Here is a 57,671-nt window from a genome sequence, read left to right as displayed (position 1 = left end):
ATTCTAAATCGCAGGAAATGCCAAACAGCTAAATTTAATCACCAAAGGATCAGTAACGAACTGAAGAAAACCGCAGCAACCAACGAGCAACGTAGCATCTTAGCAAAAGATGGCGATGACGATACGGTTGATGATTTAACTTTCTTATGAGGCCATTATGAGTAAAACCATATTAGTAGTAGATGATTCTGACTCACTCAGACAAGTCGTCAATATCGCCTTAACAGGCGCAGGCTTTAATGTCGTGGAAGCTAGAGATGGAAAAGATGCGCTAACCAAGCTCAATGGTAACAAAATACACCTGATAATCAGTGATGTAAATATGCCAAATATGAATGGTATTGAGTTTGTTAAGCAAGCTAAACAGCTTCCCCAATATAAGTTTACTCCCGTAATAATGTTAACAACAGAAAATCAGCAAAGCATGATGGAAGAAGGAAAGAAAGCTGGTGCAAAAGCATGGATGGTGAAACCATTTAAGCCTGCACAAATGCTGCAAGCAGTATCAAAACTATTAATGATGTAGAGAGCACATATGTCAGAGTGTTTTAAATTTCCTTCTGAACTAACGATTTACGAAGTTCAAGAAACGTTCAATGAAATTAAGTCTTATATTTCGGACAAAGAGAGTGTTTCATTTGATTTTAGCGATACCACAGAAGTGGATTCTGCTGGTTTACAGCTCATTATTTGGGTTGTTTATCACAGTCAAAAAATTGGACTAAAAATCGATGCTATCTCTACAAATGAACTCATTGAAAAGCGATGTAAAAAGTTAGGTGTTGGTATGTCAGCACCTCATAATGACTAAGGGGTAGTCATGTCTATCGATTTGTCGTCTGCTATAGCCACTTTTGTAACTGAATCAAAAGAACTGTTACAAGAGATGGAAAACGGGCTCTTAGATTTAGAATCTGAATCTTCAGAAGAGCATACCAGCGAAATTATTAATGCGCTGTTTAGGGCCATTCATACGATAAAGGGCAGCGCCGGCATATTCGATTTTGAGCACGTTGTTACGCTCACCCATATCGCAGAGACTTTGTTAGAAAGCGCTCGCAACGGCGAACTACAATTAGATAAAGACCTGATTTCACTATATCTAGAAACAAGAGATGCCACTGAGGTATTGATCACACTGGCGGCAGCTGAGACAGAGCCCGATCAGGATTTACTAAACAAGGTTAATCATCTAGTCGCGTGCTTCTCAAAGTACATTGATGCGGAGCCTAGTAACTCTGAGGAAGGCACTTCAGCTGCAAAATCCTCTGGAAACTTATTAGACAATCAGCGCTGGATAGTGTTTTTTGTACCAAACGAAAATGTTTTAAGAAACGGACTCGATCCCTACTCTTTCATACATTATTTAGATTCAGAAACACAAGATCTCAAAGTAAGCACTTGGTTTGATGGTATGTTTGGGCCACAGCAGTTTGATCCAGAATCTAACTACCTTTCGTTTATTCTTTCATTTGATACGGAGAAAACTGAAGAAGAAATTAAAGACGTGTTCGAATTTATTCTTGGAGAGGCGCATGTTGCTATACTGCCCCCTCATGGGGATGCAGACGTTTTAAAATCGAGCATTCAGAAATACCAAGACATTGATTTTGTCACCAACGCACTTAAACAGGCAGATCCTGCACTTGCAGATATTATCGAGCTTTTAAGCCAAAAAAAGGAACCTACCAATACGGAGCTAGCTGGCACTAACTCAAATCCCCCCACTGCGGCAAACACCTCAAAGATACATAAAAGTAAAACATTGCGTGTTGAAGCCCTAAAACTGGACAGGCTAATTGATCAAGTTGGCGAAATGGTGATTACTGGAGCAAGAACAAATTTGCTTGCCCATGAAACAGGCAACGAAACATTAATCGAAGCAATGGCTCTCCTTGAACGACTGGTCGAGAATATTCGCGACAGCTCTTTAAAGCTGCGAATGGTTCAAATAGGAGAAACATTTAATAAATTCAAACGGGTCGTCAGGGACATCGCTGATGAGCTAGGTAAACAGGTCGACTTGACTATCATTGGTGCTGAGACTGAGCTTGATAAAACCTTTGTTGAAAAAGTCAGTGATCCGCTCATGCACATAGTCAGAAATGCCATTGATCATGGTATAGAAGACCCAGAAACTAGGCGAGCGCAAGGTAAGCCAGAACAAGGGCAATTAACACTCAAGGCCTATCATGACTCAGGCTCCATTGTCATTGAGGTCAGTGACGATGGTAAAGGCTTAGACCAAGAGCGAATTTTGAAGCGTGCTGTAGATAGAGGCTTGGTGAGCGCCAATCAAACACTACAAGAAAAAGACATCAACCTACTTATCTTCGAGCCAGGGTTTTCAACAGCTGAATCAATCACGAATATTTCTGGTCGTGGTGTCGGTATGGATGTCGTTAAAAGAAACATTGACAGCTTAAGAGGCAGTGTTGAGGTTGAAAGTTTGCCTGGGCAAGGCTCTACCATATTAATTAGACTCCCTCTTACCCTGTCAATCATAGATGGTTTCATGTTTGAAGTTCACAAAGAAAATTACGTGATCCCTTTAGATACCGTTGTGGAATGCTTAGAGCTACATGAAGTCGTTTCTGAACAAGATATACAAGACAAGAGCTATATCAATTTAAGAACTGAAGTACTGCCATTTATTCGGCTTAGGACCTTATTTGGCATTGAAGAACAAATCGACCATACCAGAGAGTCATTGGTAATTGTGCAATTTGGTACATTACGGGCAGGTTTGGTTGTCGACTCACTCAAAGGTGAGTTTCAAACAGTAGTAAAACCACTAGGAAGGTTGTTCGAAGGACTCAAATGTATTAGCGGTGCGACGATTTTAGGAAGCGGAAATGTAGCCATTATTTTAGATGTTTCTGCCCTGATAAAGTCTGCAATTTCAGTATATGAGGCGTTAGAGAAAAAGCATTAGTCAATCCCGGAGAGCTAACATGTTTAAGAACTTCACCATTCGCAACAAAATTATACTTGCGATGTTTACCATGGGCGTATTGCTATTGGTAATAGCAATGTCTGTTCAACTGAAAAATGGAGAGATTGAAGAATTCGCGGTGGACGTCGGTAAAGTAGATATACCTGAAACTATCTACGCCTTAAACATGCTAGACGAATTAGGAGATATGAATAGCAATGTATTAGAATACATCGCTGGCGAATCCGATGAAAGCGAAGACTTTAGGTCAAATTATAACGAATTTATTCGTTATCTGGAGGACTTAAAACAGTTAGGCACAGTCAACAACTCTTTGTTGCGCCAGCTAGAAGAGTTAGTAAGCCGCTACGCCAATGAGAATCAAGAACTCATTTTTGATCGTTTCGATCCACTCTTAGAAGCCAAAGCCATTGATAAATATGACTACCTAAATAAAGAATTTGCAATCCCCCTTGAGCAGCTGCTCGACACGTTAAAAGAAGAAGAAGTTGCAGATGCGGGCAGCAGTGGTGATTTTAATGAGGTGGTAAATGACGACCTACCTGGTGTTAGATATTACTTAGAGCTGATCGACGAGCAAGGCGATATGATGAGCTCCCTAAATGCATATATGCGTGGCGCGCTCGGTGCAGACGCCGCTTTTGAAAAAGATGCCAGAACCTTTACTGGCTTTCTGGCAGATCTCAAGCCGTTAGAAAGAAAACCTGCCGAAATCAAAGCGCTCAGCGAAGTCGAACGCATGTACATGGAGCTATACAATGGTGGTAAAGAAATTTTCGCCATGTACGACCCTCGTGACAAAATTAAAGCGTCCAGTGATGTTGACCGCCTAGAGCACGAGGTATTCAATAAAATTGAAGACTTATTAGAAGAAATCTCTAATGAGGCAATAAAAGAAGGTGACGAGTCTCTCAATGCCTTGGTCACTGCAGCAAGAGAAAGTATCTCTTTGGTCTGGGCATTACTTGTCGTTGCCATTGTGTTGGCAACTGCAACGGCTGCTTTTCTTATCCGTGGTATCGTTATTCCAATCAATGCCCTGGCAGAAGCAGCAGAAGATTTACGCTCTGGTGAAGGCGATTTGACCAGACGTATTCCTGATTTTGGCAATGATGAAATTGGGGAAACAGCGCGAAGTTTCAATGGGTTTATAGAACGCTTACAAAATATCCTACTTGATATTCAAGAATCGGTTGAGTCTATCGCACACAGCACCAACGAAGTTGGGACGACTTCAAGAATGCTCAGCTCCACTTCAAATCAACTTGCGGCAAGCGTAGAAGAGACCTCTGCGTCCTTAGAACAAATGAGCTCTTCAATTTCAATGAACACAGAGAATTCTAAAGTCACCAATGACATCGCTAAACAATCAAGTAGTGAAGCCAATGATGGTGGACGCGCTGTAAAAGATACCGTTAAAGCCATGACTCAAATCGCCGAAAAAATTGGGATAATTGAAGACATTGCATACAAAACCAATTTATTGGCTTTAAACGCAGCCATTGAAGCGGCCAGAGCGGGTGAACATGGTAAAGGCTTTGCCGTTGTTGCAGATGAGGTTAGAAAATTAGCGGAACGATCTCAAGTTGCAGCGCAAGATATCAGTACCCTTGCCGATAACAGTGTGAAGATAGCCCAGCACGCTGGTGGCATGTTAGACAGAATGGTGCCAAACATTGGTAAAACCGCAGATCTAGTTCAAGAAATTACTGCAGCCTCTACCGAGCAAAGCACCAGTGTTGCCGAGATAAACAGAACAGTATCGCAGCTGGATGAAATCGCACAACAAAATGCGTCTGCGTCAGAAGAATTAGCCTCAACCGCTAAAATGGTTCAAGACCAAACCAGCGACATTCGTTCAACCGTGAACTACTTCAAACTCAGCAATGACAGGCAAATGATCAAGTTAAGACGCTCAGTACAAGAGTCGCAATCTTCAAGCTCAATGCCGGAAGAAGGCTATACGCCATTTGATGAGTAAATGTTATGACTGATCATACAACCCAGAATAGTTTAGTCGACAAAGATAAGTATTTGGCGTTTGAGCTCAATCACGCGTCTTACTCCATCAATATTTCGTTAGTAAAAGAAATTATGGAGTATATTGAGGTGGACCCTATCCCGATGGCGCCAGAGTTTATCATTGGTGCCATTAACTTACGCGGTGAGGTGATCCCCGTTTTCGACTTATCTTTGCGACTCGCAAAGCAGCCACAAGAGATCACCAATAGAACCTGTATTATCATCGCGGAATGTCAATTTAACGCCCAAGAAATTACGATTGGACTCAAAGTCGACATGGTTACTAAAGTGTTAGATATATCAGGCGCAGACATAGATAGCGTGCCAAGTATTGGCGGGCAATTTCACAGCCGTTTTGTACTTGGACTCGCCAAATTGCCAGACAAGCTTATGACTATTTTGGATATCTCAAAAATCCTCACTTTAGACGACATCAAGTTAATAGAAGATCTCAATAATGCTGAGTTAAGTGAAAATGAGCCAGCTGAAGAAGCTTGTGAGGACAGTCCGATACTTGAAAGTGCGACCGATGAAATATCAGATGAGGTAAATCATGAATGATAGTCACCAAGAGATTGCCCACATTCAACAAAAAGGTGAGTTGCGCTATTTATTTGTCAAAGTTGGCCATGACCACTTTGGGATCCCAATTGAATCGGTTAAAGAAGTCATTGAGCTTGTGGACACCACCATGGTGCCTATGTGCTCGGATGTAATTCGAGGAGTAATTAACGTACGCGGTAGCGTTATACCCGTATTGGACTTGCAAAGTCGGCTAGGCTTAAAGTCCACAACACCCTACGATAAGTACAGTTGTATTGTGTTATATGACTTTTTTGACCAATCACTAGAAGAATCAATGACGCTTGGTATGTTAGTGAATAGCGTTGTATCCATCGAGTTTATCGATTTAAATAAACTCGAATCATCCCCCTCTTTTGGATCTAACATACCAAGACACTTTGAGTGGAAAATGGCAAAAATTAATAACAAACTCACCACGTTACTAGATATAAAAAGAGTGCTCAATGTGAATGAAATTAACTCCTCATTAAAGCTTGAGCAAGAGCAATTTTTTATAGATTACTGTCAAAGGTAACTATAGCCAATGGCGATCAGTAAGCTCGAATTTAATCAATTAAATAGAGTGCTTGATGAACACACTGGGATACGGCTAAATTCATCAAAATCGGACATTATGGCCAGTAGGCTTAGTTCTCGCTTAAGAGCAACCAAATGTGCGACACATAGTAAGTATTATCAGCTGATCATTAGTCCAGATGGGAAAAAAGAGCTTGATATCTTCATCGACAAGATGACAACGCACGAAACATATTTTTTTCGAGAACAAGCTCAGTTTGAATTTTTATATCAATACTTTAGAGGAAAAAACAGTCGCCAAGTTCATATTAAAGCATGGAGTGCGGCGTCATCCACAGGCGAGGAAGCCTACTCTATTGCGATGGTGCTCGACGACTTGTTTTACGGCGGCAACTGGTCTGTGACTGGCACAGATATTTCTCCTACAGCGGTCGAAATGGCAAAAGAAGCCTGTTTTGCTATGTCTACATCGCAAAAAATACCTAAAAAATACCGTCGTGCGTACTGTCTTAAAGGCGTTGACCACAATGAAGGCACATTCACAGTCAACAAAGCCATCAAAAACCACTGCACTTTCTATGTTGATAACTTGCTGCGACTAAAAAATGTAGACTATTCTTTTGATATTATATTTTTACGGAATGTCTTAATTTACTTCGATGAAATCAAACAAAAAGCCATTATTGACAACATAATACATCGATTAAACCATGGCGGATTGTTATTTTTAGGGCACTCTGAGTCTCTCCGAAAGAAACGCCCTGGACTGGAGTTAATTCAACCCTGTATCTATAAAAAGGTTCGGTTATGATTAGCGTGTTTATCGTCGACGACTCTGCGGTAATGCGGCAACTCGTGGGTGAAATAATCAAGCATGATAGAGAGCTTAAACTAATTGGTTCGGCACCCGATCCTTTATTGGCTGAACGAAAAATGAAACTCTGTTGGCCAGATGTCATATTACTAGATGTAGAAATGCCAAAAATGGATGGCATTACGTTTCTCAAAAAAATCATGCAAGAAAAACCAACCCCTGTGATCATGTGCTCCGCTCTCACCCAAAAACATACTGAAACGGCAATGGAAGCGCTTGCCTCTGGCGCTGTTGACGTGATCGCGAAGCCGACTCAAGGCCTAACTGATTTCTTAAATAACCAAGGCATTACTCAAATCGTTGATGCCATAAAAGCAGCCGGAAAGGCCAAAGTTAAGCCCATGCGTTACCTGTCTGAGGAGTCAATTAGGCACCATCATACGGTTGACGAAGTGTTACCAGCCACACCACCTAATGAGCTCAAGCCTCCTATAACGCACGACAAGGTGATTGCCGTAGGCGCATCAACGGGTGGCACCGAAGCACTCACAGGTTTTTTATCCCTTCTACCACCTGATACCCCACCCATAGTCATTGTTCAACACATGCCTAGCAAGTTCACGCATGCGTTTGCTCAACGATTAAATACGATCACTCGTCACACAGTAGTTGAAGGCGAAAATGCAATGCGACTTAAAGCTGGTTATGTGTATATCGCGCCCGGTGGTAAGCACATGTTGGTAAAACGTCAAGGTAGCGACTACTATTTAGAAGTACGGGATGGCCCGTTGGTAAGTCGACATCGCCCCTCTGTTGATGTGTTGTTTAGATCAGTTGCACAATCTGTTGGCCGTAACGCCATTGGCGTCATTCTAACAGGTATGGGTGATGACGGTGCCTCAGGTATGTTAGACATGAAACAAGCTGGTGCCATTAATTTTGCCGAAAGTGAAGCAAGTTGTGTTGTTTTTGGTATGCCAAAAGAGGCGATTGCAAGAGGCGCTGTAGATAAAGTCTTTTCGCTCAGTAATATCCCGTATCAAATTTTAAAAGTGTTAAGGTGTTAGCTATGCAAAAAAGCCTGTTAGAACTGCTAAGTATCATCTACGTTGCCTATGAACCAGACGGTACCATTACAGGAATTTCTGATAAAGCCAGTAATTTAATAACACTGAATGTGGGTGATAACATTGTCAATTGCCCTACTTTGAAATTTTTTGATGAAGACTTTAATGACATAGAAGCAAAAGAGGTGCTTTTTGAATCTTGTTTTGAACAGCTTGAACTTGGCGTCAGTGTCGACAACAGCAATGTACATTGGGTAAGGTTCAGTTACACAAGAAAGAATGATCTTACCTTTGTAAAAGTCGACTTAATTGAAGAACTAGTCGCGATTAGACGCTTAAATAAACAACTTGCAATCAGAGATCCGCATACAGGTTTACTATATCGAGAAGCCTTTATTGCAAAAGTTCAGGAGCTGGATACACCTGGAGTTATGTGCTGTATTCGAATCTGTAATTATCAGCGAATATCTGAAGTGTGGAATATTGGCGTCGCAAACTTAGTTTTTATGGAAGTGCTTTCTCGCTTTCAAGGGGAATATGAACAAGGGATATTTTCCAAACATTCATCCGATTGCTTCTGTGTATTCATCCCTAACTCATCCCCAATCAATATTGAAGCCCTTTACAACCACCTTAACGAACCATTTGAGTTTAACGACAGTAGTTTCTACAGCAACGTCGCTTTAGGTTATTACAAAGAAATAGGTAAAGACGATCATGAGCTGAGCCTCAACAAAGCTGAGATGGCGACTTTTGATGTATTATCAGAGAAGTTGAGACTCGTCGAGTTTCAGGAAGGGTTAGCGCGGCAAATTGAGCGACAAAACAAAATAGAAACCGCTCTAAGAGATGCTTTGCACAATGAAAACTCTAACAATACTTTTAGCGTTGTATTGCAACCGTTACATGATACTAAAACAGAATGTTTAATCGGCGCCGAGTGTTTAATGAGGTGGACGCTAGATGGTCAGCCAGTCTCACCTGTAGAGTTTATACCGATTGTTGAAAGTACCGGTGATATCAACAAACTCACCATGTTTACCCTCTCACAGATAAAAGAAGCAAAAGATAGACTCAGAAGTGAAGGCATTGAGCCAAAAAACTATATGTTTGCCATTAATATCAGCGTGGTGGAGATATTAGACGTTAACTTTGAAAGCAAATTACTCAGTGCGTTGTCTGAATACAAAATAGATCCGCGTTGTATCAAACTGGAGCTCACAGAATCAGCCCTGATAGACAACTTCTCATATGTCAATGAAGTGTTGGTTTCCTTGCAGAGCAAAGGCTTTCTTATTTCTATCGATGACTTTGGTACGGGCTTTTCCAGCTTAAGTTACCTCTGTAAGTTACACTTCGATGAAATAAAAATAGACCGCTCGTTTGTTACGAATGTGGTTAAAGATGGCAAGTTGCAATCGGTCTTTAACTCGATTGTTTCACTGGCAAAAAATCTAGACAAACCCTTGGTTGCAGAGGGTGTCGAAGATATGGAGCAAATGATTTATGCAAAAGCAAAAGGCGTGCAATATGTTCAGGGTTACTACTATAGTAAACCGCTGCCAATTGACGCCTTTGTTGAGTATGTTTTAGAAGACAAATCTAGCTATCTACATTTTGAAAGCTAGTTGCTCCACCAAATTACCCTCCACCAAGAACACGTGCGGGCTCGACTTTAGTAGCCTGCCATGCTGGATAGATACTAGAAATAACTGAAATAAATACCGTTGCCAACAAGACAATTACAATGTCCGTGAAATCTAATTTACTCGGTAAAAACTCAATAAAGTACACCCCCTGCAATGGGTTATTTCCATCTATAGAGGTCCAAAGCATAAAGAGCTCTGAGATATTGAGCGCGAGCAATGTGCCAACAACCAAACCACAAAACGCCCCTACCAAAGCATAACTTAGCCCTTGTGCGGCAAATGTCATAAAAATAGTACTATCGCGTGTGCCCATGGTTTTTAAAATGGCAATGTCGGCTTGTTTTTCTTTTACTTCCATCACCATTGAAGAAATAATGTTAAAACTCGCAACTGCGATGATTAAAAACACAACTAAGTAAACAATGGTTCTAACCATCTGAATATCTTGATATAAGCTGCCCTGTGTTCTAAACCAGCTCTGCACATAAACAAGGTCAGGCAATGCACGTCCTGCGCTCATAGCAATTTGATGCGCATTGAATACATCATCGACTGATAACCTAAGCCCCGTCACGGTTTTGCTGTCCAGCGATAAGGCCTGCTGTACCTTTGCCAAGCTCACTATCGCTAAGTTTTTATCAACTTCCCCACCCATTGAGATAAGCCCTGCTACGTTAAATGACACACGCTTTGGTGCCGCTAACGCATTCTTCGCGTGTTGATTCGCAATCAGAACAGTGACTTTATCACCTAGACTCACGCCTAATTGAGTTGCGATCCCTTTGCCGAGCACTATCTCATTTTCTCCTAAACGTTCAAGTTTTAGGGGATTGATATAGCGGTGAATACTAGAAACCTGATTATGTTTGCTTGGCTCAATTGCTTTTAGTTGCGTAGCTTTCAACTTGCCTTTGTACTGCACCATACCTGTGACGTTTATCTCTGGCGTTGCGCTCACAACACCCAGCTGATTTTCAAGCAAATTAACCTTTTGAGGCCAATCCTGAATCGGATCATAAGGTGCTTGGTAGCTAACATGAGGAACAACAGAAAGTAAGCGTTCTTTAAGTTGCTGTTCAAACCCGTTAATGACTGATAATGCGACAATTAGCACCGTTACGCCCAAAAAGACACCTATGGTTGATGCTTTACTCAAAAAACCAATAAAACCACTCTGATGTTTGGTTTCTCGTAATCGTTTGCTTAAAAACAGGCTAAGCATGCGTACGACCACCGTCTTTTTGATATTCAACGAGCACGCCATCATCCAATTGTACAACACGCCCCAACTTCTCAGCCAGTTCAAGGTCATGCGTCACGATAACAAAACTGGTATCAAACTCTTTATTTAACTCGTTTAAGAGCTCATAAATTTTAAGTGCATTGTGCTTGTCCAAATTTCCAGTTGGTTCATCGGCAAGCACCAACGAAGGTTTAGTAACAAGCGCCCTTGCGATTGCAACACGCTGTCTTTCACCACCAGAGAGCTCCGACGGGCGGTGATCAACTCGGTGACCTAGCCCCACTTTATCAAGCATTTGCGCAGCTTCAGTTTTAGCATCCTGTTTTGATTTGCCACCAATTAAAAGTGGCATTGCAACATTTTCTAGCGCGCTAAAGTCCATTAATAAGTGGTGGAACTGGTAGATAAACCCCATATGTTGATTTCTAAAGTCAGCTTGCTTGGCCCGTGATAATGTCTGCACGTCAGTGCCTTTAATTTTCAACGTGCCTTCTGTGGCTGAATCGAGGGTGCCCAAAATATGTAGCAACGTACTTTTTCCCGAGCCTGAACTACCGACAATAGAGAGCGTTTCTCCTTGTTCTAAAGATAAGTCCACTCCTTTGAGCACGGACACTTGGTTACCTGCCTCATGGTATGATTTATTGAGTGCTTGGCATTGGATCACGGGATCATTCATATCTTAAAACCTCGGCAGGCATCACTCTTGCTGCTTTTTGTGCAGGATAAAGTGTGGCTAAAAAACTTAATAACAAACTGGTAAAAATTATAAAAAATAAACTCATGCTATCGAATTTAACTGGTAGCTCCATGCCACCTAATAGCGACAATCCAACAAGGTTTAACACCTCATTGATGTTTGCAGCCAACAAAAGGCCACATATAGCGCCAATCAAAGTACCTACAAGGCCGTTATAAAGGCCTTGAATCATAAATACTTGCGCTATTTTATTTGGTGTAAACCCTAAAGTTTGTAATATAGCAACTTCACCTTGTTTCTCACTCACCATCATTGAAAGCGCAGATATGATATTAAATACAGCAACCACAACAATCAGCGCGAGTAATAAAGACATCACTCGTTTTTCCATGGCAACAGCTGCAAACAATGCCCCCTGCTGCACTTGCCAGTCTTGATAACTAAACTCGGACAACAGCTGCTTATTTTTAGACTTAAAATCTGCTATAGAAAAAGCGTCGTCTAACGTTAAGCTGACATCATATTCACCTGATTGCTTTTTCAATAACTTCATAAGACTCGCGCCATCTGCAAACGCCAATGTTGTATCCGCTTCACTTCGAGAGTTATAGATAGCTGCCACAGAAAACAACCTCTGTTTAGGCACTCGACCTAACGGGGTATAACTGGTTATATCAGGAAAAATAACGCGAACTTTATCGCCGATGCTCACATCTAACTTGTTCGCCAAAAATCGGCTAATGGCCAGTTGATAGCGCTTATCATGCATTGCTTTTACACTACCAGATTCAATATGCGGATTAATTGCCGTTGGATGACCAGAAAACGAGCCTTGTAATCTAACACCAACCAGTTCTTTATTGGTTTGCAATATGACATCAGATGTGACGTAGGGTGAAGCACGTTTCACACCAGGCAATACTGATAGAGTATTTAAACTGGCTGCAGGTTGGTGATTATCTTTTTCAGAAAGCTGTACATGTGGGATGAGATCAAGCATGGCATTTTTCAGGCTTTGCTCAAAGCCATTCATAACCGAATTCACTGTTATTAATGACATTAATCCAAGCGCTATCCCCGCTATCGAGAAAAATGAGATAAAAGAAACAAACGCATTTCCCTTGGAAGAACGACTGTATCTAAGCCCAACAAAAAGGCTAACCGATTGAAACATATTAAAATTTATTTCTTTAATTTCTTCTAATTGAGTAATGCTAACACATATGAGATCAACTGGTCACACCTTGGTGTGTAAAAATTTTTTAATTATCCGCTACTTAATGTCTCAATTTGGTGTAAAATGCGTGAAATCTTGCGGTATGGAAGTTCTATGTTATCCCTAGACAGATTTAAGCATATGAATTTTAAGGGGGATTTGTTCGGTGGTGTGACCACTGCTATTATTTCTCTTCCCCTTGCCCTCGCCTTCGGGGTTGCTTCTGGTGCCGGTGCAGAAGCAGGAATGTGGGGCGCTATTCTCGTCGGTCTCTTTGCTGCCTTATTTGGCGGTTCTACCTCTTTGATTTCTGAGCCAACAGGTCCGATGACGGTTATTATGACCGCTGTTCTGACCACTATGATGGCACAGTACCCCGAAAACGGACTTGCAATGGGCTTTACTGTTGTAATGATGGCCGGGGCATTTCAGATACTACTCGGTACATTAAAACTCGGCAAATATGTCACATTAATGCCCTACAGCGTTATTTCCGGCTTTATGTCTGGTATCGGGGTCATTCTCATCATTTTACAGCTTGCGCCTTTATTGGGACATCAAGCTCCACCAGGAGGAGTGTTAGGCACGCTGAGTGCGCTACCTGATTTACTCCTAGACTTACATTTTGCTGAGCTATTTTTAGGTATTTTGACACTGGCTATCTTGTTCTATTTACCTCAAAAGTATCGCCAATACGTACCCGCTCAATTGGTTGCACTGGTGGCAGTAACATTAGTCTCTATCATCATTTTTGATACTGACAGCATAAACCGAATTGGTGAAATACCCAGTGGTTTGCCTTCAATAGTTTGGCCTACCTTTACCGCTGAGCAGTTTACTTCAATGGTCATTGATGCACTTGTTCTGGGCACCTTAGGCTGTATTGATACACTGCTCACAGCAGTTATCGGAGACAGCTTGACTCGAACTGAACATGATTCTGATAAAGAACTTCGTGGCCAGGGCGTTGCAAATATGATTTCAGGTTTATTTGGCGCGTTGCCTGGCGCAGGTGCGACAATGGGCACGGTGGTGAATATTCAAGTAGGTGCACGCTCGCCCCTTGCAGGTATTATTCGCGCATTGATCTTAATGGCAGTGGTCTTTGTTGCAGGCGGTCTCACTGAACCCATTCCAATGGCAGTACTGGCCGGTATCGCTGTTTATGTAGGCTATAACATCTTGGATTGGAGCTTCATTCAACGCGCGCACAAACTGAGTATAAGTCAAATGGCGATTATGTATGGCGTGATGCTCTTAACTGTATTTGTCGACTTGATCGTGGCAGTTGGTCTAGGTGTATTTATCTCTAATATCATGGTGATTGAGCGTTTGAGCCGAGTGCAAGAGCAGCATGTTAAAGCCATTAGCGACAATGATACTGATGAAGAGGTACCATTAAATAGCCATGAAAAGGAACTATTAGAAAAAGCACAAGGAAAATTACTATTTTTCTACTTATCTGGCCCAATGATTTTCAGTGTATCAAAAGCGATTGCGCGGCAGCACAGATATATCAGTGAATATAAAACCATGGTATTGGACTTAAGTGATGTTGCTATGCTGGATGTCACTGTGAGCTTAGCAATCGAAAATGCGATCACAGATGCCATTGATGCCAATGTTCAAGTATTTATCTACTCGCCCAACCAAGAGACGAGTGAAAAGTTGAACAAAATTAATATTCGCGAAAAGCTTGGAACCGATGCATTCTGTCATAGTCGTGAAGCTGCGCTCCACAAAGCACTTGAGGCTATGTCAATATCAACAACACAGAGCTAATTTGACTTTATGCCATCGGCAATAAATTCAAGCAACTCTCTGACAGACGTTGGTAAATACCGTCTGGGTGGGTAAACCGCCCAGACACCTTCCGACTCTGGTCTATACCCATCCAATACTTCTACAAGTTCACCTTTTTCAATGGCTTCTGTTAAATAATAATGGGGCAACTGCGCTAATCCTAACCCTTGTTTAGCGGCATCAACCAACGCCCAGCCACTGTTGCAGCGGAGTCTACCTTTAACATTCATCTGGCACTCTTTACCGCCATCTATAAAACGCCAAACACTCGACTGACCAACCAAGCAAATATGTTTTTCTAGATCTTTAATGTACTTTATCGGTGTTGATTTAGCTAAATATGCTGGTGAACCACACACTAAGGTTTGCCGATGTGACAGTAGTCTCGCTCTCATTGACGAATCTTTCAAATTCCCCAATCGAATCGCAAAGTCGAATCCCTGCTCTATTAAATCAAGCTTGTTATTATTGAGCTCCATGTCAATTTGAATATTCGGATACAACGCCATAAATTCGTTGACCAATGGCATAATATATTGCTCTCCATACATCACTGGCGCTGTCATCTTTATCTTTCCCGCAGGTTGACTATCTCTTTGTCGAAGCGCTGAAGTCGCATCATCCAATGCATGTTGTAAGTGTTTTGCATGAGATAGAAAAACATTACCTTCCGTTGTTAAAGACAGTTTTCTTGTCGTACGGTTTAGTAATTGATAGCCAAGAGTGCTTTCAAGCGTTTTAACCCGGCGGCTCACCTGTGCTACAGAGGTGTCTAATTGTTCTGCGGCACCTGTAAAAGAGCCATACACCGCGACGGCTACAAATTCATCTATTCCAATCCACCTATCCATTATTACAAATCCGTAAAAGTCTTTTATTATTTTCGAGATTATCAAATTTATAATAAAGGTTATACTTAAGCTTCTCTATAAAAATAGGAAAACAAGAACATGGCACAATTTATTAAATCTAAAGCCGCCATCGCATGGGGCCCAGGCAAACCTCTCAGCATCGAAGAAGTCGATGTCATGATGCCTAAAGCTGGCGAAGTGTTGGTTAAAATTACAGCCACTGGTGTATGTCATACGGATGCTTTTACGCTATCAGGTGAAGATCCTGAAGGTGTTTTCCCTGCAATTTTAGGGCATGAAGGCGCAGGTATCGTTGAAGCCATCGGTGAAGGAGTGACGGGCCTAGAGATTGGTGACCACGTTATTCCACTTTACACGCCTGAGTGTGGTGAATGTAAGTTTTGTACGTCTGGTAAAACCAACTTGTGCCAAAAAATAAGAGAAACGCAAGGTAAAGGCCTCATGCCAGATGGCACAACGCGCTTCTATAAAGATGGTGAGCCAATTTATCACTACATGGGGACTTCAACCTTCTCAGAGTACACTGTATTACCAGAGATTTCTCTTGCAAAGGTTAATAAAGAAGCCCCTCTTGAAGAGATCTGCTTACTTGGCTGCGGTGTTACAACCGGTATGGGTGCAGTGCTGAACACCGCGAAAGTACAAAAAGGTGACACCGTTGCAATATTTGGTCTAGGTGGTATTGGACTGTCAGCGATTATTGGTGCAACCATGGCTGGTGCAAGCCGAATTATTGGTGTAGATATCAATACCGATAAATTTGAACTGGCAACGAAGCTTGGTGCAACTGATTTAATCAACCCGAACGATTATGATAAGCCAATCCAAGAAGTGATTGTAGAAATGACCGATGGCGGCGTAGACTTCTCATTCGAATGTATTGGTAACGTCAACGTGATGCGCAGCGCCCTTGAGTGTTGCCACAAAGGCTGGGGCGAGTCAGTTATTATCGGCGTTGCTGGTGCAGGTCAAGAAATTTCAACACGCCCATTCCAACTTGTTACTGGACGCGTTTGGCGTGGTACTGCTTTTGGCGGCGTAAAGGGTCGTTCAGAGCTACCAGAAATTGTTGAAAGATATATGGCTGGTGAGTTTAAACTCAATGATTTCATTACCCATACGATGGCTTTAAATGACATCAATGAAGCATTTGATTTAATGCATAAAGGTAAGAGCATTCGCTCAGTTATCCATTACTAACAAAAACTTAAAAAGCGGTGCGTTAACATGCATCGCTTTTATCACGTTAAAATTTTTATTTAATTTTAAGTTGCCTATAATATGGAATTAATCAGCGAAAACAAAGTATTTGGTGGCATACATCAACGCTACAAGCACCAAAGTATCTCTAACAACTGCGACATGACGTTCGCCATTTTTTTGCCAAAAACAGTCGATATAAATTGTAAGTTACCAGTACTATATTGGCTTTCTGGACTCACCTGCACCGATGAAAATTTCATGCAAAAAGCAGGTGTGTTCAAGTATGCCAGCGAACATGGCATCGCCATTGTCGCGCCAGACACCAGCCCTCGTGGTGAGGATGTTGCTGATGATGAGAATGGCAGCTATGACTTCGGTCTTGGTGCTGGCTTTTATTTAAATGCCACTCAAGCGCCCTATGCATCTCACTATAAGATGTATGACTACATAACGGTTGAACTACCTAAACTTATCGAGTCTCATTTTCCTGTCTCGAATAAAAAAGCCATCAGTGGACATTCAATGGGGGGTCACGGTGCACTGACTATCGGGCTTAAAAATAGTAATCAATATGCAAGTATTTCTGCGTTTGCACCAATCACAAACCCAATGGGCTGTCCTTGGGGTGTAAAAGCATTTACCGGATACTTGGGTGAGGATGAATCTCTGTGGGCACAATATGATGCAAGCAAGATACTGCTTGAAAACACAATAGATAGAAAGATCCCTATCAAGATTGACCAAGGCAGTGATGACGTGTTTTTAACCGAGCAGCTCAAGCCCGAAGTATTGCTTAACGCTGCTAAAACGACTGGTTATGATATCGATTATCAGCTTCATAACGGGTACGATCACAGCTACTTTTTTATTAGCTCATTCATTGAGCAACATATTCAATTCCACGCGCAGTATTTAAAAGCGTAAAAATAAAAAAGGCGCTACTCCTTAGCGCCTTTGTTGCTTAACATTAATTCTATTTGCTCAGATCAGCGTACTGATTATTACCTGTAAGTTTAATCGCTTCATCGAAGCCAGGTATGTGTAATTCATTTTGATCTATGGTCAGCTGCGACTCATCAACCATACCGTTACCAAAACGATATATCAGTTCATAATTACCTAAATCAGCCGCTTGCTTATACGCTTGCTGTCTCTCTGTGGTTTTTGCCAGCTTCTGCTGATATTCCGCTACCACAGATTCACCGTGACGTTTAGCCAACAGACGCGCTGTTACTTTTGGAGAAAACACAGTGGCTGTCGCGTTATTGCCGCCGAAACCTTTGGAGTTGATGAATGCAATATCCATATCACCACAATCATAGTGATAGTTACGGATGTCCAAGTGTTCATCAAATACATCATCAGCGACTTTATCAATTGTTGTGATACCCGGCATAATATTGTGGCTAAATACACCCAATGCGATAGCTAGCTGATCGCCCGATGCAGGCGCAATTGTATGACCAACATAAGCTTTAGGCGCTGCCAGCTTCCAACCATTAATTGAAAACGCTTGCGCAACTTTGTGATAAATAGCTGATTCAGTCACTCGGTTCTGCGGTGTGCTAGAGCCATGTGCCAAGATGAAACTTCGCTTTTGCAAAGACTCTTGTCCAACAATTTCTTGTGCCAACGCTACCGATTTTGCCATTGTAATGTAGTTACCCGGACCTGGCGCCGTAATTGACTTCTTAACACCATCCGCATTTACAAATACATCAACAACAGAGCCCATCACCTCTGCGCCTAGTTCTAACGCGAGTTTATCATCCATTAGAATAGCAACCTGAGCGCCTTCACCTATGGTAAAACCACAGTTTTCTCCAAACGGACGACTCGTTCTGCGATGATCAGCTTCGTCTGTATTGTCTAACTTTTTCAACCCTTCTTCGTTTGCAAGAGCGCCCATATTTCCGAAGCCTTCAATCACTTCTGGTGTCAAAGCACATTCAACACTGGCGACAACCGCTACACGTGTACGACCTGCTTGAATGTCATTGACCGCAGCACGCAAGTTGTATAAGAAAGTTGCACATGCACCCGCTGTTGAGAAAGTCGTGCCTACACTGCCTGTCACATATGCATTAATAAAATCTGTAGACATGGTATTTAAACCGAGCGCCAACTGCTTGGTGCTTACGCGATCGCCTCTTAATCGGCTTCTCACTAAACCACCTAAACCTTCATTGTCCATTTGACCTGCCACTGACGCTGAATAAGTGCCAATTTCGTCAGGCTTAACGCTAGACATCACACTATCCCAATCAAGACCTGTTGATTTAATCGCATCTGTCGCTGCGAAGATAGTCGCTTGCAAACCTCTAGGTTGATAGCGGCTGTTATACATTTTTGCAGGTTCAAAGCCAGTTGGTAACTGGCCGGCTGCTTTTATCGGGTTATCTCTGTAACTATCGTGTTTTACTTCAAGTTGCTCCGGTACATGCACGTTTACTGTTTTGGCATCAACTTCTTCCACTGACCAGCTGCTAGGCACTGGTGTCGGCAAGTCTTTTTTACGACATGTAAAACGAAGACCTTGCTCAGTATTGGCTGTAATTGTTAGCTTTTGCTGCCAATGTGTCGCGTCAACATCAAAGTGGTTTTTTTCTATTTTACGAATTAAAGTACCAGCAATAACCTGCTCACCTACTTTGCTTTCAACATCTGCTTTGGTTATCACTTCACCGTCTTGAGTGATCAAATTCTCACCGTCTACAGACACTAAATTCATTAACGTAGCAAGGCCTAAAAAGGTATCTGCTCTGTCGTTATGATCGAGTTTATCAAGAACGATTCTACGATATGCTTGGTGAAAAGATGTTCTACCTGCGGCATTAATACCACCCATACCGACAATAATAGGTAATGCTGTCATACTTAACTCTTTAATACTTATTTGTTGCAATAATTCTAGAATGAAGTAGATAATATAGCTTTACATAATTCGCCACTGAATTGACATTTTTCGCCAAAAAGCACAAATCTAATTGGAAATATGCAAAAAGTTAAAATCGCCCTTACTCTGTATGAGCAATTATTAATCACCAGTGTGACGCTTCCCGTTGAAATGCTGCGCGCAGGAGAGGCTTACGCAAAACGGCATAATAAGAATACTTACAAGCCTTTAGAAATACACTGCCTAAGTGAAAACGGGGGCCCTGTAGAAAGCAGTATCGGCATGAGTATGGCGGTGCAAACTGATTTTCAAGCACTAGAAACTTACGACTATGTCATTGTGCCCAGTATTTGGCGAAACCCTAGGCCCGTGGTGAGACATAATCCCAAGCTTGCAAAAAACTTAGGCGATGCTTGGGAACAAGGTGCAACCATCATAGGTGTCGGTACGGGCGTCTGTTTTTTAGCGGAGTCTGGCATCTTAAATGGCCACTCTGCTACTACTCACTGGCATTATGCTAATCAGTTCATGAAAAGCTACCCAAATGTGGACTTAAAACCAGATTATTTCATTACACAGTCAGACCGACTTTACACAGTAGCAAGCCTCAATGCACTGGCTGATGTTGTCGTGCATTTGATAGGACAATTTTATGGTAAAGATGCCGCAAACCATGTACAGCAAAACTTTTCACACGAAATCAGAAAACCATACGAAGAACAACGTTATTTGGAGGGGGCAGTTGATAGATATAGCGATGAACAAATCGCGGCAATTCAATTTTGGCTGAAAAATAATGCCAGTTCCGTTGAATCGTTAGCTTCAGTCGCTCAGCAATTTGATATGAGCTACCGAAGTTTCAACAGACGATTCAAAGTAGCAACAGGAAAAACGGCAATTGCTTATCTACAGGAAGTTCGGCTTCAACAAGCCTGCGAATTGTTGGCATCTAGCAACTTAAGTATTCAAGAAATTGCGCTGACAGTTGGATTTAATTCACAAAGCCAATTGTCGCGAGCATTTAAAGAACAAATGAACCAGACACCAAGTGCATATCGCAAAATTGTCCGCAAGAAGCTATTTTCTTAGTGCAATTCGAGACCAAGTCACATCTTGTTTATTGGGCATTTTACTGGGTTGATTTTGGGTTTGAAAAACCACTTTCAAGCCATATTCGCTTGCCAAGCCCAAAAGCTCATCACAACTCGCAGGAAAAACATGTTTTCCCAAGCCTGCCGGTCCATTTCTCAAAGAAATTGCACAAACACCATTTGGCAACAATAGTTCATAGAGTCTTCCAACACATCGTTTACGTTCTTGAAAGCTTAAATGATGCCAAACACCATCTAACAAAATAAAGTCAAAAGTATATTTTGAATCATCAAGTAGCTTCAAATCGGGCAAACTGTCTTCCAACCATTCGACAGAGCTGCCTTTGTAACGGATCTTTGCTTTGTCTAAGAACGCAGTTAATGGCTCTACCGCGACGACCTCATAACCTAACCTTGAAAGCGCAGCAGCATTTTGACCGACTCCACAGCCAGCATCTAATGCTTTAGAACCTTTAACAGGTAAGAATGGCAAAAAATCTTGGTTTATGTTTTCAAATTTAAGACCAAAACTTGCCTCTGCGAAAGTTTGAATGTCACTTTCATATCCAAAAGTACCTGCGACCATCTACCCTACTTTATTGTTAAATAATATTGTTAATATAACGGTAAAACCATAAGCAGCTTTCTTTACTATGTAAATCGCCTCTGAACGATAAACTAATTTGCTTTATAGGTAGCCTAGCTTTGCAGTACAACCGTTCTACCGCCTTTAATTAATAAAACGAAAACAACTTAGTAGAATTTAGAAAAATAAGTTAAAAACAGCTGACAGAATACTCTTTTTTCTTCTGCATATTTTTATGTAACAATACACGCTATACTCACATTCACAATACAGAGCAATAAAATCAACGCGGCAGGAGAATAACTAAGTAGTACGGTAGCCAATAATGCCTACTATGAGCTCGATTTATAGAAGTTCCTAATCAATGGGGTGCATTCTGTTAACTGTATGCTTATTAAAAATACTCACTACCTTATTCCACGCAATAAGTTCATAAAAACAACAATCTAACTGTAGAATTTATAGTGTACTCCCCATATCTGTATTAAAGAACAAGTTAAAGAATGTCGTCTATATAAAAAATGCGCCTTGAGCCATTAAAATCAAATTCTATCTCATCATCTATCTGTCTGCCTTTTAGAACCTGGCCCAAAGGTGAGTGCAAGGTAAGCACCAGTACTGGCGTATCAATAATTGTGATTTTTAAGCCCCCTTCCAATGGGCCAATAAAATACCAATAACAGTTTCCTTCTTCGTCGCTCAGTTTAACTAAGCCGCCCTCTGCCACGAAACTGGCATTTTCTGTCTTAAAAACAGACTCAAATACGCTAATCGCACGATGGGCTTGCTCTACTCGCTCACTTTGACCTTCAGCTAAATAGCCTGACTCAATACTCAAAGAGTCATACTGTGTTTCAGCTGCACTTTGTTCATGAATAGCATCCTGTCTCGCACTATCAGCAGCCGCTTGCGCCTCATACAATTTTTTTTCTAGTGCCATCTTGAGCGCTTCAATCACAACGATTTTTTTCATTTTCTATCCAAAACAAAAAAGGGCCTTTTAGGCCCTTTGACTACTTAATTCCGACAACTAGAACAAGGACTCAAAGCTTCCATCTGGAAACAAAATGCCCGGAATGCCTCTAATTGTTCTTACATCAGCAACTAGTTTATCACCAAAATAAAAACCACCCGTATACAAATCTTTCTTTTTCTTGATATCTACCCAATAACCGTCTTGTCCCCTCACAATGACATTGATATTACCTACCAAGTTTGTAACTGTAATTTCACTTACGTGGCCACCTAGAATGATTGCAATATCTGCGGTAGTAAAGTCAGATAAATCATCTGGTTCTCCTGTCACTTGTATTCTAAGATCTTTACCACCATTAAGTGCCAATTCTAGCTGCGCACCAAAAACCAGATCCATATCTGTTCTCAATGCCAGAGGAGAACGTTCATTTGCGTATATACGCAGTGGTGTTACTTGGTTATTGGTTGTAAGCATACCATCAACAGAAAGATGAGGTAAAATAGACTTGGTGTTGCGAATACTTAAGTTTTGTCTTAAATAGTCTACATTGATGTTCCCAGTTAAAACCGCATCACCCTGTGAAAGCTTTATGTCTCCAGATGCGTTTGCAATGCCGATTACTTCATCAATATTATTAGGGTCAAAACTACTCTCACTGACAATTTCAAACTCGTCAAAACTAAACTCTAGTTTTGTGCCTGGTTTTGATATTTCACCCACCCCATTGCCTACGATTTTATCACCAAGTGCAGGGCTGATCCTCCATTCTGGAACTGAGATATCAACGTCCACCTCAAAGCCTTGTCTTACACCAGTTACAATCCATCTAAAGCCTCCTTCTGTTTGATAATCTATATCTAAACCAGGCAGGGTATAACTTCCCGACACAGAATTTTCAAAAGGTGAAACATGCTTAACAACGTCACCAATAACCTCAAGCGCAACCAAAAACGCATCTTGGGCGTCATCATTGACCAAATCTTCTACCTCTTCTAGTTTCACTTTTAGCTCTTCGCTATATTGCTCATCTTGCAAACGTAAAACACCGATAGCGTTTCGAATATGGTTCAATAATTCATTGCTATATGGCTCTATTTCAGTGTGTAGCTCCCTGCTAGAGTCTAGTCTAAGCAATTCATTTACTTCAATTAATACCTTTTCAGATACGCCTCTGTACAAAGAATTGGTTTCTTCAGTAATGAGCGTCTCGATTAAGTAATCGTTAGCAAGTTGCCTATATGGAGTTAACGCTGCACTATTACCACTCAAGCCCTCTTCGATTGCATTAATAAATAACTCGCTATCTTTCTGATTTTGACTATGTTGATGCATCACGTCGATATAGGTCATTACATCTGACACATATTCAGCTTTTTGTTTGCTCTGAATAGTACTTTGCGTCAAATGATTATTAGGTGCCGCTGTCAGTGACCAAATTGAACTATCTAGTTTCGAAGAGACCAACGCACTATTAAAGCTGGAGAACAAAACTTGGTTAATACCTGGCACTGGTAATACTGTCATCTCAAAATGAACTTCGGCATTAATAGGTTCGTCAAAGTCGATTTCATTATTGCCATTCAGATCATTTGGGTCATTTAACAATGAGCGGCCACACCCAGAGCGCTTTGGGCAAGTTACAGTGCTACTATTTGGTGCATACATAAAGCTATATTGCCCGCCAACTGAAACAGTTAGCGCAAATTGGTTCAACGACTCTACATTATGTATTTGCTGTGAATTGTCACTCAGATTCAGCACAGTTAACTTACCGCTTTTATCCACAAAATCAGGCGAGTAAAAGCGCATATTTGCTTCAAATTTTTCAGTCGTATCATTTCCAAAGCCGGGTTGAATATCAGAGACTTGAGGGACATCGGCACCACTTCCACCACAACCAGCTATTAATGCCATAAGCAAATATAAAACACTTACTTTTTTCATTATTATTCTCCTACAACACTAAACGGATAAACCAGTTAATGTTCGCGTAGTGTGCGTCATCAAGGTCCAAGCGGTCTGTTTTGACAGAAAGTCCAAAATAGTCATTTGCAATACCAAACTCAACAGCCTTAGAATTTGTTTCATATCCAGAAAATGCACGCCAACTATCATTAAAGTGATAATTTATATTTCCTTGAATAAACGTATCTTTATAAAAACGGCGAGTGAATACATCAAACGACACTCGGTCATTTAAGCGATATTGCACATCAAAATAATATCTGGCGTCATGCTCAAAGGAATAATCTACCTCGCGACCAAATGCGGATGTACGCAAGCGAACAGAAGGAGAGGTTTCAATACTGTCGCCTTGTTCAGTGAATGGCACATCGGTCGTTACGCCATTTACAAAACCAACACCTGAATATTTTGTTTCATTGATCAGATCTAATCCTTTGAAAGACAATGTAAGGTCGTCATTTACTCGCCATTTAATCGCCAAATCAATCGAGTACCCTTCACCTTCAGGACTTTGTTTAGGCGTAAATGACTTAAATAAGATATCTTTCGAGAAGAAATATTGCGTTTCCAATGCCCCCTTTATTTCATCACTAAAAACAGTACCATCAACAATCGCATCTTGAAAATGCGCACTTTGGTAGTAGGTAACTTTCGGTACTATTGTGAGAGTTTCATCAAAAAAGTTAAAGTCATAGGAAAGAAATATCCCATGAGAGGTGGATTGCTTGCCCTTTAAATAATATCGGTAGTTTCTGGCCTCAAATGGTAAATCGTTTTTTTCTAGGTAAGTAAAAAGCGCGGTATCTGGGTCAAATTCAAGTGCATAGTTGTATCGGCTTTGAGCCCCTACGGCAACACCTTTATATTTTACCCCAAGCTCAAAAACATTAAATGTGAAGGCACTGTCCCCCGAACTGAGCGGCTTATCAAACTCATCGAGAAAGGATTTTACGGGCTGTGCTTCTGTATATATTTCTGAGTCAAACGTGTTAATTATCTCAAAATCATTGGCATATGTAGAGCTTGAGAATAGTATCGCGAGAAGAAGTGCATTTGGCTTTATCATCATTATTAGATCAAAGGCGGTAAAAACCGCCTTCCTTTATTATTATGGAGAACGGTTAATTGATGTTTTGCCCCAAGAAGTCAATATCAGTGTAATCGATAACTTGGCCATCAACATAAGTGACTCTAAATCCATTTGTGATTTCAACCACATCACCCACCTTAACTGGCGTCGTGTCGTTGTAGAGCGTAACATCACCGACGAGAGGTCCGTCAGTGTCAACTAAATTGACGTTAAATACATAACCATTAAACTCATTAAGCATAATTTTAGCTAAGCCTAATTCATCATTATCATCTTCGTTTCTCAGCGCAAAATCAGCTGTAAATGAAAGGTCCTCGGTGACTCCAGACATAACGATACTGGCATGTTCAATCGCACCACTTACAAACAATGGGACGGTATTGCCAGCACTGTCTGTAGAAGTAAGCTCTGATGCCAAAGTACCGTTAAAGCCATACTGACCATCAACAAATTCGACAATATTGAACGTCTTAGCACTAGATGCATCAAAGTTTCTCGCATCTTCAATCGTTGTTATGCTACCGTCGATAAAGATCACAGAACATGACGCATTTGGCTGTTCAACCACATCCAGAGACCAACGTTCACACTCAGCCAAATCTGGAGATTTGACTAACACAGTTTGACCATCAGTTGATTTTAGCGTTCCAGTCCAGGTCAAAATGATTTTGCTTGTCGCGCCGGAATTGACCTGCGCGTTAGCTAAGATATGCTCATCATCTTGCGTGTTTGTTAGCTCAACTTCATAGGTATCCGTGTTGTAGCGATAAGTCCACGCAGGGTAATTAGGAGCCGTTCCACTGTGAGAACCTGAATCCAAGTTTTGATCCCAAATATCTCTAACTACGTCATACACTACTTCACCGGCATTAAATACCGCATCCGCACCTTCTTTAGTGACAAATGCAACCGATGTCATTTTCTCTGTGCCTGACTTACCTCTTGCATTGTCGACCGCAGATGAAACATTACTGTTTAAAGCTCGGATATCAGACTCAGTTGCCTTAAACGCTGTAACGCTTGCAGTAACTGTTTGCTGTATTGTCGTTGACTCTGTGACAAACTGCTGCGCTTCTACTCTTTGCTCTTCAGTGGTCGCCAGCGCTAAATATTCTTCAGCACGTGTTTTGGCAAGCTCGATGTCGTTCAAAATATCTGTGGTCAAAACATTTAGCGCATTAAACTTATCTACAGCGCTTTGCGAGCTTGTAAATGCCGTTTCCAATGCTGCTAAATCTGTACCAGCCGATGCGAATAAATTAGTCGCATCTGAAAATTGAGACTGAACATCAGCATTAGCAGTATTGAATGTTTGCTCCTGCTCCTTAGCGCGCTCTAATGCAGCTTCTGCAAGCACCTTCGCTGCACTCGAAGCGTCATCCAACAACGCGACAGCTTTTTCCCTCTCTGCGTTTGCGGCCGTCACCATACCCGTGACATTTGAACTCAGTGAAGCAGTGTTGTTAACAAGCGTTTGAGAATCCGTCGCAGCCGATTGTGCATCAGTAGTTAATGCCAACAGCCCCACAGCACTTGCCAAAATTTGCCCAGCTCTTGAAACTAATGCAACTGTATCTCGCTCTAAGTTAGACCCAGATAGCTCTGCGATAAAGTCATCAGCTGCTTTCAAATAGCTTTCTTTTTCTTCTTGAGTTTGCGCAGATTCACCTAACGCTATAACCGCTTGCAAACCTGGCGTCAATCCATTGTAGGTCACATTTAAAGATGATAGTTGTGTTTGAGACTGAGTTAATGAAGCCAAAAGTTCCGTTAAGCTATCACTGATTAAAGTGCCATCGTCAGTGTTACACTCTTCCCCCTCACAACCTAAATCTTCCACCGCATTCTTGGAGTCCTCAGCAGCGTCCTCAAGTGCATTTTCATCCGTTGCGCCTGATTCAATTGCCTGGTCGCGAGCATCTTTCGCTTTTTCAGCAAGCTCATTCAGTGAGTCGTCATCCAGATCTGGTGCAACTTCCTTAAGCGCCGCTTTGATCGCTTCAACATCACCACTTGCAATCGCCACGAATACAGTTGCTGTTTTATTTACTTCCTCTTGAAGTGTGGCCGCAAGTTGAGCTACCGCAGCATCTTCGTTGCCTTTAAAACTGCCATCAGTAACCCCTTTTTTTAACGTATCAAGCACAGAACCAAGTGAAGAACCATCACCAGAATTAGACGCAATATTTTGCAGCGTAGAGGCAACATTGATAAGTGCTAACGTTCCCGCATCAATGGTGTCCTCTGATGTCACATCTGTGAAATCAACCGCACCACCGAGAGAAATATCTCCAGATAACAATACTGCATCTTTCGCAGCTTCTGGACCAAGGAGGATTAACAGCGTATTCAAACTTGCATCGGCAACTGTTTCGGCGCTTACGTTACCGCCATCTTGTGAGACTTTTTGTAATAACTCCGACGCCAATGTCGTGAAAATTGTTGCATGTGCTGTGTAAGACTTTGTCGTCCCTTCAGCACCTTTCGCTTGTCGACTTGCTTGGGCTGTAATTTCTTTAACCACATTAAGTGTCAAGTCATCCTGATACCATTCATCGAAGTCAATTTTTGAGTTTGAGTTAGCGTCATTTTCTGAACTTTCTACGTATTCACCACAACCTAAAAGCGCATCACACTTGATAAAACCGCTTGTTTTCGTCGTTTTAATTGTGATGTACAAAGCACCGCTGAACTGTTGATCAATATAAAAACCATATGTGCCATCATCAGCGGTAAGCAGTGACTGTGGACTCTCACTGAGTATTTGTGATTTAGCCAATTCAACCGCAACGGCTTCACTCGTACCTGCCGCTGTTTTTTCTACGGTTGTTAAATCGCTCCTAAAGGCTACATCAACCAACTCACCATTTTTTAATTCTTTTACAACGAGCTCTGCACCTCTGAGTGTACCTTTTACAGCTTTTCCGGAAACAAACACATTAAAATCAACTGAAGCTGTGCCTTCAATATTTGATGGCAGAGGCTCCACAGGAACCGTACTCGTAGAGTCTTCGCTTTCAAAAAGACTACACCCAGATAGACCAAGTGTTAATGCGACTGAAACTGAAAGAGAGGAACGGTAAATTTTTTTATTCACCACTGGAGGCCTCCTTAAATGCCTTAGAATTTTTCTTTTAATTGTTTTAAGCGTAGTTGCTAAAGAGTAAATCTCTAGTACACAAGCTACTTTTTTCCAAAATTCTTGTTAATTAATTTGCACTTACCTTCAAAAAACAACCTCCATTTTTGCAATACCCTGACCAATCAAATACAAAAAAACAACAATATAGAAACTAGCAACATATAAAACTCACGCAATGTTACACACATGAAAACAAACCAATCAAAAAAAATCAACAAAGTTATTATTCAACACACACGTAAATCTCTAACAAAACCGCCACAAAAATAAAAATAAACAAGAAAAAACAACGAGATAAAACAAAATCAAAAAAAGACAAAAAAATATACATTTCAGAAATGTTGCAATTAAATCAATTTACAGACATAAAACACCAAACCCAACCCCAGATGTATACAAACTGTATCTGTTGCCAAAATAGCAACGGGCACTTTTTAAACAACAAACTGTTGAAACAAATTGATGTGTGAAATGGTATAAAGTGACAGGGGTACTTTTGATTGCTTACCTACAACGTCATGAGGCAAAAGTAATTAGCCGATAAAGACGGAATTTTCAGCTTATGTTTAGCGGTATGAAAAGAAGTAAAGAGGATTGCTTGGCGTGGAGCCTTTAAATGAAGGAACCAAAACTTGCCATTGCATTTCCGCTAAATTACAGGCTCCGACCATCACTTCTGCTCGCCATAAGCCAGAATCAACTTTGTTAAATACAATCGGAATTTTTCCCATATACATAGAGACTCCTTCTATATATGCACTGCTCAGCTTAATTTCGGGCTGTGTTTTAACGAAAATAACAAAAGGCTCTTCTGCTCTTATTAGTTTGCTTGAAAGCCAAAACTGGGTTGTAGAGTTCACTTGGCAAGGTGCCGACTTAACACAATTTTTAGTTTTGATTGAACTTTCACTTTTTTCTGAACCTTCATGTATACTTATATATAGCTCTGAGCAGGACGTAAGTAAATAAATTAAAATTATCAAAGCGAATGTTGAAAAATAGCGCATAATTTAAGCTGACTAGAGTCAAAATTGTGTGCCTATGATACTACGCTTATCAAGCTTTGAGGGCCAGCCAAGGTTAGAATAAATCTCGGTTGAATTGACCGTGGTCATGAAAACTGGACGGTTTTAAACTACCTGCTGAAAACTTGATTGATGTCATGCTTTGGGGTGTTTTAGGTATCTTTTGTTTTGCAAAAAAATTATTATTTCCTTGCAAAAATAAGGGTTTCTCAGGCTTGCTTTGACATATTTAGCGTACGAAAAGCGGGACTGTTGAAATATAAAAGAGGGCCTGTTTTACAGGTTAATCATTTCTAAACGCATTAACTGCAGCGGAATCCAGAAAATGAGCCAAACAGTAGCATCACAAACTGAGTACAATTATAAAGTTGTACGCCAATTCGCTATTATGACAGTGATTTGGGGCATCGTTGGCATGGGTGTAGGTGTATTTATCGCAGCGCAACTTGCTTGGCCTGCTTTAAACTTCGACATTCCATGGTTAACTTACTCTCGACTTCGTCCGTTACATACGAACGCTGTTATTTTCGCCTTTGGTACTAGTGCATTATTTGCAACTTCATATTATGTAGTGCAACGCACATGTCAAACGCGTCTTTTCTCCGACAAATTAGCTTCATTTACATTTTGGGGCTGGCAAGCAATTATCGTTGCAGCCGCAATTACACTACCTTTAGGTATTACAAGCTCAAAAGAATATGCAGAGCTAGAGTGGCCTATTGATATTGCAATTGCAGTCGTTTGGGTAACTTATGCAGTCGTCTTTTTCGGCACACTGATTAACCGTAAAGTGTCTCATATCTATGTTGCTAATTGGTTCTATGCTGGATTTATTATCACTGTTGCCGTCCTTCACATCGTTAACAGTATGGCAGTACCGGTATCACTGACTAAATCATACTCAATCTACGCAGGTGCGGTAGATGCAATGGTACAATGGTGGTACGGTCACAACGCGGTAGGCTTCCTTTTAACCGCTGGATTTTTAGGAATGATGTACTACTTCGTTCCTAAGCAAGCTGGACGTCCTGTGTATTCATATAGATTGTCCGTAGTGCACTTCTGGGCTCTTGTCTCTCTTTATATTTGGGCTGGCCCTCACCACCTTCATTATACTGCTTTACCTGATTGGACTCAGTCGCTTGGTATGGTTATGTCCGTGATTCTATTTGTTCCTTCATGGGGCGGTATGATCAACGGTATTATGACGCTATCAGGCGCATGGCATAAGCTTCGTACCGATCCAGTATTGCGTTTCTTAGTTGTTTCTCTGTCATTCTACGGTATGTCAACATTTGAAGGTCCAATGATGGCAATCAAGTCTGTAAACGCCCTATCGCATTACACTGACTGGACTGTTGGTCACGTTCACTCTGGTGCTCTTGGTTGGGTCGCAATGATTTCAATTGGTGCTATCTACCACTTAATCCCTGCATTATTTGGCCATGCAAACATGTATAGCGTGAAACTGGTTAATACACACTTCTGGTTACACACTGTGGGCGTTGTTTTATATATCGTTGCAATGTGGATTTCAGGTGTAATGCAAGGCTTGATGTGGCGTGCAGTAAACTCAGACGGCACCTTGATGTACAGTTTCGTACAATCTTTAGAAGCTTCATATCCATTCTACATCATGCGCTTCTTAGGCGGTGTGTTCATCGTGGTCGGCATGCTAGTAATGGCTTATAACGTATACCGCACTGTTACTGCAAAAAGTGGCTCTCTCGCTACTGATGCAAACACGCAAATGGCTTAAGAGGTATCGAATATGAGCAACAATAATAATTCGACAAATAAACACGAAATTGTAGAAAAGAACGTTGGACTGATGGCGATTCTCACAGTGTTTGCGATTAGCTTCGGTGCACTGGTAGAGATCACGCCTTTAATGTTCCAAGAAGACACAACACAGCCGGTTGAAGGTTTACGTCCGCTTACCGCACTCGAAATGGAAGGTAGAGACATTTATGTACGTGAAGGGTGTTACAACTGTCACTCACAAATGATCCGCCCTTTCAGAGATGAGGTTGAGCGTTACGGACATTACTCCGTCGCTGGCGAATCTGTTTGGGATCACCCATTCCAATGGGGTTCGAAACGAACTGGACCCGATCTCGCGCGTGTGGGTGGTCGTTATTCTGACGATTGGCATTATGCGCACCTGATCGACCCTCGCTCCGTAGTTCCTGAGTCAAATATGCCGGGATACCCTTGGCTAGATGAGAACGTACTGGATGGTAAATTAACCGCTAAGAAACTTGAAGTCTTTAAGAACTTCGGTGTGCCTTACACCGACGAAGATATCAAGAATGCGCAGCAAGCAGTTCAAGGTAAGACAGAAATGGAAGCCTTAATCGCTTACTTGCAACAACTTGGCACACATTTGAAGTAATTTATTATGGATTACGGCACATACAGAGGCATTTTAACTCTGGTAATTTTAGTACTGTTCATTGTGATTGTTGTGTGGGCTTACAGCAAACGAACCAAAAGTCGGTTTGACGACGCTGCAAAAGCCATATTCGACGATGAAATAAAACACGACAACACAATTTCAAAAGAGGAAAAGGAGTCTGAAAAATGACTAGCTTTTGGAGTATTTGGGTCATCGTATTGACCTTAGCATGTCTGGCTCTCATTTTTGGCCTATTAATTTGGAACCTGAAAAACTACACAGGTGTCGAAGAAGGTGCCAGTTGTGGTCATGAGTTTGACGGCATCGAAGAACTTAACAACCCACTACCAAAATGGTGGACTTACATGTTCTTCGCAACATTTGTTTGGTCTGTATACTACCTAGCAATGTATCCTGGTTTAGGTAACTTTGCTGGTTTGCTCGGCTGGACCAGCTCTAACCAGGGTGTCACATCGCTTCAAGAGTCTAAACAAGCGGTGTTAGACGCAAAAGATAAAGGCCTTTGGGTTCAGCTAGATAAAGAGTTTGAAGCGGCGGACGAACGCTTTGGCCCTATCTTTAAAGCATTTGCAGAGCAAGATGTATTAACACTTGCAAAAGACTCAAGTGCACTTGAGATCGGACAAAGACTTTATGCACAAAACTGTGCACAATGTCATGGTTCAGATGCGCGTGGTGGCCTTGGTTTTCCTAACCTAACTGACAAAGACTGGTTATATGGCGGTACACCTGACCAAATCAAAGAAACCTTATTGAATGGCCGCGTCGCAGCCATGCCTGGTTGGGAGGCTGCACTTGGCGAGCAAGGCGTGAAGGAAATGACGGCTTTTGTGCTGAGCCTATCAGGACGTACAGTAAACCAAAAAGATGCTGATGCAGGTAAAGCTAAGTTTGGCATGTGTGCAGCATGTCACGGTGCAGATGGCACAGGCTCAGTAGCACTTGGATTACCATTCGGTGCACCTGATTTAACAGATAATATTTGGCTATACGGCGGTTCCAAACGCGCAGTTGAAGAGTCAATCCGCCATGGTCGTGCCGGTGTAATGCCTGCATGGAAAGACATCTTAGGTGAAGATAAAGTGCACCTGTTAACGGCCTATGTATATAGCTTGTCTCAAGAGAAATAAGCTTTATATGAACTCGTAAGCCTCCTTTGTTGGGGGCTTACTCATAGTAAAAAAACAACAAAAATTACATCTTTAATGACTGCCAAAATCGGCACCAACAACATTGTAAAGTAGTGACAAATTATGAATCCAACTCCGTGGTATAAGAATTTTTGGCCTTGGTTTTTAATGTTTTTCCCACTTGTGACCATCATTGCATGCGTATTTTTAGTAACTTATGCTGTTGGTAATGGTCCCGATATGGTCGTCGATGATTATTACAAGAAAGGTAAAGCAATCAACCTTGAATTAAGTAAATTCGATAAAGCGAAAGCATTGTACCTACACGGCGATTTAAACGTTGAAAATGATCGTATCAGTTTTGACTTCACCAAAGGTGATCACAGTAACGTTAATGCATTAAAAGTGTCGTTTTATCATCGTACCATCAAAAAATACGATTTCTCTACCACTCTACTTGCCAATGCCAGCGGCACCTTTACTGCGTTGCTGGATAATGAGCATAAAGGCGCATTTACCGTGTTCATTGAACCTATGGACGGCAGTTGGAAAATGAAAGAGAACTTACAATTACCAACAGATAAGCCAGTTTCTATTACACCTCAATACAAGTAACTCTTATGGCAAAAAGTTGTTTTCATTGCCTTGAAGCTGTGCCTTCTGGCTTTAAAGGTGAAGTTATTTTCGAAGGAGTCGCCAACCCTGTATGTTGTACAGGTTGCCAAGCAGTTGCAGAAACTATCCTTGCGCAAGGAATGAGTGATTATTATAAGTTTCGTACAGAGTCCAGTGGTAAAGTTGAGGAACTGGTACCAGAACAATTAAAAGAGCTTCTCAGCTATGACAACCAAGATATTCAAAAAGATTTTGTTGCTGAACAAGGCAAACTAAAAGAGGTATTACTTAGCGTTGAAGGAATAAGCTGTGCTGCATGTGCCTGGCTCATTGAGAAGCAATTACTTGCAATCTCCGGTATTAAACGTGTAGATGTTAATACATCAACACACCGAGCAATGATCTTGTGGCAAGATGAAAAAACCAAACTCAGTGAGATCATCGGTGCACTGATGCAAATTGGATACAAAGCATATCCATTCCAAGCCGATGAAGAAGCCGCACAAAAGCAAGCCGCGGCAAAAGCTTATATGCGTCGCTTAGGCGTTGCCGGACTAATGACCATGCAGGTCATGATGTTCGCTTTTGCCATGTATTTTGGCATGTTTTCAGGTATGGAAGAAGGGTTTGAACAGTACTTCCGCTGGATAAGCCTAATTTTAGCCTCCCCTGTGATTCTCTATTCCGCCCTGCCTTTTTTGACCAATGCAGTAAAAGGCCTCAAAAGCCGCCAGCTCAATATGGATCTGCCGGTTTCATTGGCTATTTTTGGCGCATATGGTGCAAGTTGTTATGCGACTGTCATGTCTGTCGGCGAGGTCTATTTTGAGTCCATCTGCATGTTTACTTTTCTGCTCCTACTTGGAAAGTATCTAGAGTTTAGAGCCCGAATGAAAGCAAGTGAGTTTACTGCTAACTTGCAAAAATTATTACCTCTTACCGCTAGACGATTATCTGGTGTCACAGAGGAAGTCATTGCGGCAAAAAGCCTACAATTAAATGATTTAATCTTGGTTAAACCTGGCGAAACAATCCCTGCCGATGGCATTGTGGTTGATGGTACTAGTACAGTCGATGAATCTATGATGACAGGTGAGCATCTCCCGATTAAAAAATTTACCAATCACCAAGTCTATGCAGGCACCCTGAATCACGATGGTGTGATTACCTTAAAAATTAATAAAGTTGGGCAGAACACACTGCTTAACCAAATCATTAAACTTCAACATAATGCTTTAATGAAAAGACCAAAAATTGTTGAAGTCACCGATAAAGTCGCCCAGTGGTTTGTGGCCTGCTTACTGATCTTTGCCTCCATTACAGCAATTGGTTGGTATCATGTCGAACCTGAACATGCATTCTGGGTCACAATCGCTGTTTTGGTTGCCACCTGCCCTTGCGCATTAAGCCTAGCTATCCCTACAGCTTTAACCTGTGCAGTTGCGACACTCACTAAAAAAGGCATCTTGATAAAAGAAGCGCATGTGCTCGAGACAACTCCAAAAGTAAGTCGATACGCTTTTGACAAAACAGGTACTCTCACAGAGGGTCGATTTACCATTTCTAATGTAACAATCCTAGATGAGCAGTATGCCGAGTCGATGATTTTGTCCCTTGCAAGCGCGCTGGAACGTTACTCTGAGCACCCAATAGCAAAAGCCTTTGTTGACAACAAGACAAGTTTTATAGAAATACATCAAGTCAGTGTATCAACAGGGCTCGGGGTCAGTGGTGAGTTTGAAGGTAAGCACATCGCAATAGGCAAACCTAGCTGGTTTGGAAGCCATGCATCTTTTGCACAAGCAACACTGTTTGTCGACAAGCGCCCTATCGCCGACTTTTACCTTCAAGATAAAGTACGAACAAGTGCCCCCGAAGTCATTGAATATTTACAAACTCAAAAACTGACTTGTCATATGTTAACTGGCGACAGCTCGAAAGCCGCCAGCAATTTGTCTAACGAACTAGGTTTAGACTCTTATAAGCAAGCTTGCGCGCCAAAAGATAAACAACGTGAAGTTGAACAATGGTCTAATAAAGGACACATTGTCGCTATGGTGGGTGATGGCGTAAATGATAGCCCTGTATTTAATAGTGCACACCTTTCTATCGCGATGGAAACTGGCGCGGATATTTCAAAAAACACCGCAGATGTAGTACTTTTAAATAGTGACCTAAATTCACTGAAAACGCTACAAGGTGTGGCTGTAAAAACTAAGCAAATTATTAAGCAAAATTTAACGATTTCGCTGTTGTATAACGGCTCTATCTTACCATTAGCTGCACTTGGGCTCGTGCCACCTTGGCTCGCTGTGATTGGCATGTCAGCAAGCTCTATTGTGGTCATAACTAACTCGTTAAGGTTATTGAAGCTATGAGTATAATTTATGTATTGATCCCCATCGCTATTTTATTTGTGGTTATCGCCATCGGGGTGTTTTTTTGGGCTGTAAAAAGCGAGCAATTCTCAGATTTAAATAAGCAGGCTCACAGCATTTTATTTGAAGATGACAAAGAGCAACATAAAAAGAGTAACGATGGAAATTAGCTTAGCCAGTGCCTTTTTTATGGGCTTAATGGGAAGTGGACATTGTCTTGCTATGTGTGGAGGTATTGCATCGAGCTTGCAACTTGCGCAGTCAAAGCAACCTCCCCTTATCGTCGCTTTTTTATACAATTTCGGCCGACTTTTAAGTTATGCTACCGCAGGCCTGTTGGTTGCTGCACTGGGCGCATCTTTAGCTAAACAACACACAGGGTTTGCTCTTGCTTTATCCTACTTAAGTGGCGTATTTATGCTGCTCGTTGGCTTATACATTATGCGGCTTGCAGGCACACTAAATTGGCTAGAAAAACTCGGAAACTTTGTAATTTGGCAACGTATAGTCAAGCTGAACAAACACATTTTACCGATTGATACCAAAGCAAAAGCGCTTGCTTATGGCGCTTTATGGGGATGGCTACCATGCGGCCTCGTATATAGTGCTTTGATATGGAGCCTTCAAGCAAAAAGTGCCCTGTATGGCGCACTTACTATGGTGGTTTTTGCTCTGGGGACCTTCCCTGCATTACTTGTTGCAGGGCAATCAGCGCAAATACTCAACAAATTTTTAAACCATACGGTAACGAGAGTGGCACTTGGTAATCTCTTTGTATGGTATGGATTTTATTTGATTATCATCACTAGTAATAAACTAGTAGATTAATCTAGTTTTATGCTTGCTAATATTAGATAATAGTAAGCATAGATTAAGTCCTTAAAAGCAGGAGTTTTTACGGGCTTATTATGGTGAAAATTTCGAAGTACTTAACTTAATAATAATATTTAAGTTTTTGTTTTTGGCAATTTTTGAATTTATTTTTTATGTGCGTCTAAGAATAATGGATTAATTATGGATTTAAATAATCGCTCCAAAAGTCAGTGTACAATCAGTTGTACAAATTGCAGTATAAGTCAGCTTTGCTTGCCTTATTCACTCAATGGTAATGAGATGGATAAGCTCGATGAAATCATCGAACGAAAGAAACCTTTGCATAAAGGTGACTTCTTATTCGAGTCTGGCTCACAACTTCAAGCAATTTATGCTGTTAGATCTGGCTCATTTAAATCTTATACCCTATCTGAGCAAGGTGATGAGCAAATAACTGGGTTTCACCTCGCTGGTGACTTGGTTGGTTTTGATGCCATCAACAAAATGCAGCATCAAAGCTTTGCTCAAGCCCTTGAGACATCAATGGTGTGCGAAATCCCGTTTGAAACACTGGATGAGCTCGCAGGTAAGCTACCAAAGCTTCGACAGCAAATCATGCGATTGATGAGTAACGAGATCAACTATGATCAAGAAATGCTATTGTTACTCAACAAAAAAACCGCCGAAGAAAGGCTAGCAACCTTTATCTTTAACTTATCTAATCGGTTCGGTGAACGCGGCTTCTCTCGAAAAGAGTTCCGTTTTACTATGACTCGAGGTGAAATAGGTAACTATTTAGGTCTTACCGTTGAAACAATCAGCCGCCTGTTAAGTCGTTTTCAAAAGGCTGGCTTAATTAAGGTTGAAGGTAAATTTATTACAATTTTAGAGCCTGAAGGCTTAGCTGCAGCTGCAGGTATTACGGCTTGATCTAAACCAATATTTGTGCCGAATTCACTTTATACCTTGGCTATATCAGTTACACTCAAAGTATATTGATTAGCCAAGTGCCATAGGAGGCTTTTATGGACAAGATAAAGAGAATTCTCACTGTTATTGACCCCACCAAAGAGCAGCAAAATAGCCTTGAACGCTCTATTAGTCTCGCCCAAAAAACCGGTGCAAAAATAACAGCATTTCTTTCAATCTATGACTTTTCGTATGAAATGACGACCATGCTCTCAAAAGATGAGCGCGAAGCAATGAGACATGCAGTCATCAAAGATAGAGAGGAATGGATTAGGGTATTTATAGAAAAATATACCGACCTCGATATTCAAGCAAAAGTGGTGTGGCATAACCGCCCTTACGAAGCCATTATCGAAGAGGTACTTAATGAACAATTTGACATTGTCATCAAGTCTACACACCAACACGATACATTAAAGTCTGTCATATTTACTCCCACAGACTGGCACCTAATACGCAAATGCCCTACCCCAGTCCTGTTGGTAAAAGATAAAGCCTGGCCAGAGCATGGAGAGATCATCGCAGCGGTTAACTCTGTCAGTGACAATGAGCAACACCAAGAGCTCAACAAGCGAATTGTCAAAGACGCCCTGTTTATTTGTGACCTTGCAGATGCGTCATTGAGCTTGGTTAATACCTATCCCGCAACCCCGGTAAACATCGCCATAGAAATTCCTGAATTCAACCCATCACAATACAGTGAAGCAGTTAAAAAGCACCATGAGGATGAAACATGGTCTTTAGCGAGTAAGTTTAACATCGCAAAAGAGACCTGTATTATCGAAGAAGGTCTACCTGAAGATGTTATCCCTTCTGTTGCAGGCAAAAAGTCAGCTGAGCTTGTCGTTATTGGTACGGTAGGAAGAACAGGATTAAGTGCCGCTTTAATTGGTAATACGGCAGAACATGTTATTGATAGCTTAGATTGCGACGTCTTAGCACTCAAACCTGATGGTTACAAAAGCCCCCTAGAAAACTAACATCGCATAAGTCCGATATTTAGTATCGGACTTTTCTTCAATGCATCAAGCGCCAGCTTATTTGTGCATTAAAACCTACAGCATAAAGAGATAAACCACCCCAATAAAGCACAGCCCAAACAGACACAACATGACGCCCCTTAAAAAGCGGGTAGACTCAGGCATTTCATATTGTCTAAATGCTTTCAAATTCAAGGCTTCTTTATTTGATAACCCCTTACAATGTGGGCACTCATCAAGTTCATCGCTCAAGGACACACCACAACGCTCGCTTGGTGAACAGTTTGCATTTCGATATCCAATCACCTGTTTCTCCCGTTGGCAAAGTTTAATAAGCACACAGTCTACTTTACTTTTCAACTGCAATCTTGTGCTTTACCAAAAATGCAAAAAAAGGGCCAAGCGGCCCTTTGAGGAATAACCCAGTGCTCTACTAAAACACTAGTTTTTATAAAAATAGCTGTCTTTCGTAATTGAAATACTGCTATCTTCATTCGCGGAGATAGTAAATTGAATTGGCGTTCGTTTACTTTGAATATCATAGCCATCAGCAGCAATCGTCACAGGGACGAGTAACATCTTACCTCCTTGTATTTCAATCTCTTGCGGGGCTGTTAGTTTAGCGTTATCCAAACCATGGAAGCTTACTTTGTATTGCAATGTTTGCTGCGTTTTATTAATGATACTTAACGTGTATGGGTTTTCGACTAACCCTTCGTAATTAACGCGGTAAAGTGCATTACGGTCACGTATAACCGATGCTTCGATGGGCGTACGATTGAATGCCCAAATCGCCATGGTGACAAGAATAACAGCAAACAAGCCTGCATAGCCGACAAGTTTGAGCCTGAAAGGGCTAGATGTTTTTCCAGCTGTTTGATTTTCACTAACGTACTGTATTAAGCCTGTTTGATAACCAAACTTAGACATGGTGTCATCACATGCATCTATACATAGTCCACAGTTAATACACTCATATTGAAGGCCATTTCGTATATCTATGCCCGCAGGACACACCTCAACACACAAGTTGCAGTCTACGCAATCTCCAAGCCCTTGTGCTTTGTGATCTGACTTGCGTTTGCGAGGTCCACGATTCTCTCCTCGTATTGCGTCGTAGGTAACTAACAAAGTGTCTTTGTCGAACATAACTGATTGGAAGCGTGAATATGGACATGCCACATTACACATTTTTTCTCTTAAAAAACCAGCATTGCCGTAAGTACAAAAAGCAAATAAAAACACCCAAAAGCTCACTAAACCAGACCACTCTAAAGTGAACATATCGATATATAAGGTTTTCGCTGGCACAAAATAAGCCATGAAAGAGGTCGCAGTAAATAAAGAAATCAATAACCAAATTGTATGCTTAGCTGTTTTTCTCAGTGCTTTTTGTGAATTCCAATTCGATTTATCTAGCTTAATACGTTGATTACGAGTCCCCTCAACTCGATGCTCTACCCATGTAAACATTAACATCCAAATGGTTTGAGGACAGGTATAACCGCACCAAACACGACCCAACCAGTTGGTGACAAAGAATAAGCCAAATGCACCCGCCATAAACACCCAGGCTAAAATCATAAAGTCATGCGGTAAAAATGTCTGGCTAAATATTCTAAATTGCTGACTTGAAACATCAAAAAGTACCGCTTGCTGGCCTTTGTAGGGGATCCAAGGAATGGCGATAAATACCAGCATCAAGATCCAGCCAAGGTTGCGACGAATTTTCTGAAAGAACCCTTTTTGTTCTCGGATATAAATTGGCCCTTCTTGCTTGTAGGGCTTAATAATCATATCCTCTTCTTTAATATCAAACTTCATATTACTTGCTTACGGTAAATGGAACACAATGAGTAGTTTGCAACTTTCAGACCAAACTGAAAGATATTTAAGTTTTTGATATTTAATTAGTTTTAATTAACCCCACTCTACTTTAACGTGATATTTCACGAAACCTCTTTAAATATCGCGTTTTTTCGAGATCCCCAACTTTTTCATCTTTGAGCGCAGTGTACTTTCATTTAATCCAAGCTTTTCAGCGGCTCCTTTCGCACCTGAAATTTTCCAACCGCTCATCTCTAACACTTTAATAATATGGTGCTTTTGAACTTCATCCAAACGAACTGCAGTCTCAGCTTTAATGACAACATTTTCATCTATGTGTAAAGGCTGTGACAAGTGCAATGTGTAACCGCTTGCTAAAATGGCTTCACGCTCCAAAATATTCTGAAGCTCTCTGATATTTCCAGGCCAATCATAGGACTCTAATTTTATTAAAGATGCTTTCGCTATCCCTTTGATTTGCTTGCCTAGCCGAACATTAAGCTTGTTAATCATGTTGGCACACAGCATAGGTAAATCTTCTTTTCTTTCACGAAGCGGAGGCACTTTAATAGGGAATACATTTAATCGATAATATAAATCCATTCTAAACGATCCCTCTTCCACCATTTGCCACAAGTCTCTGTTTGTCGCTGCAATTACTCGTATATTAACGGATATGGTTTTTGTACCACCGACACGCTCAAACTCTTGTTCTTGCAGCACACGTAGCAGTTTGCTTTGTGCCTCTTGAGGTAGCTCTCCAATTTCATCTAAAAACAGGGTACCATTGTGTGCAAGCTCAAAACGGCCTTTTCTCTTATCATGCGCGCCTGTAAACGCACCTTTTTCATGACCAAATAATTCTGACTCTAACAAGCTTGGCGAAAATGCAGCACAATTCACTCGTACAAATGGCATTTTCGCCCGACCACTTAAGGCGTGTAGGTTTCGTGCAACTAGCTCTTTACCTGTACCGTTTTCACCTAAAACAAGCACTGTACTGTCGGTTGTACTGACTAACTTGATTTGCTCAAGCATACGGTTGAAAACATGGCTTTGGCCCACCAAACCAGAACCTTGCCAATTTTGATTAATTTCAGACAACAGATAGCTATTTTCGTCTTTTAATTGCTCTGATAAAGATTGCACTTGCTTGAGCGCATCACGGAGTGCTTGCTCTGTTTCCTCTTGTTGTGAAATATCGCGAAATATCGCCACAGCTCCTATCACTTGACCATCTCGATACACAGGTGTTGATGTGTATTCAACCGGAAAGCAACTCCCATCTTTACGCCAAAAAACCTCTCCTTTAACATAACGCGTTTCACCATCAAACATGGTTTTATAAATTTGGCACTCATCGGCAGGGTATTCGCTACCATCTGCATGACTATGATGGTGATACTGGTGAATTTTTTTACCGAGTAACTCATCAGCTCCCCACCCTGTCATTTTTTCTGCTGCAGGGTTGATAAAAACAGCATTGCCTGACAAGTCAAAGCCATAGATACCCTCACCGACGGCATTGAGTAAGAGTTTTGGGTCATTTAAGAAGTGCTTAATAACAGATGACATCATCATTCCTCGTGATATTTCACGATTAATGGTACGCCAATCAACTTGATCTAGCGAGAAGTGTTCATAGAAAGGATGATCTTGGTCAAAAATGGGATTTATTTTGTATAAGAAATAAAAAAACCCAGCTGAACTGGGCTTTTGATCTTTAGGTTAGACTAATTAGACGTATTCAACTTCGATGATTTCGTATTCAACAGTACCGTTTGGAGTTTGAATATTAACTGAATCATCAAGCTCTTTGCCGACTAGACCACGAGCAATTGGAGAATTTACAGAGATTAAATTGTTTTTAATGTCTGCTTCGTCGTCGCCAACAATTTTATAAGTTACTTCTTCATCAGTATCTACATTAACAATCGTTACTGTGCTACCAAAAATAACCTTGCCATTGTTAGCCATCTTTGTAACGTCAATTACTTGAGAAGTCGATAATTTAGCTTCGATTTCTTGAATTCGCCCTTCACAAAAACCCTGCTGTTCACGCGCTGCGTGATACTCAGCGTTTTCTTTTAAGTCACCGTGTTCACGCGCTTCGGCTATATCGGCAACAATTTTGGGGCGAACCACTTTTTTCAGATGGTTCAGTTCTTCACGAAGCAACTCTTCGCCTCGTACAGTCATCGGAATTGATTGCATAAGTCTCTCACTTACCACCAAGGCCAAAGGCCTTGGCTTATATCCATTAGTTCAATCGCTGGTGTAATTCTTGTACAGAGTTTACAGAGCTTCTGTCATCTGCTGCATGCGCAGTACAGTTTGCAAACGCTGCATTTAGCGTGGTGGTGTAGTTAGTCTTATGCTGAAGTGCACCACGACGTAACACCTTCGAATCTTCAATCGCTTGGCGACCTTCAGTGGTATTTACGATGTAGCTGTACTCACCATTCTTGATACGGTCAAGAATATGAGGACGACCTTCAAATACCTTGTTCACACGGCGAACTTCAATGCCAGCTTCTTCTAGTGCTTTAGCTGTACCGTTCGTTGCGTCAAGCTCAAAACCGATAGCTTTCATCGTTTTAGCAAGCTCAACAACGCGTGACTTGTCGCTGTTACGGACAGATAGTAACGCGCGACCGCCACGTGGTAAAGCGTTTGATGCACCTAATTGAGCTTTTGCGAATGCTTCGGCGAAGTTTTCACCAACACCCATCACTTCACCCGTTGAACGCATCTCTGGACCACGGATTGGGTCAACACCTAAGAACTTAGCAAAAGGAAGTACAACTTCTTTCACGCTGTAATAAGGAGGAATTACTTCTTTTGTTACGCCTTGGCTTTCTAGTGATTGGCCAACCATGCAACGTGCAGCTACTTTCGCAAGTGCAACACCTGTTGCTTTAGAAACAAATGGTACTGTACGCGCTGCACGAGGGTTAACTTCGATTAGGTATACTTTGCCATCTTTCACAGCAAACTGAGTGTTCATTAGACCCACAACACCAAGCTCTAGCGCCATGTCACGTACTTGCTTACGCATAACGTCTTGAATATCTTGCGATAGAGAGTGTGCTGGTAATGAACATGCTGAGTCACCTGAGTGAACACCCGCCTGCTCGATGTGCTCCATGATACCGCCGATGATCACGTTTTCACCATCACAGATAGCATCAACGTCAACTTCGATTGCATCATCTAGGAAGCGGTCAAGAAGAACTGGTGCTTCGTTAGATACAGATACCGCTTCAGTCATGTAACGACGTAAGTCATCTTCGTCATATACGATTTCCATCGCACGACCACCTAGTACGTATGATGGACGAACAACTAATGGGAAACCGATTTCTTGAGACTTAGCAACCGCTTCTTCTAATGAAGTAACTGTCGCGTTCTCAGGCTGAAGAAGGTCAAGACGTTCAACAAGTTGCTGGAAACGCTCACGGTCTTCTGCACGGTCAATTGCGTCAGGAGAAGTACCAATAACTGGCACACCATTCGCTTCAAGGTCACGCGCTAGCTTAAGTGGTGTTTGACCACCGTACTGAACGATAACGCCTTTAGGCTTCTCAACGCGCACGATTTCTAGCACGTCTTCAAGTGTAATTGGCTCGAAGAATAGACGATCTGATGTATCGTAGTCTGTAGAAACTGTCTCAGGGTTACAGTTAACCATGATAGTTTCGTAACCATCTTCACGCATTGCAAGCGCCGCATGAACACAACAGTAATCGAATTCGATACCTTGACCGATACGGTTAGGGCCACCGCCAATAACCATGATCTTGTCTTTGTCAGATGGTGCTGCTTCACACTCTTCGTCATATGTAGAGTACATGTAAGCTGTGTCTGAGCTGAACTCTGCAGCACATGTATCAACACGCTTGTAAACAGGTAGGATTTCTAACTGATGACGCTTCTTACGGATTTCTTTTTCAGACACACCTGCAATTTCAGCAATGCGCGCATCAGCAAAGCCCTTACGCTTAAGGCGACGAAGGAAATCTTTGTTAAGACCGGCAAGACCTGCTTCTGCAATTTTAGCTTCATCTTTAATGATGTCTTCAATCTGAACTAAGTACCAACGGTCAATCTTAGTTAGCTCGAATACATCTTCAACACTCATACCGTGACGCATTGCATCTGCAATGTACCAAATACGCTCTGCACCTGGTTCACGTAGTTCACGGATGATGGTTTCTTTTGCTTTAGGGTCATCAAGTGCAACGATTGGGTTGAAACCTGTTGCGCCCACTTCTAGACCACGAAGTGCCTTGTGAAGAGACTCTTGCTGGTTACGACCAATCGCCATAACCTCACCAACAGACTTCATCTGAGTCGTCAGACGGTCATTTGCACCAGCGAACTTTTCAAAGTTGAAACGAGGGATCTTAGTCACAACGTAGTCAATTGAAGGCTCAAATGATGCTGGTGTTGCGCCACCAGTGATGTCATTTTGAAGCTCATCAAGCGTGTAGCCTACAGCCAGTTTTGCTGCGATTTTCGCGATTGGGAAACCCGTCGCTTTTGATGCAAGTGCAGATGAACGAGATACGCGTGGGTTCATCTCAATGATAACCATACGGCCATCTTTTGGATTCACACCAAACTGAACGTTTGAACCACCTGTTTCAACACCAATCTCACGCAATACCGCCATCGAAGCGTTACGCATTAACTGATATTCTTTATCAGTCAGTGTTTGTGCCGGTGCAACCGTGATTGAGTCACCTGTGTGAACACCCATTGGATCAAAGTTTTCAATAGAACATACGATGATACAGTTGTCGTTTTTGTCACGAACAACTTCCATCTCATACTCTTTCCAACCAAGTAAGCTCTCGTCAATTAGAAGCTCATTAGTTGGTGAAAGGTCTAAACCACGTGTACAGATTTCTTCGAACTCTTCCATGTTATAAGCAACACCACCACCGGTGCCACCCATTGTGAAAGAAGGACGGATGATACATGGGAAGCCAATACGCGTTAATACGTCTTTTGCTTCGTCCATTGAGTGTGCGATCTCTGCACGAGGACACTCAAGGCCAATATTTTTCATCGCGATGTCGAAACGCTCACGGTTTTCTGCTTTGTCGATTGCATCGGCAGTTGCGCCAATCAGCTCAACATCGTGCTTAGCCAGCACACCGTGCTTGTCTAAATCAAGCGCACAGTTCAGTGCAGTCTGACCACCCATGGTAGGAAGGACCGCATCTGGCTTTTCTTTTTCGATGATTTTTTCAACAACTTCCCAGTGAATTGGCTCGATGTACGTCGCATCAGCCATTTCTGGGTCAGTCATAATGGTTGCAGGGTTCGAGTTTACAAGAATGACTCGATAACCTTCTTCTCTAAGCGCTTTACAGGCCTGAGCACCAGAGTAGTCAAATTCACATGCTTGGCCGATAACAATTGGGCCTGCGCCCAAGATTAGAATGCTTTTTATGTCGGTACGTTTTGGCATTGTTACTCCAGTAATAAATTAGGCTTTGCGTGCTTGCATTAATTCAATGAAGTGGTCAAACAACGGCGCTGCGTCGTGTGGACCTGGGCTTGCTTCAGGGTGACCTTGGAAACTGAAAGCTGGCTTATCAGTGCGGTGAATACCCTGTAACGTACCGTCGAATAATGACTTGTGCGTTGCACGAAGATTGTCAGGTAAGCTTTGCTCATCAGCAGCGAAACCATGGTTTTGCGCTGTGATCATCACTACGTCACGGTCTAAATCTTTAACCGGGTGGTTACCACCGTGGTGACCAAACTTCATTTTTACTGTTTTTGCACCAGATGCTAATGCCAGTAATTGGTGACCAAGACAAATACCAAAAATTGGAGTGTCTGTTTCAAGGAAAGACTTGATAGCATCGATTGCATAAGTACATGGCTCTGGATCACCAGGTCCATTTGAAAGGAAGATGCCGTCTGGGTTTAATGCCAGTACTTCTGCAGCGGAGGTTTCTGCAGGAACAACCGTTAGCTTACAGCCACGGTCAACTAGCATACGTAAGATATTTTTCTTTACACCAAAATCGTATGCAACAACATGGAACTGCTCTTCACCTTGCTCAAGCGTTTTAAAGCCTTCGCCAAGTGTCCAGCTGCCTTCATTCCAAGGGAAAGAAGATTCTGTTGTTACAACTTTTGCTAAATCCATTCCTTTTAGGCCAGGGAATGCCTTAGCCGCTTCAAGCGCCTTTTGCTCGTCAACGTCATCACCAGCGATGATACAGCCGTTTTGAGCTCCCTTATCACGTAGGATACGCGTCAGCTTACGCGTATCGATATCCGCTATCCCTAGAATATTACGTTCTTTCAAATAATCACTTAACGATTGTTCGTTACGGAAATTACTTGCTAGTAATGGTAAGTCACGAATCACAAGGCCTTTAGCCCAGATTTTGTCCGCTTCCTCGTCTTCACTGTTGGTACCAGTGTTTCCGATGTGCGGGTAAGTTAAGGTGACAATTTGTTCCGCGTAAGACGGATCTGTCAAGATTTCTTGATATCCTGTCATAGACGTATTGAATACTACCTCACCAACAGAAATACCGTCGGCGCCGATGGCAGTACCGCGAAACACCGTACCGTCTTCAAGGACTAACAGAGCGGATTTAGTCAAGTTAACCTCCATAGATATAAAAAAACGGGATAAGCAAACACGCTTTTTTCCCGTCTACAAAGCGCTTGGTAACACGCAGTAATTAAATTTTGGCAAATTCGTTATAGTCTACAGCACTTTCTGGGATTCGTCTAATGGTTAGAGTAAAAAACTTGAAAATAAGCACTTAAAAGTCATTTTCAAGTGAAACCGCCAAAAAAATAAACAAACTACTTCAAACCTAGGACATCTTGCATGTCATAAAGTCCTGCTGGTTTATTTTTCAACCACTGTGCAGCCCTTACTGCACCTGATGCAAACGTTAACCTTGATGCCGCTTTGTGGGTTAATTCAAGCCTTTCACCCATGGTTGCAAAGTAAGCTGTATGTTCACCAACTATGTCACCTGCTCGGAGGACTGAATAGCCAATTTCGTCTTGACTTTTTGCTTCATGGACATTACTGCGGTCATACCTTGCAACGGTGTCATGATCCCACCCTTTGGCCTCTGCAATGGCTTCACCAATCGCTAATGCAGTGCCTGACGGCGCATCAATCTTATTTCTGTGGTGGGCTTCAAATATTTCAATGTCCATTTCATCAGCAAGCTTGGTTGCTGCCGTTTGCACCAAGTTTAATAAAAGGTTGACGCCGACACTAAAGTTGCGCGCAAATACAATGGGGACGTGCTTACTGGCTTCTTGTAATTGTGCCATTTCTTGATCAGATAGACCGGTTGTACCAATTACCATGGGGATTTGTTTGCTTACGGCTGCTTTTAAATGAGACAACATACCTTCAGGTAACGTAAAGTCGATTAGGACATCAGCTTGCAGGTCTTCACTGTTTTCAGCGCTAAATGTAAGCGCTGATGTGTGCACAGGTTGCAGTGCCTTGACTTGCGTATCCAGATATTGCGAGCTTTCTCTCACAAATGCGCCAGCTAGTTCAACCTCTTTTTCAATTTCTACCGCTTCAATCAGTGCCTGTCCCATTCTGCCGTTTGCACCAAATACACCTATTTTTGTCATTACTTTCTCATTCCTAATTTTTATCAACGCTTCAGATGGGTAGACGACTATTAATTCGTCCTCTTCATTCTATATGCGCATTTTCTTCTAGCACTTAATCGAGTAAACAACTAATTATCACATGCTTGTACCGGCCTAGAGTTTAGCGTATCTCTATGCCATAGTCAGTTATTCAATAATTATAATAAAGACCATAGACTTTAGACGTCTAAACATTTAAACTTCCACCTTCGCCGATTTAATTATTGCGGGCGTAGAAGTTTAAATACAGCTAATAATAGCCCTGTTGGCTGTGGTTATGTCTACTTACACTGCAACTTAAGTAGATACTGTTTTTTGGGGAGTGCTATGCAGCCATCTTTTGACAACACACGTGCAAAGTTATCTTTGCTACCTTTACTTACCTTTGTTGCCCTATTTCTAGGCGCAGGTTTATACCTACAATCACAAGGCGTTGACTATGCCTTTTACCAATTACCCGCACCGGTGGCTATTTTGCCAGCGATCGTGCTTGCTTTTTGGTTAAATAAAACGTCAATTAATCAAAGCGTTGAAACTTTCATCAAAGGCGCTGGACACAGTAATATTATTACCATGTGTCTTATTTACTTGCTTGCAGGTTCTTTCTCGGCAGTTGCAGGGGCGACAGGTGGTGTTGATGCGGTTGTAAACGCGGGTCTATCGCTTATCCCACCATCATTTTTACTTCCGGGCTTATTTTTAATTGCTGCAGTTGTATCGACTGCCATGGGTACATCTATGGGTACTATCGGTGCCATAGGCCCGATCGCATACGCGGTGTCAATCAAAACAGGCATTGACCCAGCCCTGATGGCCGGTACCATAGTATCCGGTGCTATGTTCGGTGACAACTTATCTATTATTTCTGATACCACTATCGCCGCGACACGTACGCAAGGCTGTGAAATGAAAGACAAGTTTAAAGAGAATTTAAAAATTGCACTACCGGCAGCCTTCTTCACTGTACTGCTACTGGTATTCTTAACGCCAGAGCCACAAGCCGTTGAGACTAAAGATTTCGATTGGTTATTGGTGCTACCTTATGCATTTATTCTAGTCCTTGCCGTCATGGGCTTGAACGTGTTCGCAGTGCTTTTCAGCGGAATTATTTTTGCGGCTGCAGTTGGCTTTGCCGGTGATTACGAAGGCGGCGCATTTGTTAAAGACGTATATAAAGGCTTCACTGACATGCAGGAAATCTTTTTACTGTCGATGTTTATCGGTGGCCTGTCTGAGTTTATCCGCATCAATGGCGGCTTAGAGTACATCGCGACTAAAATCCATAAAATCACATCTAAGCTTGGTAAATTGAACAGCAAAGTAGCTGACCAACTTGGTATTGCTGCTTTGGTTATGACCAGTAATATGTGTATCGCAAACAATACTGTGAGTATTATTGTTGCAGGACCTGTTGCTAAAAAGCTAGCGGACGATAGCGACATCTCACCAAAGCGTTCAGCAAGCTTATTAGATATCTTCGCATGTGTAATGCAGGGTTCTTTACCATATGGCGCACAAGCGTTGCTGCTCGGTGCGACATTCAGCATCAGCCCTTGGGATGTATCTACATCTTCATTTTATTGCTTTATTTTGGCTTTCACTGCGGTTGCAATTATTATTTTGCGCCGTAATAAAGCATAACTTGATCTGTGCACCTGCTTTCGGGTGCACATAACTCCCTGAATTAATATATAATTACAAAGTTCCTCAACTTTGAAGATATATTAATGAACAAAAAACTCTCTCTGACAATATCCACTGCCCTCACATGCATCGCTTCTTCAGCATATGCTGCAGACTGGAGCAATACTCAGCTTCATATTAATCACGGTGATTTCAAAAACCCTTTCTCACAAAATGAAGCCAATACCACGGTTTATTCACTGCAGCACAGCTCTGGTTATCAATACGGAGATAATTTTTTCTTTATTGACTACCTCGTCGATGACTTACATGATAACTATCAAGATAGAGACTTTTATGGTGAATGGTACTCAACATTCAGCCTATCAAAAACAGCTGGATTTGAGTTTCAAAATGGGATAATAAATGACATTGGATTAGTTGCAGGCTTTAATATGGCCGGTGACTCAAAAGTAATGAAATACTTACCCGGCGTAAAAGTCTCATGGAACGCCGAAGGTTTTAGTTTCTTATCTACCTTATTCACAGCGTACATTGATGACAACGAGGGCGTTACTAAAGGTGGTGCGCCAGCAGAGTCAAACAGCTGGATGATAGATATCGCGTGGGGATACCCTTTTAATATTGGCAACCAGAAGTTTGAAGTTACGGGGCATGTTGAATACATTGCTCACAGAGAAAATGAATTAGGCGTTGATGTGAAAGGTTGGCTACTGGCACAGCCTATTGTTCGCTGGGATCTGGGTCATGCACTTGAAATGTCTGAAGGCCAGCTATACTTGGGTTTAGAATGGCAATATTGGCGTAATAAGCTCGGCACTGACACCAATGAATCAGTGCCTCAAATACATGTCGCTTGGACATTTTAACCGTTTTATACATACAGAGGCGTTGTCAATAAGCGCCTCTTAAGAAAGCACTATACTGTGCACTTCATTCCCTTCCCTGCCCATTTTAAATAATCACTTAAATTAGTAAAAATGTATTAAAGCTTTTCATTTTAATGCCGATATTAGATTGTATTTTATCACCGCGTTTTGTAGGTAATCTATTACCAAGGATTTAATGATGAACTTTTTACATGAAGTGAGCGTGGCTTATGGTCATAAACTAGCGACTGAAATTCAGGAAAGAGCTGCCAAAAGAGAGCAAGAGGCATTGGAAGCTGAAAGTAATAACGATGAAGTAAATAACAAAAACGGAGATGCCACAAACAAAACAGACAAAACTTCAGAATTAGAGGGCACCCATAAACTTTCGGACAAAGAGAAAGAAAAGCTGTCAGGGCGAGAAGCCAAAGAAAAGGCTGAAGATAAGTACGGTGATATTCCCGACCACATCCGCCGAATGCTAGAGCGTTTAGAAGAGATGAAGGAAGAACTTGACCTGGTTAAACAAGAAGTCGCAAAGCTCAATGCCAAAACTGACCATAATGACGAGGCGCAAAAAGCCTATTTCGATTCAAGAAATCAGTATTTCATGCAACTGCAAATCCACTACTTCGACATGATAGAGAGTGTAAAAGATGCCATGAAAGAGGCTGGCATTACCGACATGAGTATTTTAATAAAGGCCATTGCTTAGCCCACTCTGCGATAAACCAAGCATATATTTTTCAATGTTTTAATGCAGTTTTTTAAGCTATATGCACCTTATTTAACATACACCAGAATAATACAATGCTTTTTTATTAATTACAATTATAACAATAATAATTTAATCACTCAGGTTTGAAGCGACATAGGTTAGGTGAACATACCTCTTGTGTTATCAGCATAGTTCATGTCACTCACCGATGAATAAAACCAATGTTTACAGGTTTTATGAGCTCCAAATAAGTGTTCATTACTTCATAAAATAGAGCTGATTTATTTCCATACAAATATTACACTCTATTACACATGTATTTACTCTCTACTGCCCAAGCACTATTATTTTAAACTGTATGGACACAACTTAAGTTGCAAAAATAAGGATAATAAAGGTTTTTCATTGGTGTTAACATCAATTTTTTAAATCAGAAAATTAACAAACAAACCCCCAATTATACCGATAACCGAATAATTCTGGTTTTAGTGTTAACAGTAGTTATAATGTGGATGTCAGTTTTATAAGTTAGCTATTAATCTATCGCTAATGTATAAATTAGTAACATATATATGCCATAAACGGATATTAATTTAGAGAAGCTCATTACTATTATGTCATTAACGCAATTTTCTGATTCATACATACACGACAGCTTTGAGTCTTCACATTACAAACTACTCAGTAAAATTGGTGAAGGCGGCTTCGGTAAGGTATTTAAAGCAAAACAAAACAGTACAGGCCAATACGTCGCTATCAAATTCCTCGCCATTGAACCTCATTGCGAAGAACAAAAAAAACAAAGATATATTGAGCGATTCAAACGAGAGACATCGCTAAGTAGCCAATTACAGCACCCTAATATCGTCAGGTTACTTGACCAGGGGCAAGTAAATGACGACTTACTTTACGGCGTATTCGAATTTGTCGAAGGACGTTCGCTACGTGAACATCTCTTATTAGAAGGGCCATTTAGTGCACCTGAAGCAACGGATATCATGTCTCAAGTGCTAGATGCCCTCATTCACGCCCACAGTAAAGGGATTGTCCATAGGGATATAAAACCGGCCAATATCATGCTAAGCAAAACAGGTGCTAAGCTGCATGCAAAGATTCTTGATTTTGGTATCGGGACGCTCACACACGATAGTCGCCAAGCTGATTTTCGGACTTTAACCCTCACGCAAGAAACGCTTGGTACACCCTCTTATAGTGCGCCAGAGCAATTGCGGGGCGAGCCTGCAACAACAAAAACAGATCTGTATGTATGGGGCCTTGTGTACCTTGAGTGTCTTACCGGCGCCCCAGCAATGAATGGTACGAGCGTCGCGTCTATTTACCATAAGCAACTAAGTGATGCGCACATTCCCATGCCCAGCGCCTTACTGGGCCACCCTTTGTCAGGACTTTTACGCCGAGTCTTAAATAAAAGCGCCATTGAGCGAGTGATCACAGGTGAAGAAGCGTTTAACGAACTAAAAGCGATTAATGTTTCTAACTTAGTTGGTATCTTATCTGAGGTTAGCCAGTCTCAAGCAGATGACGAAACCATTGTCATGCGTAACGACAGTGACACGATAAATCAGCAATTCAACTACACCGCTTTGACGGAGCGTAAACAAATAACTGTACTGGCCTTACGTTTTAGCACAACCTTTACAGATCACAGAGAGCATGATTTAGATGTTATCGACACTTTATTCAAATCACAAAGAAGCCACTGCATCGATATCGCCACCCGCTATGGTGCGTATCACGTAGGCAGTGTCGCTGATACGTCTCTATTCTATTTTGGTCACCCCTCTGCCAATGAAAATGACACTCGGCTTTGTGCTCGTACAGCTTTAGAAATCATTAGTGAAATAAATAAACGAAATTCACTGATGAAAGATGCACATGGCGCATTGCTAAATGCTCATATAGGGATTCATACTGGGGTGTTTGTCACTTACGCAAATAGTACTCCTGAAGGACATACTGCCAATGCAGCAATGACGCTGGCGAGAACTGCTCAAAGCAAACAAATACTTTGTGGTGCTGAGACAAGAGCAATATTAGAACCCTTCAGTGATTTTGAAAAGTTTGTAGAACTCAAACTAGGACAAAGTCCAAACCCCGAGTTGGTTTTCGAACTGAAAGGGGAAAGAAAAGTAGAAGCCTTCGGGTTCATGCGGGGTACTCGTAATCGATATGACCTCACTGGGAGAGATAACGAGCTTAAAAACGCACTTGAGCTACTCAATAATGGCATTGAAAATAAGAGAATTTCACATATTTATGGCGAAGCTGGCATAGGGAAATCTAGGTTAATTCAAGAGATAAGGGTTAACGCGCGTAGAAGCCAGCATTTGGTTGCCCAGTGTTTACCTGAGCATAAAAATAATGCTTTGTACCCAGTGTTAACTCTTGTGAAGTATCTTTTTAATACATCCCAATTAGACGCAAACGCATTAGCCGAAGTGATTAAAAAGCATGCTAAAGCGCAAAGTAATACACTGGATGTTGAACAAGCACTTCCCGTACTTCTAATTTGGCTGCACATGGACTTAGGAGAAGTTAAGCCTTCTACGCTTCCAGCGGACGCACAAAAATCATTACTTTTTGATGTGTTGGCTGTCATGTTGCTGTCCAATTTGTACAGTATTTCAGACCATAAACTTATTATTGTTGAGGATTTACATTGGGCAGATAGTACGACTGTGGCCTTTTTAAAATTCTTATCAGAAAGAATAACAGGCAACACGGTTTTATTTACTACCTCAAGGGTTCCACTACCGACTGAGTTGAGTGAGATTAACTGTCATACCATGAAGCTCAACCGATTGACGGTAAATGCGACTAAGTCCTTCATAGAAAAGCTATTTGACTACCATGAGGTTTCTTCGAATGTGCTAGACATCCTAATAAATAGAACGGATGGTATTCCTCTATTTATAGAAGAATTAGTGAGTATGTTGAAGCATAAACAACTTGTTGATATGTCAAACAACCAAGTTTGCTTCAAAAGCCCCGAACACCTTGAGCTGGTACCTAGCAGCTTAAGAGAGTCGCTACAACAAAAACTAGATAACCTATCACACGCGAAAGAAACAGCTCAAATTGCCGCAACTATTGGGAGAGAGTTCGAATATCACCTATTGGTTAAGTCCTCTACACTAAGCGAAAATCAAATTCAGAATGACTTGAATGAGCTTATTAAAAATGATCTCGTCATACATCAACGAAGAGTAGAAAGTGACAGCTATATATTCAAACATGCATTAGTCAGAGACGCATCTTATGAAAGCATGAGTTTAAGTGCCAGAGAACAAGCACACGAAAATATCGCAATGACTTTGCAAGCCAACTTTGATGAACAAAAGTCAGACTCACCCTTTTTGATTGCTACTCACTTCTCCAAAGCGTCACGATTTAATGACGCAATCCATTACGCCGTGACGGCTGCAAGACAAGCGCTGATCCTCTCATTAGAATTTGAAGCTCAAGAGTACTGTGATCTTGCCTATACTTGGAACACAAAAATTAGTAACCAAGAGCATGCACAAATTAATGAATTGGCTATCAGTGCAACTCTGATCCCGAGTCTGATTGTTGGCGAAAACTACGCGCCTAAAAAATTAAATGAAGTCTCGCTGCGTTGTCATGAAATAATTAACTACAGAATCGCTCAAAACCTAATAACTCCCGACGAGAAAAAATACGCATTGACCATCTTATGGGCAAGCTTTTTATGGAAAAATAACCGGGGTACAAGATCTGAGACCTTTGAAGCTATACAAGAATTTAATCGATTTGCGATTCAAGCAGAATTAAAAGAACAAGTTTTGTTTTCTGAAGTGCTTGAAGGTTGTTTTTATTGGAGTACTGGCGAATTTACAAAATCCATTAACGTGCTTAATGATACGCTCAATAAGTTGAATGAAATATCAACTGACGTGAGCTCATTTATACAACATTACGGACTAGATGCACAAACCTATGCGCTCAGTATTTTAGCTTTAAGTTACACTGCAACTGCACGTTTTGAATTGGCGAAGCAAACCATTGAGGCTGCAATTGACCGAGGGCTATTGTTAGGACATGCAGGGAATACATGCTACGCCTATACGTGTGCAGCTTTACTCTTCAATATTACAGGTGAACGAGACAAGCTCATTCAGATCATTGACAGCGTTGATCTACTCCAGGACAAATACGGTCCTCAATTTATTGCAAGTGTAACGGCAATACCAAAAGATGCACTAGCATCAAAGACGGTGAATGCTAAACAGTATCTTGACGGGTTATTAAGTGCCAAAATTGTGCATTGGAACCCTATCATGGAATCCGTCTACTTACGTAACCTACTCACTTTAGAGAAATACGAAGAAATAATAGAAAGAACGGCCAAGACGCTTCAGCTTATTAAAGATTACGGTGAATATAATTATCAAGCCGATATTTTATCTTTTAGAGCCATAGCCCTCTTCAAAACGGGTAAAATCGAAGAAAGCAAAAAATTATTCGAAAGCTCAGCTAATGTAGCGAAAGAGCAAGCATCTCTATTGCAAGAAATTCAAAATCAACAGAATTATTTAGCTTGCTTTCCAGATGATAGTTTGTGGCAATCCAGCTACCAACACTCTATCTCTGCAATACCCAGTGAATTCATACAACAATTCAAAAATGGCATAGCCGCCATTGAATCTAAAGCAACATAGGAATAGATATAAATGACATATCCTTTAATGCCTCAACAACCATTGCCTAAAGAAGGCGAAAAATTTGATGCAACACCGCTAGAGCTTAGCCACGTCAACCTTGCTATGCATGACACTTGGTTAAGAGCTATTTCCATTGTATGGAATACGAAGCTAAATGAAATCCCATGGAAATTCGAAGAAACGACTGTAGGTGACAAAACAGCTAAGCGCTGGGTGCAACTTACTGGATTAACACAAGAACAAATTAATGAGTACGAAGCATCTGACGCCGAAAACACAGATGGTGAACCTAAAGATAAGACTTTTTACAAGACGTATAAAGCGTTTTTAATTGGTAACCCACTTGCTGCTTTTGGTGTCCTAGGCTTCAATGACCCTGATGAATATGCCCGAGAATGCCAACCAGCTGCTTTACCTCCAATTTCCGTAATATGTGCGACAGACGCACTAGAAAGAATTAAAAAGGTGGAAGCCGGTATTGAGGCAAATGAAACCCCTCTAGCACCCAGCTTAGAAGCGCAAATTCTTCGTCGATTCAAAAGATATGCTAACTTAAGCCAAACTCGAAATGGTGCACTTTCGATCGAAGAATATCTTCAAAATCCATATGAGTTTAAGCAAGGTGAAAATGGTTGGTACACCCAAGATGAGACAGCTCCAGCATTATTATTATCTCAGTTAGTTTTGGTTATTCCACCATCACCAAAGGACCCTCAAGACCAAGCTATGGCATTAGCCGACTACAAATTAGCTGGATTATCATATCCTTGCACTATGTGCGCGCAATAAGTATTAAAAATAAAAGGTTGAGTTTCTCAACCTTTTAATGTGAGTTAACATGATAAAAACTATTCTTTGTGGGACGAATTATGGTTCAGTCTACCTTAGGAGCCTGCTGATCAACGAAAGCTTCAGCGTAAATGCACTATTCTCACGAGGTGGAGAACGTTCACTAGATATTGCTAAGCGATTAAATGTTACGAATTACAATATCCTCGATGAAGTGCCTGATACATTTGAGCTTGCTATCGTTGCATTACCAAAAGAAGTTGCCCTACAGACTGCAAGCCACTTTTTACAACGCAAAACAGCTGTACTGCTTGAACACCCTATTGATTTAAAAGACTTTAAAAAACTGCAAACCCTTGCACAGCAATACAACACCAAATTGTTCATTAATTCACACTTTTTATATATGGAAAACATTGCTGATTTTATAAAAAGGTCAAAGCAACTGCCTCAAAAAGAACTAATCGGTGTATCTGTGAATTGCTATGCTCGAACTTTATATTCTACGCTAGACATATTGTATGAGTATTTAGGTGAGCCCAGCGTTGACACTATCCAATCGATAGAATGCCCAGACTATAAAATTGCTATCATCCAGTTTAAATATATCAATGTATCAATGAAGATTTTTAAATCTATTGGCGAGAAAGATGATATAAAAGACTCGATAGTCGGGCATAATATTATTAATTACTATGGGTCCACTTCTTTATCTCTGACAGGTTCATGGGGGAC

At 41.4% G+C, this 57,671-nt stretch carries 47 protein-coding genes (2 of these 47 running past the window's edge); 30 read left to right on the top strand and 17 right to left on the bottom strand.

Going from position 1 to position 57,671, the window contains the following annotated elements; all coding sequences use genetic code 11:
* The 10 genes in view from N473_RS08095 to N473_RS08050 are tightly spaced (at most 19 nt apart) and all read left to right on the top strand, a layout consistent with a single transcriptional unit that may run on beyond the window.
* Positions 1 to 150, top strand: partial view of a methyl-accepting chemotaxis protein gene (locus N473_RS08095; protein WP_063367469.1) — the end only. Its footprint begins 987 nt before the window's first position; the window shows 150 of its 1,137 coding nt (coding positions 988-1,137); its start codon lies beyond the left edge, outside the window; its stop codon occupies positions 148 to 150.
* A 7-nt stretch (positions 151 to 157) separates the two neighbouring features.
* Positions 158 to 526, top strand: coding sequence for a response regulator (locus N473_RS08090; protein ID WP_039608997.1), 369 nt, complete (start codon positions 158 to 160; stop codon positions 524 to 526).
* 9 nt (positions 527 to 535) lie between these two features.
* On the top strand, positions 536 to 811 hold the full coding sequence (locus N473_RS08085; protein WP_063367468.1) for an STAS domain-containing protein: 276 nt from the start codon (positions 536 to 538) through the stop codon (positions 809 to 811).
* Between the two features lie 9 nt (positions 812 to 820).
* Positions 821 to 2,935 (top strand): chemotaxis protein CheA, encoded by a 2,115-nt coding sequence (locus N473_RS08080; RefSeq protein WP_063367467.1) that lies wholly within the window; start codon positions 821 to 823, stop codon positions 2,933 to 2,935.
* A 19-nt stretch (positions 2,936 to 2,954) separates the two neighbouring features.
* Positions 2,955 to 4,937 carry a methyl-accepting chemotaxis protein gene (locus N473_RS08075; protein WP_063367466.1) on the top strand — a complete coding sequence of 661 codons (1,983 nt, stop codon included), beginning with the start codon at positions 2,955 to 2,957 and terminating at the stop codon, positions 4,935 to 4,937.
* Positions 4,938 to 4,942: 5 nt separating this feature from the next.
* A complete protein-coding gene (locus tag N473_RS08070) occupies positions 4,943 to 5,539 on the top strand; it encodes a chemotaxis protein CheW (RefSeq protein WP_063367465.1) in 597 nt (198 codons plus the stop codon).
* On the top strand, positions 5,532 to 6,077 hold the full coding sequence (locus N473_RS08065) for a chemotaxis protein CheW (protein WP_063367464.1): 546 nt from the start codon (positions 5,532 to 5,534) through the stop codon (positions 6,075 to 6,077). Before N473_RS08070 ends, N473_RS08065 begins: the two co-directional genes overlap by 8 nt.
* A gap of 9 nt (positions 6,078 to 6,086) precedes the next feature.
* Entirely contained in the window at positions 6,087 to 6,890 is an 804-nt protein-coding gene (locus tag N473_RS08060; protein ID WP_063367463.1) for a CheR family methyltransferase, read from the top strand.
* Positions 6,887 to 7,960 carry a protein-glutamate methylesterase/protein-glutamine glutaminase gene (locus N473_RS08055; RefSeq protein WP_063367462.1) on the top strand — a complete coding sequence of 358 codons (1,074 nt, stop codon included), beginning with the start codon at positions 6,887 to 6,889 and terminating at the stop codon, positions 7,958 to 7,960. The genes N473_RS08060 and N473_RS08055 overlap by 4 nt, the downstream gene beginning before the upstream one ends.
* Positions 7,961 to 7,962: 2 nt before the next feature.
* On the top strand, positions 7,963 to 9,588 hold the full coding sequence (locus N473_RS08050; protein ID WP_063367461.1) for a bifunctional diguanylate cyclase/phosphodiesterase: 1,626 nt from the start codon (positions 7,963 to 7,965) through the stop codon (positions 9,586 to 9,588).
* A gap of 13 nt (positions 9,589 to 9,601) precedes the next feature.
* Here N473_RS08050 and N473_RS08045 read toward each other — a convergent pair whose 3' ends face one another.
* Genes N473_RS08045 through N473_RS08035 form a run of 3 tightly spaced genes read right to left on the bottom strand, consistent with a single transcriptional unit; the run spans position 9,602 to position 12,726 of the window.
* Positions 9,602 to 10,831, bottom strand: a complete 1,230-nt coding sequence (locus N473_RS08045) for a lipoprotein-releasing ABC transporter permease subunit (protein WP_063367460.1) — start codon at positions 10,829 to 10,831, stop codon at positions 9,602 to 9,604.
* Positions 10,824 to 11,531: a lipoprotein-releasing ABC transporter ATP-binding protein LolD gene (gene lolD, locus N473_RS08040; protein ID WP_063367459.1), complete on the bottom strand. Its 708-nt coding sequence runs from the start codon at positions 11,529 to 11,531 to the stop codon at positions 10,824 to 10,826. The genes N473_RS08045 and lolD overlap by 8 nt, the downstream gene beginning before the upstream one ends.
* Complete coding sequence (locus tag N473_RS08035; RefSeq protein WP_063367458.1) at positions 11,524 to 12,726, bottom strand: lipoprotein-releasing ABC transporter permease subunit; 1,203 nt, start codon at positions 12,724 to 12,726, stop codon at positions 11,524 to 11,526. Before N473_RS08035 ends, lolD begins: the two co-directional genes overlap by 8 nt.
* Positions 12,727 to 12,882: 156 nt before the next feature.
* On the opposite strand from N473_RS08035, the gene N473_RS08030 reads away from it, so the two are divergent.
* The gene (locus N473_RS08030) at positions 12,883 to 14,550 is read left to right on the top strand and encodes a SulP family inorganic anion transporter (protein ID WP_063367457.1); all 1,668 of its coding nucleotides are present in this window, start codon (positions 12,883 to 12,885) and stop codon (positions 14,548 to 14,550) included.
* Here the strand turns inward: N473_RS08030 and N473_RS08025 are convergent.
* Positions 14,547 to 15,422 (bottom strand): LysR family transcriptional regulator, encoded by an 876-nt coding sequence (locus N473_RS08025; protein ID WP_063367456.1) that lies wholly within the window; start codon positions 15,420 to 15,422, stop codon positions 14,547 to 14,549. The two genes, N473_RS08030 and N473_RS08025, sit on opposite strands and share 4 nt — an antisense overlap.
* Positions 15,423 to 15,521: 99 nt before the next feature.
* Between N473_RS08025 and N473_RS08020 the strand changes: the two genes are divergently transcribed.
* Positions 15,522 to 16,643 carry an S-(hydroxymethyl)glutathione dehydrogenase/class III alcohol dehydrogenase gene (locus N473_RS08020; RefSeq protein WP_063367455.1) on the top strand — a complete coding sequence of 374 codons (1,122 nt, stop codon included), beginning with the start codon at positions 15,522 to 15,524 and terminating at the stop codon, positions 16,641 to 16,643.
* An 81-nt stretch (positions 16,644 to 16,724) separates the two neighbouring features.
* Entirely contained in the window at positions 16,725 to 17,570 is an 846-nt protein-coding gene (fghA, locus tag N473_RS08015; RefSeq protein ID WP_063367454.1) for an S-formylglutathione hydrolase, read from the top strand.
* A 49-nt stretch (positions 17,571 to 17,619) separates the two neighbouring features.
* On the opposite strand, the gene N473_RS08010 is transcribed toward fghA, so the two are convergent.
* A complete protein-coding gene (locus tag N473_RS08010) occupies positions 17,620 to 19,521 on the bottom strand; it encodes a beta-ketoacyl synthase (RefSeq protein ID WP_063367453.1) in 1,902 nt (633 codons plus the stop codon).
* Between the two features lie 120 nt (positions 19,522 to 19,641).
* Between N473_RS08010 and N473_RS08005 the strand changes: the two genes are divergently transcribed.
* Positions 19,642 to 20,631 carry a GlxA family transcriptional regulator gene (locus N473_RS08005; RefSeq protein ID WP_063367452.1) on the top strand — a complete coding sequence of 330 codons (990 nt, stop codon included), beginning with the start codon at positions 19,642 to 19,644 and terminating at the stop codon, positions 20,629 to 20,631.
* On the opposite strand, the gene N473_RS08000 is transcribed toward N473_RS08005, so the two are convergent.
* The 6 genes from N473_RS08000 to N473_RS07975 form a co-directional block, all read right to left on the bottom strand.
* On the bottom strand, positions 20,620 to 21,219 hold the full coding sequence (locus tag N473_RS08000) for a class I SAM-dependent methyltransferase (protein WP_063367451.1): 600 nt from the start codon (positions 21,217 to 21,219) through the stop codon (positions 20,620 to 20,622). The genes N473_RS08005 and N473_RS08000 overlap by 12 nt on opposite strands.
* A 496-nt stretch (positions 21,220 to 21,715) precedes the next feature.
* Complete coding sequence (locus tag N473_RS07995; protein WP_063367450.1) at positions 21,716 to 22,192, bottom strand: hypothetical protein; 477 nt, start codon at positions 22,190 to 22,192, stop codon at positions 21,716 to 21,718.
* A 57-nt stretch (positions 22,193 to 22,249) separates the two neighbouring features.
* The gene (locus tag N473_RS07990; RefSeq protein WP_063367449.1) at positions 22,250 to 24,139 is read right to left on the bottom strand and encodes a hypothetical protein; all 1,890 of its coding nucleotides are present in this window, start codon (positions 24,137 to 24,139) and stop codon (positions 22,250 to 22,252) included.
* A 10-nt stretch (positions 24,140 to 24,149) separates the two neighbouring features.
* Positions 24,150 to 25,229: a hypothetical protein gene (locus N473_RS07985; protein ID WP_231099538.1), complete on the bottom strand. Its 1,080-nt coding sequence runs from the start codon at positions 25,227 to 25,229 to the stop codon at positions 24,150 to 24,152.
* Between the two features lie 52 nt (positions 25,230 to 25,281).
* Positions 25,282 to 28,350 (bottom strand): hypothetical protein, encoded by a 3,069-nt coding sequence (locus N473_RS07980; RefSeq protein WP_063367448.1) that lies wholly within the window; start codon positions 28,348 to 28,350, stop codon positions 25,282 to 25,284.
* 608 nt (positions 28,351 to 28,958) lie between these two features.
* Complete coding sequence (locus N473_RS07975; protein ID WP_063367447.1) at positions 28,959 to 29,399, bottom strand: hypothetical protein; 441 nt, start codon at positions 29,397 to 29,399, stop codon at positions 28,959 to 28,961.
* 343 nt (positions 29,400 to 29,742) lie between these two features.
* Here N473_RS07975 and ccoN point away from each other — a divergent pair, with 343 nt between their 5' ends.
* The 10 genes from ccoN (at position 29,743) to uspE (ending at position 38,721) form a co-directional block, all read left to right on the top strand.
* Positions 29,743 to 31,176 (top strand): cytochrome-c oxidase, cbb3-type subunit I, encoded by a 1,434-nt coding sequence (gene ccoN / locus N473_RS07970; protein ID WP_023401643.1) that lies wholly within the window; start codon positions 29,743 to 29,745, stop codon positions 31,174 to 31,176.
* Between the two features lie 12 nt (positions 31,177 to 31,188).
* Positions 31,189 to 31,812, top strand: a complete 624-nt coding sequence (gene ccoO / locus N473_RS07965) for a cytochrome-c oxidase, cbb3-type subunit II (protein ID WP_039609018.1) — start codon at positions 31,189 to 31,191, stop codon at positions 31,810 to 31,812.
* 6 nt (positions 31,813 to 31,818) lie between these two features.
* Positions 31,819 to 32,004, top strand: coding sequence for a cbb3-type cytochrome oxidase subunit 3 (locus N473_RS07960; RefSeq protein ID WP_046355371.1), 186 nt, complete (start codon positions 31,819 to 31,821; stop codon positions 32,002 to 32,004).
* Positions 32,001 to 32,966: a cytochrome-c oxidase, cbb3-type subunit III gene (ccoP, locus tag N473_RS07955; protein ID WP_063367446.1), complete on the top strand. Its 966-nt coding sequence runs from the start codon at positions 32,001 to 32,003 to the stop codon at positions 32,964 to 32,966. The genes N473_RS07960 and ccoP overlap by 4 nt, the downstream gene beginning before the upstream one ends.
* Positions 32,967 to 33,089: 123 nt before the next feature.
* On the top strand, positions 33,090 to 33,581 hold the full coding sequence (locus N473_RS07950) for a FixH family protein (protein ID WP_063367445.1): 492 nt from the start codon (positions 33,090 to 33,092) through the stop codon (positions 33,579 to 33,581).
* 5 nt (positions 33,582 to 33,586) lie between these two features.
* Positions 33,587 to 35,959, top strand: a complete 2,373-nt coding sequence (locus N473_RS07945) for a heavy metal translocating P-type ATPase (protein ID WP_063367444.1) — start codon at positions 33,587 to 33,589, stop codon at positions 35,957 to 35,959.
* The gene (ccoS, locus tag N473_RS07940; protein WP_039609023.1) at positions 35,956 to 36,129 is read left to right on the top strand and encodes a cbb3-type cytochrome oxidase assembly protein CcoS; all 174 of its coding nucleotides are present in this window, start codon (positions 35,956 to 35,958) and stop codon (positions 36,127 to 36,129) included. Before N473_RS07945 ends, ccoS begins: the two co-directional genes overlap by 4 nt.
* Positions 36,119 to 36,787: a sulfite exporter TauE/SafE family protein gene (locus tag N473_RS07935; RefSeq protein ID WP_063367443.1), complete on the top strand. Its 669-nt coding sequence runs from the start codon at positions 36,119 to 36,121 to the stop codon at positions 36,785 to 36,787. The genes ccoS and N473_RS07935 overlap by 11 nt, the downstream gene beginning before the upstream one ends.
* Positions 36,788 to 36,973: 186 nt before the next feature.
* Positions 36,974 to 37,702 (top strand): FNR family transcription factor, encoded by a 729-nt coding sequence (locus N473_RS07930; RefSeq protein WP_039609025.1) that lies wholly within the window; start codon positions 36,974 to 36,976, stop codon positions 37,700 to 37,702.
* 95 nt (positions 37,703 to 37,797) lie between these two features.
* Positions 37,798 to 38,721 (top strand): universal stress protein UspE, encoded by a 924-nt coding sequence (uspE, locus tag N473_RS07925; RefSeq protein ID WP_063367442.1) that lies wholly within the window; start codon positions 37,798 to 37,800, stop codon positions 38,719 to 38,721.
* A gap of 441 nt (positions 38,722 to 39,162) precedes the next feature.
* Here the strand turns inward: uspE and ccoG are convergent, their stop codons facing one another.
* The 6 genes from ccoG to dapB all read right to left on the bottom strand — a co-directional run bounded on the left by ccoG (position 39,163) and on the right by dapB (position 48,192).
* On the bottom strand, positions 39,163 to 40,545 hold the full coding sequence (ccoG, locus tag N473_RS07920; RefSeq protein WP_063367441.1) for a cytochrome c oxidase accessory protein CcoG: 1,383 nt from the start codon (positions 40,543 to 40,545) through the stop codon (positions 39,163 to 39,165).
* A 138-nt stretch (positions 40,546 to 40,683) separates the two neighbouring features.
* On the bottom strand, positions 40,684 to 42,123 hold the full coding sequence (locus N473_RS07915; protein WP_063367440.1) for a sigma-54 interaction domain-containing protein: 1,440 nt from the start codon (positions 42,121 to 42,123) through the stop codon (positions 40,684 to 40,686).
* Positions 42,124 to 42,285: 162 nt separating this feature from the next.
* Positions 42,286 to 42,762, bottom strand: a complete 477-nt coding sequence (gene greA / locus N473_RS07910) for a transcription elongation factor GreA (RefSeq protein WP_063367439.1) — start codon at positions 42,760 to 42,762, stop codon at positions 42,286 to 42,288.
* Positions 42,763 to 42,808: 46 nt separating this feature from the next.
* Complete coding sequence (gene carB / locus N473_RS07905) at positions 42,809 to 46,027, bottom strand: carbamoyl-phosphate synthase large subunit (protein WP_063367438.1); 3,219 nt, start codon at positions 46,025 to 46,027, stop codon at positions 42,809 to 42,811.
* Positions 46,028 to 46,045: 18 nt separating this feature from the next.
* On the bottom strand, positions 46,046 to 47,182 hold the full coding sequence (carA, locus tag N473_RS07900) for a glutamine-hydrolyzing carbamoyl-phosphate synthase small subunit (protein ID WP_039609524.1): 1,137 nt from the start codon (positions 47,180 to 47,182) through the stop codon (positions 46,046 to 46,048).
* A 209-nt stretch (positions 47,183 to 47,391) separates the two neighbouring features.
* Positions 47,392 to 48,192 (bottom strand): 4-hydroxy-tetrahydrodipicolinate reductase, encoded by an 801-nt coding sequence (gene dapB / locus N473_RS07895; protein ID WP_063367437.1) that lies wholly within the window; start codon positions 48,190 to 48,192, stop codon positions 47,392 to 47,394.
* 348 nt (positions 48,193 to 48,540) lie between these two features.
* Here dapB and N473_RS07890 point away from each other — a divergent pair, with 348 nt between their 5' ends.
* The 6 genes from N473_RS07890 to N473_RS07865 form a co-directional block, all read left to right on the top strand.
* Complete coding sequence (locus N473_RS07890; RefSeq protein WP_063367436.1) at positions 48,541 to 49,854, top strand: Na+/H+ antiporter NhaC family protein; 1,314 nt, start codon at positions 48,541 to 48,543, stop codon at positions 49,852 to 49,854.
* A gap of 86 nt (positions 49,855 to 49,940) precedes the next feature.
* Positions 49,941 to 50,726, top strand: coding sequence for a hypothetical protein (locus N473_RS07885; RefSeq protein ID WP_063367435.1), 786 nt, complete (start codon positions 49,941 to 49,943; stop codon positions 50,724 to 50,726).
* A 196-nt stretch (positions 50,727 to 50,922) separates the two neighbouring features.
* Positions 50,923 to 51,441: a hypothetical protein gene (locus N473_RS07880; RefSeq protein WP_155735555.1), complete on the top strand. Its 519-nt coding sequence runs from the start codon at positions 50,923 to 50,925 to the stop codon at positions 51,439 to 51,441.
* A 617-nt stretch (positions 51,442 to 52,058) separates the two neighbouring features.
* Positions 52,059 to 56,144, top strand: coding sequence for a TOMM system kinase/cyclase fusion protein (locus N473_RS07875; protein WP_063367433.1), 4,086 nt, complete (start codon positions 52,059 to 52,061; stop codon positions 56,142 to 56,144).
* A gap of 12 nt (positions 56,145 to 56,156) precedes the next feature.
* Complete coding sequence (locus tag N473_RS07870) at positions 56,157 to 56,936, top strand: hypothetical protein (RefSeq protein ID WP_039609035.1); 780 nt, start codon at positions 56,157 to 56,159, stop codon at positions 56,934 to 56,936.
* Positions 56,937 to 56,985: 49 nt separating this feature from the next.
* Positions 56,986 to 57,671, top strand: partial view of a Gfo/Idh/MocA family oxidoreductase gene (locus N473_RS07865; RefSeq protein ID WP_063367432.1) — the 5' portion only. The gene runs 226 nt beyond the window's last position; the window shows 686 of its 912 coding nt (coding positions 1-686); its start codon is at positions 56,986 to 56,988; its stop codon lies beyond the right edge, outside the window.

It is taken from the genome of Pseudoalteromonas luteoviolacea CPMOR-1 (genome assembly GCF_001625685.1).
Lineage (GTDB): Bacteria > Pseudomonadota > Gammaproteobacteria > Enterobacterales > Alteromonadaceae > Pseudoalteromonas > Pseudoalteromonas luteoviolacea_K.
Note: the sequence above shows the minus strand (reverse complement) of the source record. Positions and strands in the feature narration are given on the sequence as shown.

Excerpts from the sequence above, each read along its gene's own strand:
- N473_RS08050 (WP_063367461.1), top strand. The coding sequence starts at position 7,963 with ATGCAAAAAAGCCTGTTAGAACTGCTAAGTATCATCTACGTTGCCTAT.
- N473_RS08075 (WP_063367466.1), top strand. The coding sequence starts at position 2,955 with ATGTTTAAGAACTTCACCATTCGCAACAAAATTATACTTGCGATGTTT.
- N473_RS08010 (WP_063367453.1), bottom strand. The coding sequence starts at position 19,521 with ATGACAGCATTACCTATTATTGTCGGTATGGGTGGTATTAATGCCGCA.
- N473_RS08060 (WP_063367463.1), top strand. The coding sequence starts at position 6,087 with ATGGCGATCAGTAAGCTCGAATTTAATCAATTAAATAGAGTGCTTGAT.
- N473_RS08080 (WP_063367467.1), top strand. The coding sequence starts at position 821 with ATGTCTATCGATTTGTCGTCTGCTATAGCCACTTTTGTAACTGAATCA.
- N473_RS08035 (WP_063367458.1), bottom strand. The coding sequence starts at position 12,726 with ATGTTTCAATCGGTTAGCCTTTTTGTTGGGCTTAGATACAGTCGTTCT.
- N473_RS08000 (WP_063367451.1), bottom strand. The coding sequence starts at position 21,219 with ATGGTCGCAGGTACTTTTGGATATGAAAGTGACATTCAAACTTTCGCA.
- ccoN (WP_023401643.1), top strand. The coding sequence starts at position 29,743 with ATGAGCCAAACAGTAGCATCACAAACTGAGTACAATTATAAAGTTGTA.
- N473_RS07960 (WP_046355371.1), top strand. The coding sequence starts at position 31,819 with ATGGATTACGGCACATACAGAGGCATTTTAACTCTGGTAATTTTAGTA.
- N473_RS07875 (WP_063367433.1), top strand. The coding sequence starts at position 52,059 with ATGTCATTAACGCAATTTTCTGATTCATACATACACGACAGCTTTGAG.
- N473_RS07950 (WP_063367445.1), top strand. The coding sequence starts at position 33,090 with ATGAATCCAACTCCGTGGTATAAGAATTTTTGGCCTTGGTTTTTAATG.
- N473_RS08020 (WP_063367455.1), top strand. The coding sequence starts at position 15,522 with ATGGCACAATTTATTAAATCTAAAGCCGCCATCGCATGGGGCCCAGGC.
- N473_RS07990 (WP_063367449.1), bottom strand. The coding sequence starts at position 24,139 with ATGAAAAAAGTAAGTGTTTTATATTTGCTTATGGCATTAATAGCTGGT.
- ccoS (WP_039609023.1), top strand. The coding sequence starts at position 35,956 with ATGAGTATAATTTATGTATTGATCCCCATCGCTATTTTATTTGTGGTT.
- N473_RS08090 (WP_039608997.1), top strand. The coding sequence starts at position 158 with ATGAGTAAAACCATATTAGTAGTAGATGATTCTGACTCACTCAGACAA.
- N473_RS07880 (WP_155735555.1), top strand. The coding sequence starts at position 50,923 with ATGATGAACTTTTTACATGAAGTGAGCGTGGCTTATGGTCATAAACTA.
- N473_RS08030 (WP_063367457.1), top strand. The coding sequence starts at position 12,883 with ATGTTATCCCTAGACAGATTTAAGCATATGAATTTTAAGGGGGATTTG.
- N473_RS08005 (WP_063367452.1), top strand. The coding sequence starts at position 19,642 with ATGCAAAAAGTTAAAATCGCCCTTACTCTGTATGAGCAATTATTAATC.
- N473_RS07930 (WP_039609025.1), top strand. The coding sequence starts at position 36,974 with ATGGATTTAAATAATCGCTCCAAAAGTCAGTGTACAATCAGTTGTACA.
- N473_RS08025 (WP_063367456.1), bottom strand. The coding sequence starts at position 15,422 with ATGGATAGGTGGATTGGAATAGATGAATTTGTAGCCGTCGCGGTGTAT.
- N473_RS07995 (WP_063367450.1), bottom strand. The coding sequence starts at position 22,192 with ATGAAAAAAATCGTTGTGATTGAAGCGCTCAAGATGGCACTAGAAAAA.
- N473_RS07945 (WP_063367444.1), top strand. The coding sequence starts at position 33,587 with ATGGCAAAAAGTTGTTTTCATTGCCTTGAAGCTGTGCCTTCTGGCTTT.
- N473_RS08065 (WP_063367464.1), top strand. The coding sequence starts at position 5,532 with ATGAATGATAGTCACCAAGAGATTGCCCACATTCAACAAAAAGGTGAG.
- N473_RS07915 (WP_063367440.1), bottom strand. The coding sequence starts at position 42,123 with ATGTCATCTGTTATTAAGCACTTCTTAAATGACCCAAAACTCTTACTC.
- fghA (WP_063367454.1), top strand. The coding sequence starts at position 16,725 with ATGGAATTAATCAGCGAAAACAAAGTATTTGGTGGCATACATCAACGC.
- greA (WP_063367439.1), bottom strand. The coding sequence starts at position 42,762 with ATGCAATCAATTCCGATGACTGTACGAGGCGAAGAGTTGCTTCGTGAA.
- N473_RS07975 (WP_063367447.1), bottom strand. The coding sequence starts at position 29,399 with ATGCGCTATTTTTCAACATTCGCTTTGATAATTTTAATTTATTTACTT.
- carB (WP_063367438.1), bottom strand. The coding sequence starts at position 46,027 with ATGCCAAAACGTACCGACATAAAAAGCATTCTAATCTTGGGCGCAGGC.
- lolD (WP_063367459.1), bottom strand. The coding sequence starts at position 11,531 with ATGAATGATCCCGTGATCCAATGCCAAGCACTCAATAAATCATACCAT.
- ccoG (WP_063367441.1), bottom strand. The coding sequence starts at position 40,545 with ATGAAGTTTGATATTAAAGAAGAGGATATGATTATTAAGCCCTACAAG.
- dapB (WP_063367437.1), bottom strand. The coding sequence starts at position 48,192 with ATGACAAAAATAGGTGTATTTGGTGCAAACGGCAGAATGGGACAGGCA.
- N473_RS08055 (WP_063367462.1), top strand. The coding sequence starts at position 6,887 with ATGATTAGCGTGTTTATCGTCGACGACTCTGCGGTAATGCGGCAACTC.
- N473_RS08070 (WP_063367465.1), top strand. The coding sequence starts at position 4,943 with ATGACTGATCATACAACCCAGAATAGTTTAGTCGACAAAGATAAGTAT.
- ccoP (WP_063367446.1), top strand. The coding sequence starts at position 32,001 with ATGACTAGCTTTTGGAGTATTTGGGTCATCGTATTGACCTTAGCATGT.
- N473_RS07985 (WP_231099538.1), bottom strand. The coding sequence starts at position 25,229 with ATGATGATAAAGCCAAATGCACTTCTTCTCGCGATACTATTCTCAAGC.
- uspE (WP_063367442.1), top strand. The coding sequence starts at position 37,798 with ATGGACAAGATAAAGAGAATTCTCACTGTTATTGACCCCACCAAAGAG.
- N473_RS07870 (WP_039609035.1), top strand. The coding sequence starts at position 56,157 with ATGACATATCCTTTAATGCCTCAACAACCATTGCCTAAAGAAGGCGAA.
- N473_RS08085 (WP_063367468.1), top strand. The coding sequence starts at position 536 with ATGTCAGAGTGTTTTAAATTTCCTTCTGAACTAACGATTTACGAAGTT.
- N473_RS07890 (WP_063367436.1), top strand. The coding sequence starts at position 48,541 with ATGCAGCCATCTTTTGACAACACACGTGCAAAGTTATCTTTGCTACCT.
- ccoO (WP_039609018.1), top strand. The coding sequence starts at position 31,189 with ATGAGCAACAATAATAATTCGACAAATAAACACGAAATTGTAGAAAAG.
- N473_RS07935 (WP_063367443.1), top strand. The coding sequence starts at position 36,119 with ATGGAAATTAGCTTAGCCAGTGCCTTTTTTATGGGCTTAATGGGAAGT.
- N473_RS08045 (WP_063367460.1), bottom strand. The coding sequence starts at position 10,831 with ATGCTTAGCCTGTTTTTAAGCAAACGATTACGAGAAACCAAACATCAG.
- N473_RS07885 (WP_063367435.1), top strand. The coding sequence starts at position 49,941 with ATGAACAAAAAACTCTCTCTGACAATATCCACTGCCCTCACATGCATC.